This window comes from Photobacterium sp. DNB23_23_1, assembly GCF_052873815.1.
The window spans coordinates 57672-115342 of record NZ_JBNNXT010000015.1 but is presented as its reverse complement, the minus strand read 5'-3'; the positions used below and the strand labels follow the sequence as shown (position 1 = coordinate 115342).

Genomic DNA, 57671 nt, shown 5'->3' with positions numbered 1-57671 from the left:
GATTTATTGTTCATTATTATCCATATGTATATAGGAGAGTAATACTATAAAACCCTATGCATTATATCGAGATAATATCATGTTTAATAACGATAAAATGTGGCCGCTATCAATTTGCATCCGTTTTATCATTGAGCAACTCAAGCTTGACGCTTTGCTTTTTCATGTTGAACTAGCATCTTCTTCAGCTCACTAAACACCGATTCATATACCTTAACCGATCAAAACAGCAGATAGCAGATGACCAGCATGGGCGGATTCACGCCCAACTCAGTAAACAGTTTAAGCCGTTCTCCCACATAAGCCCCCTAGCCTTTTTTCCCAAAACAGGCCGATAAACATAGCGGCAGTAAACGGAACTGTACCGTCTAATTACGATCAACAATAACCATCCTTTTTACGTGGAAATTTGAGTGTGTATGCGCCGATAATCACATCTGTAACGATGACTGAGACTCATATAGTTGCTTGTTCGTAGTCATGTTTAGTAATAGATGTCTCCACATCACCTACCCTTGTTCATCAACAACATTTATCGTGCCAAGCAGAGACTCGATTAGTCGAGGGATGAGATCTCTGCTTTAATAGAGCCATAGAGTATTTTATTTAATTGTTAATAAACAAGGTATTATAAATGTTTTCAATAGACGATCGTGTTGTGGCAACGAAAGGTACTGATCTTGGTGAGATGGTTGTTGCTGGCCTAAGCAGTGGCGGCTTTTGGGTACACGTAAAAGTTGATGGTATCGCACTGACTTACCCTGCTCGTGATTTAAAGAAAGCATAATTGCTACTCGTCGGTAACTTGATAAAGGTAACCACGGTTACCTTTTTTCGTTTCAGGTTTTAAAAAACTATGTAGCTATACTCTGCGCCATCGAGAAGCACTCTATACTTATGCATTGTGCCTTTCACTTGGAGAAGCTTATGGCCATTACCTATCATCCAGACTCCGATCTGGACGACGCAAAGATCAAACAGCTGCACGGTGAACTGCTACTTAAGCAAGAGCACTTCCGAGATGAAATCACCAAGCTAAGTAATCTCATTGCAAAAAAAGAAGACTGCTCAGTCACTGATGTTGCTGAAGCGGCTAACATACGCGAAGAAGCCGACAGAGCAATGGGCCTTGTCGATCAATATACTGAAACACTGGCACAAATTGAGAAGGCCTTATCCCATATGGAACATGGTACTTATGGCGTAAGTGATAAATCCGGCAATCCTATACCTTTCGAGCGCTTGAAAATTATTCCCTGGACTTCGAGCTGCGCCGATGACTGATAAGTCACCTTTACACTTTTCCTTAGCTATACAAATTATTCGTCTTAATGCATAACTGTGACGTTGACGATTGAGTAACGAAATACTGCCATACGTGCTGGTAAAATTTTCGCTGATTAGGATGTGGAGCTAGCTGCAAAGCTTCATCTAATGAACACCAACGGTAATCAGTGTGTTCGTTGTTCAACGTCACTTTTATCTCTGGATCACAATAGACAACAAAGCCAATAGCAATGAAGATTTGATCAGTTCGTGGATAATAAAACTGTTGTAAATAATCTGCATTGTATAATCGTGTTGCACACAGTTGTGTTTCTTCCTTTAGTTCACGAAGGAAAGCTTGCCATGCGGTCTCACTTTTCTCAATTTTACCAGCGACATGACACCAGTACCCTTCATCAGCTCTTTTTAACAGTAACATTTTAAACTGATGTTCTACCTTTGTTAAAACAACACCAGATACAAAGTTGGGTTTGAGCTGCATAATACGAACCTCTGTTAACCATTGGATACACTAATATTACATCTATTTACGATATCCCTTATGAATGCAAGGGCTCTAAGGGAAGACTATATGTGCACAACATACTGATTAAATAGACATTAACGAGTACATACTCTGAGCCAAAACGCTTAATTAACACTTTCATCTACTTGTAATGCATTTTTCATTTCAAAGAACTTTATCGCAATTACTTTACAGCATATTCTTGCTTTTATTCGAAAAGTCACCATGCCTCAATAGCATATGCATAAAGTTCATGGTAATGTGGAAATGTTAAAAAATAAAACAAACATATAACATATTTATTGGGTTGTCATTGTTAGGGGTAAGATATGGATATCAAAACACAAGATTCAAATAGCTTTGATGCTGATGTTATTCATCTGTATCTGCAAGAAATCGCGCACAAACCATTGTTGTCTAAAGAGGAAGAAGTTCTCCATAGCAGAAAGTGTTTACGTGGAGACAAATTTGCCAAGGCCACAATGATTGAAAGCAACCTGCGTTTAGTCGTGAGTATTGCCAAGAAATACCGCAACAGTGGCATGTCCCTCAGTGACTTAATCGATGAAGGAAATATCGGTTTAATCACTGCTGTTGAAAAATTTGATCCTGAGCGAGGGTTTAGGTTCTCAACCTATGCGACATGGTGGATTAAACAAACCATTGAACGTTCGATCCACAATCAAGCGCGTACGATAAGATTGCCTGTTCATGTGTCAAAAGAGATCAATACTATCCTGCGAACGCATAAGCAGCTAATGAAAAGTACTAACCAAGAACCAAGCCAGGAAGACATTGCTGCTAAACTCGAGCGCTCAGTTGAAGATATCTCGAGCGTACTTGCTTACGATGCACCTGTTGTTTCCATTGATCAACAGATCACCGATGATTCAGGCTCGCAAACTATTTCAGCTTTTATTGCCGACAATGAGGGTGAAAAGCCAGAAAGCGAACTTGACCGCCAAGATATCAGTAACCTTGCTATTACCATGCTTGAGAGCTTGAATAAGCGAGACAGAGAAATCCTGTGCCGCCGCTTTGGTCTTTTAGGTTATGAAGCTCAGACTCTACAGCAAGTTGCTGATGAAGTTGGTCTAACCCGTGAGCGTATTCGTCAATTACAAGTGAGCTCATTGAAAAAGCTCAAAAATACACTGAGCCGTGAAAATTACGATCTTGAGCTACTTTTTGCTGAAACTGCATAACATGATTATAAATAAATCGCTAAGCCTTCCTTTGGGAAGGCTTTTTGTTTTATGTAACCTTTATATCCATCATTTCATTTTTCTTTGATGGGCATTCAAATAATACCAACCAGGCGTACAAACCGCATCTTATTGTAACTACAGTAACTTCTGTGTCTTATCAGGAGTTTGAACATGCAAAATCACACCATACTTATATCCTTTCTTAGTGTTCTCATGTTTTTTGGCATCGAAATGGCATATGCCTCATCCAGTAAAAAGAAAGAGAAATGTGAAAAAGTTAATGACAAGATCACTAAAGTACAAAATAAAATGCGCAATGGATATACAACAAAACAAGGTGTCAAGTATCACAAACAATTGAATAAACTATATAAACAACAATTTGAATATTGTATATGAATAAACACTTTTATAACGAGCGATCTCGTATCTGAGCCGTTAATACGCTCTAGCTCTGATAATCTTTAAAGATAATTATTATTGCCAGAGGCGCTCATTTTGAAAATTTTCTATGCCCTATGCATATCATTTATTTTATCTTCATGCGCTAGTTACAGCGTCACCGAGCAGGAGATACAAGACTACCTTGATGATAGAAGCGGCTTTGAAAGAACCGTGGGAGTCAAAGGCTTAGCACACGCAAATATAAAGTTTGAAAATGTAAAAGTAGGTATTGGAAGGGTTGCCAATGACCGAGTAAACCTTGATGCAGATTCAAAAGCCCAGATATCCATCCAAGGGAAAAGCCCACAGCAACTACAAATAAAAGTGAACTTCAGTGCCGTACCCTACTACGACAAGGATGAAGGTGCTATCTTTCTAAATGACTTAAAAGTTGAGGACATCGACATACAGCCAAATGAACTGAACCTTCCAAGCAAACAGCTGTTGTCACCTATTGTTGAAATGGTTGGACAGTATTTATTGACAAGGCCAGTGTATCGCTTAAGCGATGAAGACTTTAAACAATCGATGCTGAAAACAGCAAGACCTGAGCTTTTAATCAAAAATCATGAGCTAGTGATTCAAATCTAACAAATAATGAGAGCATCAATATAAGATGATGCTCTCATTACATATGGCTATTAGCCAACTTTCAATTGTTATTGTTTTGAGCGCTCTAGAAAGTTTGTGCCAGCCGCCTCATCAATGATGTGAATCGCCCTTTCTGTTTCAAATGCTTTTCGCATTGCTTCCGCAGCATAATTTTTAATGGTAGATTCATGTGAACTAACAAAAACAAAGATAAATAAGCCAAGTGCAAATAAAGCGGCCAACATTGCCATGATGGTTCTTTGTACTATACGCTTTTCAGCTTCTTTCAATTGCCTCTCAAGTATCTCAATAACATCATAATTAGTGAGATTTGGTCTTATTTTTCTTTGATTTTTCATATATTTATTTATGACCAATAAATGCAGATTATTTGAGGCTACTTTAGCAATTGATTCTTAACTTTACCTTAATAGGCATTAAACATTGCTATAGCACATTGTTTTTATTAAGAGTAATATTTAATTGCTAATCTAATATAAAGTTATAGTGCATTAAGAGTTACAGAAAAACAGCCCGAAGGCTGCTATCTATAAGTTTCATGAATAAATTATCAACTGGTATCCGACAAATAAAAGAATCAAAACCCAGACAGGTATATTTCTGTATTTCAGTAAGTAGAAACCAATGAGTACAGCAACAACATCGAAAACCGAACTAATCGACGTTGAAATGACAGGATTAATAAATGCGCTGCCAAGCAGACCAACCACACATGCATTGACCAGTAAAATCGACACCTGCAGACGCTGATGCTTAAACAATGCCCCCCATGCCGGCAGGAAAGCAAACAATAATAAGCTCCCAGGGAGGAAAATAGCAATCGTGGCAAGTAGACTACCCAGTACAGGACTGTCAACAATGATGAAAGCACCTAAATAACTTGCCATTGTGAACATTGGACCAGGTACTAATTGTGCAGATGCATAAGCACTCAAGAATGTATCTGGTTCTACCATCCCTTCCATCATAGGTTCAAGTAGAGGAAGAACAACATGACCACCACCGAATACAAAGCTACCGGCTTGATAGAACACATTCAAAATGTTTAACACTTCAGACTGAGTCGCAACCAAAGGTAAACCAACAAGCAAAATGGCGAAGAACAAGAGAATACCAAGGTTAGGTTTAATCACGAGTTGACTAGCAACATCTAGATTACGGTGCTTTTGCGACGAAAGAATGAAACCTAGACAAGCAGCCAGTAAGATTGGGGCAATTTGGCCCAATAGACCAGAAGTGACAAACACACTCACTGCTGTCGCAACAGCGATGAGAGCTGTCAGTTTACTGGTGATATTTTTTTTATACATTCCCCACATCGCATCAGCAACAACTACAACAGCCAGCAATTTTGCCGCCTGAATGATCGTGCCGATGAAAGGCATATCATTGTAATGCTGGTTACCGATCGCCAAAAAAGTCAGCAACAAAAAAGACGGGAAAGTAAAACCGACAAATGCCGCAACAGCCCCTAAGTACCCTGCTTTTTTAAAACCGATATACATACCAAGTTGGCTACTCGCGGGACCAGGAAGAAACTGACATAAGGCTACCGCATGAGTGAAGTCTTGAACTGTAAGCCACTTCTTGTTCTGGACGAACTCTCGCTGGAAGTAACCTATATGAGCAGCAGGACCACCGAAACTATAAAGACCTAGCAGAAAAAACTGCCACATTACTTTGAACATAAAACCTCCTAATGAGGCTCAGATAATATCGCCAGAAAAACAATTAATGAAATCGTTATACTTAATCCAAAGCATCGATTTAGTTAATTCGCCTGTTATATATGCAAATGATAGCAAGATTTAATCGCTAATGATTAAACTCAAAGAACGTTTACCCACCGCTACCATTATCCCTACATGTAAACAATAACTGTTAGCTTATGTTTTTAAAGGGTTTATTTTTTGTATCTTTTTACTGATTACAGCATATTTTTATGGGTTTATGCCTGGGATGTCGATTAACAAACATTTTCCCTCATTCTGTTCAGTGATATAATTTCTTGGTTAACATGAAGTTGGTCTTACCTATGCTAGAAAATCTGCAACAAATGGTGATCCTTGCGACTGTCGGTCATGAACAAAATTTCACAAGGGCAGCAGAGCGTCTTGGGATCTCTAAATCTCAAGTCAGTAAACAAGTTCGTTTTTTGGAAGAACGCCTTGGTTGTCAGCTCGTACAGCGAAGTACCCGTACTGTCGCTTTGACAGAGATTGGCCTTCAATATGCAGAATATGGCCAGCAACTTCTCGATACAGTAAACGAAGCCGAAGCGCTTGTTGCAGGTTACCGCAATGAAATTAAGGGGGTGTTACGCATTGGTATTGCGCAGTCTTTCGGTAACCCCCATATCACTTCTGCACTAACTGAATTTCAAAAAGAACACCCTGGATTGGAATTAGAGGTCAGTCTATTTGACCACCGCCCTAACCTGCTTGAAGAAGGATTTGATTGCTGGGTAGCAATACATGAACACCCACCGGAAGGCATGGTTGCACGTCGACTTGCAGATTGTCATTTTGCCGTTGTTGCTTCACCTGACTACATTAAAGAAAATGGAGTGCCCAAGGTTCCAGGAGATTTACGTCAACACAACTGCATTACTTACCAAAGCCGAGAAAGAAAATATACAAACTGGGAATTCACCAAAGACGGTGTAAGGCAAGCCATTCGAGCGCGTGGTAATTATCGTATAGATAATGCCCCTGCAGTTCTCGATGCTGCTCTATCCGGGTTGGGCATAGCTTACCTAGCGACATACCTTATTACCGACGAAATTGAGACAGGTAAACTGATACAGCTATTACCTGAATGGAAAGCTGACGTTGAGTTACCTATTTATGCCGTCTATCCACGTCGTAAATACCTCGCACCGAAAGTGCGTTCGTTTATAGATTTCATGGCAGAACGTATGTCTGTTCCACCATATCGAACGCCTAATCCTGCAGCGCGTTGATCTACCTAAATATCTTAATTTCGCAGTTGTGATTCATTACAGATCAGCTAAACCTAACATATATGACTTAATAATTAGGTTTAGTTGGTTTGAAAAATCTAGCCCCCATTATCGCTTCAACTCTTTCACGCATCATGCTCGTTGCGTTTGTTGTGTTGGCTTTAGGCTGTGGTAATGGAAGTGACAACGTCACGCACACAACTACTGCACCATCATCTGGTAGTAATGAAAATGTGGTCCCAGATGCGCAGATATTGTTGGCCGAACTGCCTGAACTACGTACCACTGTTTATTTCGATAGCAAGAGCTATGACTTAACATCTGACGGGCAGCTGCTTTTAGACCCTATTGCAGTCCGATTACGTCAACATCCAGATAGCTATGTCATCGTTGTTGGCCACAGCGATGACTTTTCGAATGAAGATGATAACGTTGGGCTTTCTTATGAACGCGCTTTTACCATAGCCATTTATATATCTTCGGTTTTTGGTGTCGAAGAAGAGCGTATTCAAATAGTCTCAGCAGGCAGTACAGAGCCCTTGAGTTCAGGAAGCCGAGAGGTAGATAAACAACGAAACAGACGTGTTGAGGTCGTTTCACCTAAGTCGATAGTACGCACCTTAAGTCCTGCCAACGATGCAAAATTTTAAATCGTTACATTCAACGTTTAAAAAAGCAGCCACAAGGCTGCTTCCTTATTATTGATGTTTCTTCTGTGCAGGTATCGCGTACATCTGCTTGAGAATAGTAATGACACCATCGGGTAAGCCCGCAAACTTCTCGTTGAACCGAGCGACTTCGGCGTCATTAACTGAGCTATCGGCCATATCAGCTGCGATATAGTTAGCAGGGAACAAGTGGTAGTTAGCGGTGATCTGACGATCAATCTCCTCAGCTAATTGTTCAGGCGTGTCAAAGTCAGCACCAATCGCATCGCCAAAGCTGACGTGAATACGCCGTTTTTGCCCTACGATACCTTGGATGATGCTATCTATATCTTCAAGCTCACCTTTTTCATAACTACCTTCAGTTTGCTTCTGATAAAGCTCTTTTGCCTTTGCTACATCACACGGATCGTTTTCATAAGAAATGGCAACAGGTACAATGTTTAACTGAGCCATGTAGTTAGAAAATTCGATTTTCTGCTTACGGCCATCCATGTAAAACATTTTAAGGATGGCTGGATCTGTCTTGTCATTCCCATCTTTAGCGCGCCCTTCTTTTTGAGCGATCCAGATGGAGTTGCCCGTCTCTAAAGAGTGGGAAATATAGTTAGAAAGCAAACCCAGCGTTTTCATCATTTCACGCGGGCCTTTCGCAGAGCGTTTAACAATGAAACTTTTGTTAAGGCGCATTAGCTCTGTCACACAAGGTTTCTTGAGCAAGTTGTCGCCAATGGCAATACGAACCGTATTGAAATTGTTATTAAACAGGCACCAATTCACCATCGCCGGATCCATCGCAATATCCCTGTGGTTAGACACAAAGAGGTAAGACTGCTTCGGGTCAAGCTTATCAAGCCCAGTAAATGTGACACCGTCACAAGAGTGGTCAATTGTTGCATGCATGTATTTTGCAATTTGACGCTGAACATCATCGACTGTCTTGATGTTTGACCACTTGTTAATCAGAAAGCGTTTAATCAGCGGTGTAAGCAGCCAACCAAATACACCTGATAGCTGTGGAAAACGGTAATTGAGAATGGCGTTAATAAATTCGTTATCGTTAACCAAACGCGTAATAGCCCCACTGACTTCATCGTCATTGTATGGGCGAATTTCTTTGTAGATATCGTTATTAGACTGCACTGTAATGCTTCATAAGTTGAACAAACTGCGACATTTTACGCATGTTTATTTGATTTACCCAATGACATCCTCCTAACAACGTAATGGTTGGAGGTCTTACCAGGTAAAATCGGATTAATTTCAATCACTTTACCCCCTTGATGCTGTAATGTCTGCCTAACCGCTAACATTTCTAGCCAAAAAAACACCATTTATCTGTTAAAATTCCCCGACCAGTTGACGCATGCAACAAAAGCGAACAACATGTGTCAGCGAAATTGCTAGAGATTAACTATGAAACAAGCTATTGAATATTCACTGCATCAACATACTTTTCTTGACGTCGGATCTAGAAAAAAAAGTCATACTGCCTATATGCTTATCATGACATCAGGATGTGCATTTATCCGTTTAGGCAAAGCTGAATATACAGTGACTGCCGGAAATGGCTTTTTCATCCCATTCGATTGCCTCCATGCTGTCACTATGATGCCTGGGTCAACGTGTAGTAAGGTCGAGTTTTCCCCTCGCCTAACAATGGCCATTTGTCGTGAAGCAGGGTTCGTTCGGATGACACCTCTCATCAATGCGCTTTCCAAAGAGCTAAATAAATGGCTAAACATGGGCAATGAGATCACTTTGGAAGGCGAAAGTGGTAACTTACTCAGAGTATTGGCTGATCAGGTCGCTAAGCTGAAGGTCAATAGTAAGTCAACTAGCCCGGGGTTAAGTGGTCATCAGCAACTATCCTTAACGTCGCTACTTAAAGGTGACAAGGTAACAGACAGTAAGGCGCTAAAGGAAATTTCCACCTACACAGGCTTCTCTGCGAAAGAAATTGAATCTTGTGTGCTCATGCGTGAGGTGCTGAAACTGTCTCGCTCAGGTCGCAAAATCTCGCAAATTGCCGAGGCATTGAATACCTCCCCAGAAATCATTTCTTCGTTGGCCCTTCCCGTGTTGGGCAAAGCGCTATAAAAAAAGCCACCGACTGGTGGCTTTTTTTGTTCTATAGCTTTACCTTGGAATTTCAATCATGCAGACATATCTGCCAGCTTGAGAATATTAGGTAAAAAATATTAATTCAGCCTTTGAGGTACCCCAGACTGTTTTAGCAAAGCAACGTCAAGGTTTTGATATCCTTCATCGCTTCCAGCCACCTCGGCCAATAGGCTGTCAGGTGCCTTCACCGTCTTGAATTCGCCCATTTGTTTCTCACTTCTGGACAACGGTTCGTGAACTTCTACATATACGCTACCATCAGGCTCCACGGTGTGCTTCAAAGGCTGATTGATGATCTGAACCCGAGTACCACGCGACACTTGGTGAAACAACCACTCAACGTCCCATGGATTCATTCGTATACAACCGGAGCTAACTCGCATACCGATCCCAAAATCTTTATTAGTTCCATGGATCAAATACTGCCCGCTGCCGTATGACAACCTCATTGCATATTCACCAAGTGGATTTTCAGGACCCGCAGGCACCACTCCAGGTAACTCAATGTTGTACTTTTCACGGTATTCTTTACGAATATTCGCAGTGGGGGTCCAAGTAGGACCTTCAGTCATTTGGCTTATGCTGGTCGTCATTTTAGGTGTCTCACGCCCTACACGACCTATTCCGATTGGGAATACATACATTTTTTCACTGTTTTTAGGGAAATAATACAACCGTAGCTCGGCAAGGTTGATGACTATCCCCTGTCGTTTTGCATTGGGTAAGACCAGTTGCATTGGTACGGTCAGTAACGAGCCTGGTGTAGGCAAGAAAGGATCAGCTCCGGGATTTGCTGCCATCAGCTGCAAAAGACCAATATTGTACCTGTTGGCAATATCAAGCAGACTATCTCCCTTAACGACCTGGTAGTACTCCATGACGCCTACTAATTTACTATCGGCATCAGGCTTTTGATATTCAACCGCTTGAACAGAGCACGACATTACACCAGCGAGTAGCATTATTAACAAGCGTCTCACACCAGTACCTCCATCTCTACATCCCCTAATTATGGCAAATCTCATTCAGCGCGATATTACGAATAACAGCGTTTGCAAAAATGAGACAACATTCGACGATTTTACTGGTGACCATGTCTTCTTACGTCAACAAAAAGTCAATGATTTACCAAAAGCTTAACTTGTGACCACTTATTAAGTCAAAAAAGGCGGGGAAACTCCCCGCCTTTGGTTATCAATGTATAGTATACCTAATCAAACATATTGTGCCGTAAGCTGCTGCCATGAGCGCTGCTGTTCTTCGAGTCGTCGTTTCATTTCGTTATATTGCTGCAAGAATTCAAAGCTCTCATAATGCTTGAGTAACTTCTTCTTTTTTAGTTCCAACAGCCGCTTTTTAGCATCGTAATAGTCAGCAATCTTTTGCACTAGCAGTTCGTATTCTTCATCAAGCCTTGCCAGTTTAAGTTGCGTGCTGTGGTTAGTTGCTCGATTATCCATCAACTTTTTCTGCACTCGCTTGTGCAGCATTCTGACCTTAGCCTTCTCAATACGATCTTCAGGACTGGTACGTAAATTTCTGGTTGCCCCAATCCATGACAGAGATTTGATTAACCACTTGGTAGGATCAAATTGCCACCAGCGAATGCCATTACGGTAATCATTTTCAAATATATGGTGAAAGTTATGGTAACCCTCACCGAAAGTTAGGAAGGCCAACAAACCATTGTCACGGGCGGTATTCTTTTCAGTGTAAGGTTGAGAGCCCCAGATGTGGGCCAATGAATTAATGAAAAATGTTGTATGGTGACTCAGTACAAGCCTGACAACACCGACCAACAAAAGCGCTCCCCAAACGTCACCGTGAATCAAACCGAATAAAAATGGAATGCCGAAGTTAGTCAAAACGGCTAGCAGTACATAGTATTTATGTTGCCACATGACGATCTTATCTTTTTGCAAATCACGGCAGTTCGAATAATCGTTATAACGGCTCGCTTGATACTCTCTCAGCATCCAGCCGATATGACTATAGAAGAAGCCCATCTTGGCGGAATAAGGGTCCTTGTCATTGTTGTCGACATAACGATGATGTATGCGATGGTCAGATGACCAATGCAAAATACTATTCTGTAGGGCAAATGCACCACCTATGGCAAATATACACCTAACGACAGTATTCGCTTCATACGTTTTATGCGACCAAAGCCGATGGTAACCGGCAGTTATCGACATGCCACAGAACGAAAAAGCAATAAGCAGCATTAGCCATTGTGCACCATCAAAGCCAACAAAATAGGCATATAAAGGTGTCGCAATCACAGCAACAAGAAAAGTAAGGGCAAATATCGTAACGTTTAGCCACAATACGGCAGGTTTGGTCGAGGTCATCCTTTTGATCCTATCCATTGAGCGTACAACTGTAAGCTAGAATAACGTTCATACACTTTTGCGTCAATTAATTAAATATTAGCAATAAAAAAAGCCATCATGGCTGATGGCTTGTAGAAATAAATAGAACCAGTGGTGTTTAATTGTTGAAGTTACGTGTAAAGACAGGATCGACACACGCATAGATCTTACCAATGGAAGTGTCGTCCAAAAGTAACGTTTGGATTAATCTTGCAACTTCGCTTCGTGTAATCAAACCATGCACTTCCCCTTGGCTCGATAATACCCCTTGCTCAGTAGCTTCACCGTCTTGGAGGCCCCCAGGGCGAAGAATGGTGTAATCCAACGGACTGGTTGCTAACCATGACTCCGCGAGACTTTTTTCCCTAACAGCTTGACCAAATACCGCTTTTGCTTTGTCGGATAAATACGCCCATGAATCACCACATCCAAGCGATGTTACCATGACAAAACGACGTATACTTCGCTGTTCAAGTTCATTGATTGCCATTCGATGACCGATGTAATCAACAGGGTTATCGGCTTGGAAACTACCCATGGTTGAAACAGCTACAACGTCTTTTGGTACATCCTCAAGGAATGACTTGATACTGTTCTGTTCTAGCGCATCACCAAGTGTCACTTTAACACCAAGCTCTTCCAATGCGGCTGCACTCTCAGGTTTACGGACCATCGCATAGACATCAATATCCCTTTCACGGAAATGACGAGCAACAGCAAATCCTAATCCACGACTAGCTCCAAACAAAACAACAGGTTTCATTCTTTTCTCACCTCAAAAAAATAACGATAATGATTATAACTATCATTATCGCTATTTGTGATATTCATTTCATTTAGTTGATCTACCCCAAGAAAACCTTGGTTTTCCGATCACTTTATATACGTTACGTGCGCTTCCATCTCTTCGCCAATCTCTTTACGCATATTCATTAGGCGAATAGCTGATTCCCTGAGAGCTATATCTTCTTCCGTTTCTGGTAACCACTCTGGTACCTCTGCAGACTGACCATTTTCGTCCACCGCAACCATAATCACGATACAGTGTGTGGTCAGTTGGTTTTTCAATTCCTTCGGATCACTGGCTTGCACGTCAATCGCAATATGCATTGATGAGCGACCGGTATAAATAACCTTGGCGGTTACCTCGACCAAATTGCCAACATGGATAGGTTTAACAAAGCGAATACCACCAGCATAGGCCGTTATACAATACATACCGCTCCAACCTGCCGAACATGCATACGCCGCCAAGTCGATCCACTTCATCACGGCTCCGCCGTGCACCTTACCACCAAAGTTTACGTCACCCGGCTCAGCCAAGAACCTCAGTGTTACTTCACGCTGCCTGTTACTCATATCGACTCCTGCTAAAGGCATTGGCTGTATTTCATGTAAATCATTATTAACAGAAAAACAACAACAATCCTATTGCTAGTTCACGCATTGCGTAACTCACACAACCGTAATCCATTCTAATAAAGGAATAATGAAAAAAGCGCCATCAGGCGCTTTCTAACGATATGCAAAAAAGTGGTGAATATCGCGTTACGAATCTTGCCCTACCGTGGCTAATTGAGACTGTAACTGAGCTATCTGTTGTTTAAGATCTGAATTTTGCTGAGTTAATGCCTGATTTTCCTTAGCTGTTTCAGCCTTTTCAGATTCAAGTTGAGTAACCTGCTCCTCAAGTTGTTTACTGGTTTCGCTAGCAGCCTCTAAATCTGCTTTCACTTTTCGTGCATTACGCTGCGCTGTTTGTTTTGCCCTATTCGCTTTAGTGACCTCAGCCTGATGAGCAACAACTGTTTGGTTCAATTCATTCAGCTGACTTTCTTTCTCTGCCACTATGCCAGATAGCTCGCTCTCTGTGGCTTTCGCCTCTTCTAGTGCTTGTGCAAGCTTATCTGCTGAACTTGTTGGCAAGCCAGCCAATGCACTCCATTGATCAGCCATATTTCTTGTTATTTGATCCATAAGATCAAAAGGAAAGCACAGCGACTGCTGTTGATCTTGATGGTAAACAAGCTGCTTATCCATTTCTTCGATTAATTTAAGACTCTGCTGATAGCTATGCTCTAACATCTGCTTAGTACTATCCACCGTCATAGCCTCAATGGCCTTTCCAGCCAGCATCATGCTTTGAAAATGCTTAACAAGAGATTCAGACTGAGTCGCCTCGGTGAGTTTAATCAAAGGGTGCGTATTTAAGCCATATTCCATCATGTTGTTACCTGCCATGTATCTACATTTAATAGTTAAAAAAGTATGAAAAACCAGCCATCTATTCTTATAGCAAATTGAGCGTACGTTGAACAAACATTAGGCAATACATTTCATAAAATTTGATCTACACGCAATGATTTATTCATCCTACTAGGCATGCATGACAGTTTTTATTTCACATCGTGATCATCATCAAACCGCATTTATTATTCGAAATGTCACATACTTAAGCTATACATTTTAGTTATCTAGTAGGTAAGGATCAGCATTGAATGAAACCTCTGAAGCGATACCAATACGAGCGCTACGCCATTCTTTGTAACCTTGCTTACCCCCCAACCTTCAATCACACCTTATATGGATTTGATAAAAATGGTCGCCATGAAATCACTGATCGCTGGGGCAGATCCATCATTCGTATATTATGGGGGGAGAGAAATGAAGTCGTTGTCGTGTTTAAGGGATCACAAAGTCTCTCGGATTGGCTCATTAACCTAGCCTTCTTTCCCAAGAAGATTCAGTCTGGCGATCAGTTCTGTCATGTTCACTGGGGCTATTATTCACTGCTTGAGCAAAGCAGTAAAACCAATACCATCAGACCTAACCCACACTTAAGTGAGGCGATGAATACTGAATTCATGCAGGCGAGTGAGAAGAATGTTAAACAAACAGCATTGACGCTATATCAACAGATCGAGTCAGTTCTGCTTCCTTTGATAGCACAAGGTAAACGAATAACCCTTACAGGTCACTCCTCGGGAGGTGCGATGGCCATATTGGTTGCTCATCGCCTATACCAAACCCAACCCGCCGCTGTTAAACGGATTGTCACGTTTGGTCAACCCGCGGCAGGCTTCTGGAATTTCAAGCAACAATACCCTTTGGCTAAACGGACGTACCGAATTTGCTGCGACCTGGATATTGTGACCTTTCTACCACCGATCCCTTTTATGTTCTGGCATGTCGGAAAAGTCCTCTGGTTGCATAATGGTAAGATTTACGAAGATACTCCGACGTTATCGCGATTATATCGCTCTATTATCAGTTGGGTTCTCAGGCCCATTACCTATCACTACATGAATAAATACATTAGAAACAAAGATTTCTTTGATAAACACTGAAACATTCTCTGTGGTCTATATAGGCGTTCCACTAAAACAGGTATAGTTATCCTAGGTTTTCAACTTTAATGTCTAAAGGCCACTGCCCCTAACATGTCTGAATCTACTATTGTCTTTACCGATCTTATCCATTCCCGTCGTTCAGTTCGAAAATATGACCAATCAGCCTCTTTTGAGCACCAAGCTGTTTCGCGCTCACTACAATTAGCGACACTGTCACCCAATAGCTCAAATATGCAGTTATGGGAATTCCACCGCGTTATCAGCGCAGAGAAACGAGACCAACTCGCTCAATACTGTATGGGCCAAAATGCGGCTAAAACTGCAAATGAATTGGTTGCCTTTGTCGTTACGCCACATAAATGGAAAGGCCGAGCAGAAATGAATGCTGCCACAATTCGAGGGGCTTTCGAAGGGCGCGAAGATGCGACAGCAAAACGTGCAGTAAAGTATTACGAAAAACTGATCCCGTTTGTCTATCACAATGATCGCTTTGGGATCTTTGGACTGGGCCGAAAAATCGTCAGTGCTTTGCTCGGCATGAAAAAGCCAATGGTAAGAGAAGTCAGTAAAGCTGACTTGCGCGTTTGTTTACACAAAAGCAGCTCACTGGCCGCAATGACCTTCATGACTGCAATGCGTGCAGAGGGCTATGATACCTGCCCCATGGAGGGATTCGACTCCAAGCGGGCTAAGACACTGCTCGGATTACATAAAGATGCTGAAATCACTATGATTATCAGCTGCGGCAAACGCTCGGATGATGGTATTTATAGCGAAAGACACCGCGTTGCTAATGATGAGGTTATAATCAGTCATTAATTAAGCAAATAAGTCGCAAGCCATACCCTCAAGGTTTCTTTTGCGGTATGGTGTTGGCAATCAAAGTAAAATATACGGTCAGTAGTCTAGATGAAACAGCTCATCGAACGAAAAAGCCGGTGGATGGCAAGCCATATCACCGATGCGGAGTTTCCAACCCCTCTCAGTGAAAAAGGTCTTGCCTTATATCAGGATACCCAAGCAACTGTAGAGTTTGGTCCTTACCAAGCTTGCGACTCCTCCAGCTCTGACTCGCTGTCCATCTACCCTGTGGATTGTCATCCACTCACTATCCGATACGCACTTGTCCTTGCCAATCGCTGGCAAAATAACACCGACAAAGAAGCCGTCATTGAATATCTCACTCAAATCATGTTTGAAGATAATTCACCGGCACAACTATATGTCGGGTTCTTCAAAGGCAAACCTGCGGCCTGTGGTATGGTCTTTAATGATAATGAACACGGCTCTCTGATCTGCGATATTGCCGCAATACCGCTACCGAATCAGCAGCAGTTGGTTGCTGAAATGCAACAATCACTAGCAACCAAAGCAATAAACCAGCCTCTTTATAGTGAGCAGCTTGGTTAAATGAAAACAATCCAATTAAAAAGAGCCAGTCATTCTGTGACTGGCTCTTTTGTATCTATCAAATAGGTTTATTTAGTCAAGTGTTTGGCAAGAAATGCTGACAGCCTATCGGTCACGAAGTCGGCTTGCTCAAGATTACTGATATGGCCAGCATTAGGGATCAATACAAACTCACTGCCTGTTATGCCATCATGCATTAATTGAGACTCGAGAACCGGCCTCATTTTATCTTGAGCACCAACCATAATCAGAGTTGGTAGCGCAAACATTTCAGCGTCTTCAAACATATCCCGCCGACCAAACACCATTCGACCCGCTTTAACCAACGCCAATGCTTGCTCTTTATCGGCCGACAGCAATTGCTCGCGGAAGTGGACACGAACAGGGTTGTCTTTCTCTAATACCGCAAACTGGCGTTCTTCAAAGAATTCAACGGTTTCAATTGGTAACGCCGATTGTGCTTCAACCTCTGCCAAATGCGCAAAATACTTAGTGTGGACAACCTCGGGCTCCAAACCAACAAAGGTATCCATCAGAACAAGGCACTTAACCCGGGCCGGCGCATTGATCACTAGCTCTGTTGCCCACATACCACCTGATGATAAACCGATAAGCGACACGTTATCGATCTCCAGATGGTCGAGAAGGCAAAGTACATCATTGGCATAATCTTTCAAACTACGTGTTGCTTCTGGTGCTGATGAAGAACGACCATGTCCCCAAAAGTCTGGGACAATACAACGGTATGACTGGCTTAATACTTCCACTTGTGGCGCCCACATAGTGCTGTCCCACAAATAGCTATGACCAAAAACGAGAACAGGGCCTGAGCCAATATCCTGATAATGCATCGTCTGGTCATTAAGAGTAAAAGTTTTCATGCAATCTAATCCATCTTCTTGTTTTATTAGGTTAATACGAGGCTGTGTTAGCAAATTTCGCTTCAACCGCTCGCATACCTCGCTGATAACAATTCCAAGCAGTAATGCCAGCCAACACATTGCCAATCATGGCGCCAATAAAGAGTCCTTGAATACCACCGTATTGTGCTCCAAGCCAAAGCAGCGGTAAAAAACAGACAAACAGGCGCAGAGCTGAAATAACCAGTGCTCGCATTGGCATGGTAAGCGCATTACAAATAGACACCATCAACATACAGATACCAAGCGGGCCAAGGCTTAATGGTACCCAGGTTAAATGAAGTGACAAAATATCGCCGACCGCTGATTCACTCGTCAGTAATGACGTCAAAGGCGATAAAACCATATACAAGATAACCGCGATCGCGAACTGCCACACCAATACAAACTTCACGGAAAGTGAAACCAAAGACTTAATCTTGCCGATTTCGCCCTTCCCTAGCCAACGACCGACCATCGGTGGCATCGACATGGTCAGAGCTAATATAATCACAATCGAAAAGAACTCTAGTCTAGAGCCCAGTGCCCATGCTGCAACGGTAGCAGCGCCGAAACCCGCAACCAACTTAGTTGCTAGCATCGATGACAAAGGTGGCAGCAACTGACTGAGCATAGCTGGGGCCATGATGTTTACAAGCTCATTGACTGAAGCCAGAATATCCAAGCCTTTCCAGTCGAAGCTCAACCAATGTCGCTGTATCACTTTGGGAAACACGGCAATCATTCCGACACTGAAAGCAACAACCGTTGCCCAAGCGGCCCCCACTAACCCCATATCGAAAGTGAAAATAAACAGTGGGTCTAGCACCATGTTAAGCAAACTGGTCACGACCATCATGATACCGGGTAGCATTGTATTGCCATTGGCACGACATAAGCTATAGGCAAAGTACAACATCGCCCCACACCAAGAACTTGCCAACCATGCCGGCCAGTAGCTATCTATAACGGGATAGACGTCTGCAGGAGCACTGAGTAATTGCAAAATACCATGTCGAGAAAACCAGATAAGGAGACAGATTAACAGCACACTGATCGCGCCGGTGATAACCACCAGCCCACCAAGTTGCTTGGCTCGTTGGTAATCTCCACTCCCCAAGACACGTGAAATAAGTGACGTTGTCGCAATGCCTAGCCCAACTTGAAGACCAATGATCACCATTTGCATAGGAAGCGTGAAACCTTGCGCAGCCAAGGGCAATACACCAAGTTGACCGATAAAAGCACTATCTACCAGCTGGAAACTCATCAGGGAAAGTACACCAAACAGCATCGGCCAAGTCATATCGAACAGCTGGCGGCCAAGCGATATACCAGAAGAATGCGGCTGAGGTTTGGGGGGCATAGATTTTGAGGACATGGGTTTAGAAGGCATAGGGTTGAGCGCCTTTTTCTTAATTACTGCAGGCTATATACAAAAAAACTCGGTAGAGAGAATACTTTGTTCTCATCTTACCGAGCTATAAATACAACAAACTTGAGTTACGCTGTCACCAACTTAACTAAATCAGCTGGGCGGTAGTATACCGACTTCAGAACTTTGCCTTGACGAACAAGCTTTCCACCGAGATCTACATCTTTCGCACACTTGGCAATAATAAACTCGCCCTTCTGGCTACCGGTGATCTCGACACCTTGCTCGGCGTAGAAAGCTTTTGTTTCTTCAAATTCTTTTTCGTTGCGGCAAACCTTGCTCATGTTGCTTGAATGTACTTCATCCCAGCAAGATACAAAGTCAAAGCCTAAACGCGTCGCGATCTGAAGTAGGAGGTCGATAAGGTAGCTGATACCGATATTAGACTCTACTTTCTCATCACCGAGGTGAACCAGACGCCCCATTAGGACATATACCGAATCCACAATCGCATCAGCTTGCTCAACCAGTGAATCAGCCTCCGCCAATTCTGTTAACTCTTCGACCGCCAATGATGTGTGTAATGCATCAGCCTGTTCGTTCAAACTGGAAGGCGACTCGATATCCAAGTCAAAAGTATTACGAAATTCGCGGATATCACGGTAAAGGTGATCGAACAGTGCTTGATCCAAAACAGACAGCTTCATGCAACTTTCCTTTAAGTCAAATCAACACTGAGGAATTAGTCATTCCCCAGAAAGTAACGAATCAGCCGTTGGGCACGACTGATTGTTCAAAATAAGCTTTTATTTAAAAAGCTTTTGGCGCAAAACCAGTAACAACGCTAATGCCCATTTCACGGCCAAGTGCTGTCATTGGGTGAACAACAACTAAACCCTTAACTGATTTTTTCAGTTTGCCCATATCGGCCTGCTCAGCTTTTGTTAGTGGACGATTGAAAGCCAGTGACTTCACATCCGAGCCTTTTTTGTTAAGTTCGTGCTTAGAGCGGCCCTTAACTTTATTAATCTTTTTGGTAATGGTCTCGATTTCTTGTGTAGCCTGACCTGCAATCGCCTGATCACCACGCTCTTCTGCTCCAGCCAACTTACGGCGAAGTTTATCTAAACGGTTATTTAGACTCTGAAGCTCTTGATTTAAATTCATGTAGTTACCTTATTTTACTTCACAATATCCCGTAACCTGATGCCGAGATAAATTGCTTGACCGACAATTATATAACAACCGTCACACTTTGGTCGAAGGTTCTCATAAAAAAATGTCGTTGATTTGTCGTGATTGATGAGAAGTTCGCTGCACCTGATATTGATAACTTACTCAACCTGTCACAAGTATGATACACCTTGCATTGCACCACTAGCTTGTTTTTGCTCTCATAGCGACATCAAACGACAATAAATTGAACACCGAGGCAATAAACAGTCATCAAGAGGTAAACATAAGGATATGTGTATACACTGCGGAACAAATCAACATAGCCGAAGAGTGAAGCGAAGTTTTATCGAGCGTCATATCACTCACAAAAGCAAATATAAGTTCTACTGCCCAATTTGTAAGCGGAAGGGGTTTATTACTATTGGTGAAACACCAATAAAGTTAATATAGTTGAAGAAAAACAGGCCTTTCGGCCTGCTTATATGCGTTTACTTAAGTGCCAGCAGTTGGCCAGTAAATTCTGCGAACCCAAACCCGCCAGGTTTAGACATAACGACCTGGGGTTTGAACTGTAATTGATCCCAATAATGCTTGATATTCGCGACCCCAACACTCATTGGCAATAACTCAAACATATATTGATCGTTCATTGAGTCCCCCACATAGCACGCAGTTTGTTTTATCTGCTGCTCAGTCAGGCCCTTTTCTTTAAGAAATGCTGTCGCGGTTGCTTTTTTTGAGTGCTCCCCATACCACGCATTGATATGAATCGAGCTTGCTGTTGCATTAGCGCCTAGGGCATGAATACGGCCCACAATTTCACTGACTATCTGGCTATCTGCCTTAGGGCAATTTTGGCCTATATCAATTGCTACCTCACAAACACGGTAAGCCTGATCCAAGGTCAGTTTCAAGTCAGAGTAATCAACAAGAATAGCTTCAACCTCAGCTTTAAGGCGCTGCTGAGCACTTCTGATTTCATTGATTGGCGCTTCTGAGCGTAACGTCAGGTAACCGTCTTTCTTTTCCATGATTACCGCACCGTTTTCAGCCAATACGGCATCTACCGGCCATAGTTGTGCAATATGATCGCCCCAACCCGCGCATGCCCCCGTCACAGCAACGACCTTCTTGCCGGCATCACGCAATTGCTGCAAAGCAATTAATGTCTCTGGCGGCAGTTGCCCTTGCCAGGTCAGGGTATCGTCGACATCTGTCAAAACCCACTCAATCTTGCTCCACTCTGGTGATAAGCTCATCACATCCGAATTCATATAAACCTCAAGACTTTCTTTTTACAACATATTCGGCAAGAACATCACCAAACTTTCTGAAAATGTCAGCAGCATTAACACAGTGAACAACGCCAATAGCAGTGGCAGCACTTCCCTGACAAAGTCCACCATCTTCACTTTTAAGATGGAACACACCGTAAACATCATGGAACCAAATGGCGGCGTTACCCCACCAATCATGATGTTAACGATAATTATGATACCGAAATGTACAGGGTTAACCCCCAAGTTCAACACCGCTGGAAGTAGCAAAGGCGTCAGGATGATCATTGCTGCACCACCTTCGATGAACATACCGACAACAAGTAGCAATACATTGATTAGAAGCAACAAGACATATTTATTATCCGTTAACTCAATCAGGCCTGATGCAACATTGTGTGGAATTTGCTCCAGCGTCATGTAATAGCCGAAGACCATTGCACCGATGATGATAAACATCACGCTACTGGTGCCTTGTACCGTCTCGCGCAATATCATTGGGAAGTGACGAAATTCTAGCTGACGATATACGAAGATACCGATAATAGAGCATAACAATACGGCAATGGCACCGGCCTCCGTTGGAGTAAAGAGACCAAAGCGCATACCTAGGATGATGCCAAATGGGATCAACAGCGCAGGGATCGCTTTAAAAAAGTACTGCCAACGCTCCTTGGCTGGTGCTGCCTCACTGCGTGATGGCTTATAGTTTCGCTTTCTGGCGATAAAGGCAATCGTCACCATCAAGGAGACAGCCATCAAGAACGCAGGGACATAACCCGCAATAAACATCTGGTGTACTGATACATTTGCCAACAAAGCAAAAATAATCAGGTTTATACCTGGCGGGATAACCGGACTGATACTGGAAGAAGCTGCGGTGACCGCTGCTGTAAATGGCAAATCATAACCACGCTTGGTCATCTCTGGCGCCAGAATTTTCGATTGCATCGCCGCGTCAGCATTGGCTGAGCCAGATATCCCCCCCATTAAGGTACTCAATGCGACGTTGACTTGCGCCAAACCACCGGTTTTATGCCCTATCATCGCATCTGCAAAAGATAGCAAGCTCCGGCTGATCCCGGCGTAATTCATCACCGAACCCACCATAATAAAGAAGGGGATCGCCAATAGCGGAAATGATTCAGCGGAACTGATGAAGCGCTGCATGACTAAGGTAACGGGAATAGAATTATTAAGGAATAAAAAATACACCATCGCTGATGCAATCAACGAGAAGGCAATGGGGATGTTCAATAAAAATAGAACAAAGAGAATACCGATAGGTAGATAGCTTTCCACAAAATGACCTATTACTTACCACGTTTAAGCGTGTTTATATCTGCGATAATGAATTTCACCGTGTGCAGTGCCATCAGAGCAAAGCTGATAAACAGCACACCATTAATAGTGAAATAAGACATTCCCATCACCGGAGTAACTTTATTTGACAGCATTGTGTACTGGTAGCTCAGCACTGCCATCAGAATATTAAGAGCGAGTAAAAACACATGTACCACTAGCTGAAAAGGACGTTTTGCCTGATGTGGCAACAGGGCGACAACAACATCCACCCCCATGTGGAGCTTGTGTTTATAGCAAGAGCTAATACCCAAATACACTGCCCAAATAAAGCACACTACCGATAACTCTTCGCTCCATGGCACCACAAAGCCGAAGCCATAACGCAATACCACATTCACGATAACAACAAGTACAGTGATGCTAATTGCAATTGAGGCGAGGATTTCTTCTAAGTTACGTATCAAAAACACATTTTTCTCCAAAGCAAATAAGGAATCACCGGTGCTCCCTACTTCACCGGCGATTCTTTTTAGCGCTACTACTTAGTCTTGATTTGCTCGGATAGTCGCCAGTTCGTTCATGATGGTTGCATGAACACCTTCACTCCATGTCGGGAACTGGTTGTATACATCAGCCGTTAGCTTGTTGAACTCTTCTGAATCCACTTCATTGAACGTCACACCCAACTCTTCAAGTTTTTCGGTGTACTCTTGATCCAACTTGATAAGCTCGGCAGTGTTAGATTCAGCCCCCGCCTCCAACTCTTCCATGATGATTTGCTGCTGCTCTGGTGTGAACTTGTCCCAAACTGATGGCGAGATATAAATGCCCACGGTACCCAAGAAGTGCTTAGTCAGAGACATGTTTTTAGCGACTTCATAAACCTTAGTGGAGTACATAGTTAGGATTGAGCCTTCAAGACCATCAACCACGCCCTGCTGAACACCGGCATAAGTTTCCGGGAATGGCAGCGCTGCAGGCGCAGCACCCATAGCTTGAAGCGTACTAATGAACAACTGGCTTTGCGGTACACGAATACGCATACCTTTCATATCTTCAGAGTTAACAATCTCTTTGTTACTGATCATATGACGGAAGCCGAACATGTAATCAGCATTCAGTACCTTAATACCTTTTGCTTCAGCTTGTGCTTCCAAGCCACCGACATAGTCAGTTTTCATCATCGCAAGGTATTCATCGTAAGTGTTGTACAGCATAGGGCCAGCCAGTGCTGCAAAATCAGGAACGTAATCACCTAGGTAGCTAAGATCTTCAACGGCAATCCAGTTAGCACCATTAACAACCTGCTCAAGGTTATCTTTGTAAACAGGAAGCTGACCACCAGGGAAAACTTTAATATTCACCGAACCATCGGTACGATCACGGATCACATCTGTCGCTTTGATCAACTCTTGCGTTAGCAACTCGTTCTGTGTGAACACTAAGCTCATGTTTAGATCAATCGGAGCCGCTGTATCTGCAGTTTGATTATCAGCTTCACCACAACCAACCAATAATGCCGTGGCAGTCAAAACAGTTCCTAGTAGCTTTTTCATATCCTTTAGCCTTCAATATGTATTATTCGGATGAAAAACGATTTACGGCAGGGAGTATGAAATGAAAATATTACATTCATATGAACATCAATTATCGCTATTTTGGCATTCATATGAAAAGTTTCATCATTAACTATAATCCTATAATTTAGATGTATTATTAAATTACTAGTAAAGATAACGACTCACTATCAGTGTCATAATGCGGTAACATAAGCCACATACTGTTATGTGAATTTTCAAATGAACATTCAAAGTTATCGTAGGAATATTATGATCACTGGTCACCGCGGCGCAGCCGCCCTTGCCCCAGAAAATACCCTTGTTAGTATTAAAAAAGCCGCTGAAGCCGGTGTAAGCTGGGTTGAAATCGACACCCAGTTAAGTGCTGATGGCATTCCTGTTGTGATTCATGATGAAACGGTCAACCGCTGCACCAATGGCAAGGGAAAAATTGCTGACTTGAACCTTGCTGAGCTAAAAACGCTTGATGCCGGTAGTTGGTTTAACCCAGACTTTACAGGTGAACACATCCCTACCCTTGCCGAGGCATTTGACACTTGTCTGGCACTGGATTTAACGCTCAACCTTGAACTTAAAATCCACCATGCTGAACAAATCGAGCCACTGGTTAATGCCGTCATTGATTTGGTGAAGAAAACAAAATTCCCCATTGATAAGCTGCTTTTTTCCAGCTTCCAAAAACGTGCTTTAGAACTTTGCCAGCAAAAAATGCCGGAAGTTCGTCGTGGGTTTATCTGTGAGGTATGGAATGGCTATAGCTTAACGTCTATCGCCGCTAGTCAGCCGTACAGCGTGCATATCGATCACCATATTTTGACGCCGACCATTGCTAAAGACATTAAAGATGCAGGATATGTGTTAAAAATCTGGACCCTAAACAATGAAAAGAAGGCACAATCTTTCTTTGATATGGGCGTTGATAGCATCATCACCGATGCTCCGGATAAGTTTTAAATCGCATCAGGACGTAAAGTTTAGGAAAGACAATGGAACTAAACCACCGCCAGCAACAGATCCTCGCCACCATCAGGGCTGAGAGTGAAGTACTAATTGACCACCTTGCCGACAAGTTTGCTGTCACCACGCAAACTATCCGCCGGGATGTTAATCATCTTTGCGAACAAGGATTAGCACGCCGAGTCCATGGTGGTGTTAGCTTGCCTGCGACAATGACCAATACCAGTTACCGCTACCGCTCTGAAGTAGAATCAAAAACTAAAGGCGATCTAACGGCCAATATTGCCGCTTGTATACCGGATGGGGCAACCGTGATGATAGGTATTGGAACGACACTCGCCCATCTCGCCCAACATCTACTCTCGAAGGCATCACTACGGGTTATTACCAATAATTTGCAGGTTACTCAAATTCTCGAAGCCAACGAAAGTATTGAAATCTATCTTGCTGGCGGCCAATTCCGGCGCGAGCACCAAGATATCATGGGTAGCAGTGCAGTCGATTTTTTTAATAGCTTCGAGGCTGATATCGGTATCTGTGGTTGTGCTGGTGTCACCGATAGTCACCATGTGATGGAACATGAAAATATCGAGGCTGATATCTCTAAAGCTATTATCAGGAACAGCCGCCAACAGTGGTTAGTTGCCGATGCCAGTAAATGGGGGCAATTTGCTGCCATGAAAGTTGCCCCGATGAAGCAGTTTGATAAAATATTTACCAATAATACTCAGTTACCTACTGAATTCCCGGTGTACCTAACTAACAACAACCAGTAAAAACGAGTAACAAGCCCCCGCCATCACATCGTGATCGTTTTGCTATTGGGGCTGCAAAGTTGTCCAGCAGCCCTTTATACCTTCGCGTCAAGTCAGCTTAACTGACACCAAATGCCCAATTTAGCACCATTAATTCCAAATTAGTCCCCACTTCTGACTATTATTGCTCTATAATCAGCGACCATATTTTTGTCAGGCTCAGCCGTCTGCTTTAGGAAAGAAGAATGTCATTTGCATCACAAAACTTTTCTCAGGATATTGTCCGCGCACTTACCGAGTGCGGCTATGAGAAATTAACCCCAATCCAGCAACAAGCGATCCCACACGCTCGTCGCGGATCCGATATTCTTGCCAATGCCCAAACAGGTACCGGTAAAACAGCCGCTTTTTCTCTACCAATTATTCAGCAGATCTTGGATAAACCTAAATCTCGCAGCCGCTTCAATGCGCGTGCACTGATTTTGGCACCGACTCGTGAGCTAGTTGCTCAGATCGCTAAAAACATCGAAGACTACACCAAATACACCGATATCTCGGTTGCTGCTGTATATGGCGGTACCAAGATGTCTTCTCAAGAGAAGAAGCTTGAACCCGGTGTCGATATTCTGGTTGCAACCCCAGGCCGTTTGCTAGAACACATGGAGCTTAACAATGTGACGCTAGCAAACCTTGAATTCTTAGTATTCGATGAAGCTGACCGTATGTTGGATATGGGCTTCATCACTGATATCCGCCGTATCATGGGCGATATCCGCAACCAGCCACAAACCATGCTGTTCTCTGCGACTTTCTCTGCTCAGATGAACAAACTGGCAGGCGAGATCACACGCAAACCAAAACGTATTTCTGTTAGCCCAGAAAATGCAACAGCCGATACTGTTGCTCACGTGGTATATCCAGTCGACCAAGAACGTAAGCGTGAATTGCTATCAGAACTGATTGGCAAGAAGAACTGGAAGCAAGTGCTGGTATTCGTTAACTACAAAGAAACCGCTAACGAACTCGTAAAAGAGCTTAAACTCGATGGTATCAAAGCCGTACTATGCCATGGTGACAAAGCACAAAGCGCTCGTCGTCGTGCCCTTGATGAGTTTAAAGAAGGCAAAGCGCGTGTAATGGTTGCGACCGAAGTCGCTGCACGAGGCCTGGATATCCAAGGCCTACCGCACGTCGTGAACTTCGATATGCCTTTCCTTGCTGAAGACTATGTTCACCGTATTGGCCGTACTGGCCGTGCAGGTCTTCAAGGTCATGCTGTTTCTTTCGTTAGCCGCGATGAGGAATTGACACTTCAGCAGGTAGAAAACCTGATTAAGCAACGTATTCACCGTGTCCAGCTTACAGGTTACGAGCCAAAGAGCCGTGATGCGCTATTGAACAAAATCCACAATAAAGCGGCATACCGTGACCGCCAAGGCCGTACTAATAACCCAGCGGCTGATCAGTCAGATGCAGAGCGTCGCGCTCGTTTGCGCCGTGCGGTATTGAACAAATCTAAAGTGACAAAACTGAAAAAATAATTCGGCTTTATTAGGCTCGAATAACAAAAGGGTTAGCGATCAGCTAACCCTTTTTTGTTCGGTCTTTTTTTATCGATCAAGACCATCAATTTTTATCGCTATTATACCAACCTACATAAATATTTGATCAACCACTTATCCAGATTGGTATTACTGAGCAAGGAATGCCTGAAATTCATCGCCGGGAACCGAGCTGGCCGTTGCTACAGCGATAGCTGCCCACTTTGCTCCAACAGTCATTGACTCGGAAATCGACAGCTTTGCGAGTAATCCACTGATCACACCAGCGGCAAATGCATCCCCAGCACCTGTTGTATCAACGACATCAGCAGCGACTGCCGGCACAGACTCTTGCTCTGAATCACTATAGGCTGTAGCCCCATTCTCCCCATCCGTGACGATAAAGTATTCCAAAGATACACCAGCAATAGATTTTGCATACTGGAAAGGCGGAATATCATTGATCCCTGTAGCTCTTTCTGACGATGCAATGTGTGCGTCTAAATCGGATTGAGATGTGATAAGTACTTGGCATGGCCGTTGGCTATGGCTTTTGGGTAGTTGGGCAACAACTAAAATCGCGTCATTTTGCTCAAGGGCAGCTGTCGACCATTGCTCGACCCCTTGAGCACTGGAGTTGATATAAATACCATCCCAACGAGTAAAATCAGGAGCAGACCCAAGTGAGAAAGCTGGACGCTCTGGGCGAATAATGGTGCGTTCACCGTCTGGTGTCATTAATAGCATCAACTCTGGGGTCGTAATGTCATTACGCTGTAACAACGAGCAATTCAGCCCCTTTAAACTGGCTTCGGCCAGTAGCCAGTCAGCGGTTTCATCACGACCTACTTGGCTTACCAGAGTGACTTGGTGCCCTGCGTAAACCAAGGCTAATCCGGTATTGGCTCCGCCACCACCTAAACGCCGGCCAAGATCTTGATAATGATGCCTGCCACCCGCTTGTAATGACTCTTTTAACTGTAAAACCCGATCACAGTTTAGATTTGCAACCAACATAACGTTTGCCAAGTTTCTGACTCCATACTCTTCAAAGATGTAAATACGCTATTACACAGATGCTTACGTATTGGTTGGTATAACGTTACCATAAAAAAACCGCAGTGTATTAACTGCGGTTTATATCCGTTAACTCTCCCTCGTCGAGGTGAAGTAAAGCTTAACTGTAATCGGCATAAGGATTATCGGTCGCTAAAGGTATAGACGATGTAAACTCGGACAGCTTGATCGACTCTGGCGTCATCTCAATCGAGGTTTCATCCATAACATTTTCACCAAAATGATATCGAATAATCTCCTCACCCAAGCAAGCTGCCTTGTCATTGGCAACAGCTTGCTCAGAGACAGACTGATTTTTATTCCTATAAGCCGATATCACATCCTTACTGTACTTCTTAGATAGCATTGCCATCGTCTGCTGTGGTGAAAGAACCAAACCAGATGCATTATTGCCTCCAAAGCCTTTGGCATTAAGGATCACCGCTTTATAGTCTTTACCATTATCCCCCGCGAAGTAGTGATCAGTTAAAATGTTCAAATTCGACTGATGCACATCATCAGCGATATGGTCGATCGTTTTGATCCCAGGGATCCAACCATATTGCCATACACCCAACGAGGCTATTAACTGATCAGCCGCTGCGGCGCTCATTGAATGGCCAACATATGACTTAATTGCCGTTACCGGCCAGTTATCAATACTGAAAGTTTTAGCCACTTCATTAAGAATGTGGCTCTCAGTTACTCGATTCTGCGGCGTACCGGTACCGTGTGCCTGAACATATGTTCGTTTGACACCTTCAGCCCCTAAGATAGCTTTTGCCAAAGCCGTTGCTTTGGCGACAGTCACATAGTTACCTACCCCAGGAGCAGAAATTGATTTTTTATTGGCATCTGCATTGATAAACACATCAGCAACCGAACCATACACGGTCGCGCCCAATTCTAAGGCTAATTCATCATCCATCAAGACAACAAACTGTGCCGATTCTGCCATGGTGAAACCAACGTTGGACGAAAACGGGCGACAAGCACGACGATTATCAACCGTCTCGCTGTTATCTAGTGCTTTAAGCTGAGCATCTTCAGCAAGAGCCCCCATGACACGGAAACCTTCCATGATTTCAGCAACCACAGGCGCTTCAGCATTACCGACAATCGCCACTCGAGACTTTCCCTGTTGAATATCCAACAAGCCTTGGCGCAGGTTGTACAAAAATGTGGCACAAGCCCCCATACTGGTACCGGTTGTACCGACACTATTAATGACATAGCCATTAATAAAATCCGCAGGCATTTCAGCGAATGAAAGTGCCATCATTTTCGAGCTAACACGACCTCCAGTTAAAGGTGCCGCTAACATACCCGACAACGAGTTATCATCAATTTGTGCAAGTGCACTGCCGGCATAGACTGAGACCTGATCCGGTTTGATATGCTTCAGAACTTCACCCCAATCCATGCCCAGCGAGTTAAGTGCATCAGATGCCCCATAAACAGTCAATGCCAGGCCTCGCGGGTGAAAACGAGAATTGTATAGCTTTGCCGGATCAAAACCAGTAGGGATATTACCGCCGCTAGTCACTGGGAAGGCGATTCGGTCTTCCAGCAATGCATTTAGCTCACCGCTGACCGTAATTGTCACTTTGCTGCCCTGCTCTTCCACCCGCCAGTTGTCAGGAATACGCGTTGGTAATTTTGACTTACGAAGCGTAAAGCTAATAGTTTCCTGCCCACCATTCAAAGCGGCTTTATATTGATAACGCAAGCTATCAGGATCGAAAGATTCAATGCGTCGAACTAATGTTCCCTCTTTGAGCGCTTTAATCACCTCAGGATCGGCAGCCGTGTCGCCAGAGATGCCCATACGATGTGCTAAGTCTTGCCAAGTCGATGCCATATCGCTGTCACTAAGTACATCTGCAACCATGCGCTTATAGCTATGAAAACCTGAACTACGACCTGCGGCATTAATACCACCGAAGCCTACAATTAGTGGTAACTTAGACATCCTAAACCTGCTCTCAAAATTTTAGTCAGCATAGATTACCAATTTACACTGTTCATTCACCTGGTATTTATGCCAATATATGCGACATAAAGGCCAAGTTGATTTCAAATTACTCAATACAACAGTTTTCAATTATGAACAAACACCCATAAATCATGAAAATAGGTTTCCTTCTTTACGAAAGAGCATTAATCACAGGGATATCCCTTGCCGCCGAGATGCTCAGTTCGGCAGCCAGCCTCAGGCCACGTACACAACAACGGAACGAGCCGTTTTCTATCAAACTGATCGCGCCTAAACTAGCACCGACCAAGGTAACAGCAGGGCTTAAACTTCAGCCGGATATCACTTACGATGACCCGCAAGCCTTCGATATTTTGATCCTTCCTCCCATGTGGGGGAACCCTCAACAATCGATTCACCGCTCACCTGAGATTATTCCATGGCTCAAGAGCCAGTATCAAAAAGGTGCCAAATTGGTTGCCACTGGGACTGGTGTGGCTTGGTTAGCTGAAACGGGGTTACTCAATGGTCAAGTCGCCACCACCCATTGGTATTTTTTCGATACTTTTTCTAGCCGATACCCAAACGTTATCTTAAACCGCCAAGCGTCTATCACTGCAGCAGATGGGATCTACTGTACGACCAGTATCAACTCACAATCAGAAATGATCTTGTACTTAATCACCGAGTATTTCGGACAAAAAACAGCCCAAACCATAGAAACGCATTTCGGCCACGAAATAACGAAATCGACCCAACAACCTTTTTATCAAATTGGTGGCCAACTTCAGTTTGATGAATCTATAGCACTTGCCCAAGACTGGATGAAACGGAACCTAGCGAAACCAATAACAGCGCAAAGTGTCGCGGATCATTGCGATGTACCACTGCGATCCTTTAATCGAAAGTTCAAAGATCAAGTCGGCGAAACACCCCACCAGCACCTTCAGCGCTTAAGGATGGATGCCGCTCAGCAGTTATTGCGTGATTTTGGTATGTCAGTCCAAGATGTAGCAGAACAGGTGGGATACAAAGACGCCCATCATTTCTCAACCCGGTTTCAACAGAACTTCAATATGAGCCCGAGCCAATATCGACGAATGGTGAAAACCAAGATCTATAACCCCTAGTCGTCTAAACGAGAGATTTTGATGTTTGTAGCTAATTTAAGACAGCAGGTAGACAGCATGAATCACTATGCTTTGAGAGGATGTTTTCAAGGGCCGTTGTATGAAGCACCTCACTTTTCCACTTTTGTTTGCTTTAAATCTCGCGTGTACCGATGCTAGTGCCAAACTCCAACCCACCAGCGGAACACTCAACAACGAAAATATGTGTCGACTCGACATCTATCATCTGACTAAAAGCCAGCAAAATACATTCGTGACTGATCTTCAAATCGCGATCATTACCAATAACGCCATGCGTCATCGTTATGTTGATCTGAAAACCGACATTGACCATCCAACCGGGTTTGAAAATATCCACTACTACCGCTCCGGCAGCCCTGTAGAAGTCTTTACCACCAACTGGCGAAATAATGGTAACAAGCATACCGTTGGGCGCTTTGTCATGCTGGGAGGCACCAGCGACAAACAAGCATTCGACGTGTTTGCCACGCTAGTGAAAGAAGATAAGGGCCATTTTGAGTTACGCGGTAACAAGCAGAAGTATCGATTCAACGCTAAAGAGCAGGACGTAACTGACTTCCTCACCTGTGTCAAAAATCATTACCGCCCTTAACCATTGCCGACCAAACTATTACCTACAAATAAAAAACGCCAGCTTAAAAGCTGGCGTTAAGTTATTCGTCTTTATTTCATGCTAACGACTGTTTTGAGCCGTGAGGTGCTGACTGGGTAATGTCTTCGTATTCACCATCAATCGTTGAACCATGCTGTTCTTGTTGGTGAGTTTGACTATAACCTTGCTGTTTTAGTGCCTCTTCATAGGCTGCATTGATTTTCTTTTTGATAAATGGGCGAGCAATTAGTGCGCCTAAACCAATGAATAGCCCAATGACAGCAGCGAATGTCACCGTGATAAAACCCAGTATTAGGGCAAAGATGCTGGTAAGTGTATTTTTCATCGCTAACCTTCTTATCTATCGTCTTTTCATGCTTTGCAGTTTATCGCATTAAAAATGAACCAATGATGAACAGTGTGTTTATCTTCACTTCCCCCCTTTTCTTAACGTATATAAAATAAAAAAGCCCTCACTTTTGAGGGCTTTAAGTCAGTAAATAATTTTAGTTATTTTTTAGATACTGGAATACCTTGTCCTCGAACACCCTCTTTACGAGGAATTTCAAATACAGCTGGTGTCCATGCAGGCACCGTTGCCACAACACCATTCTCAGCATCAGCAACACTTGTCTGTGATGCTAACGCCGATGTGTGGTAAGGGCTTAACGTGAGATCCGTCGTCCAATTCACCTCTTGTGATTCGTTAGTCGCGTTGATAACAATCACCATCCCATCAAGGCTGCTGTCACGATCTGTCCCAGAGGCCGTACCGTTATCAATGGACATCACAATCAAACCTGGCGTTTGGGCACTGCCGGTATTATGGAAATCAACACGCTTGTTCACTTCGGTACCAGATCCTAGTGTGATCAACGGGTAAGACTTACGCAGTAAAGCAAGCTCTTTGAAATACTCAACCATTGCGGTCATATCCGCTTGGGTTGGTTTAGCATTAGCACCCGCCGAAGAGATCACCTCTTCAATCAACGCGTAGTTGTCACCATCTTTATCCTTGCGTGGTAGACCTTTATCCCAGTTGTTGTCATTAAGGGTGAAATCTACCAAGTTATACCAGTCACCTGAGTCGTAAGAATCACGCTGCATTGATTTAGATCGAAGCAGTTCAGAGCCCATATGGGTAAATGGCATACCTTGACCTAACATCGCCGTCGCAATGGACACCGCCTGCATTCTCACTCGCTCACCAACTGTTACGTCGTAACCGACCTTATATTGGTTGTTATCCCACAGTGTCTGGTTGTCGTGCTTCGATACGTAATTTTGGATTTCCGTAGGATTGACCGCATAGCCTGCAGGCTGACCGTTGTAATCCAAGTCATCACCACGTATTGCCGTGCCCGTTGAATCAACAAACTTAAAATCCTTCAGGTTGCCGGCCATGCCTAAGCGTGTGAGATCAGCAAGATGTAAAGCCGTTTCTTTCGTTACCTCTTTATACTCGTTCGGCTGAACAAACGCACCGTTACCAAACCCTTGTGTTTTACGGATCCCCTCTTTGCTATCAAATGGGCTACCGCCACGTACGGCATCACGCAAGCGGTCAGAGAAGCTACCGATCCCTGTACCACCAAGATTTGGCTGAGTGGCCTGAACAAACAGTGCATCATTTTCTACTTCACCGAAGTTCCAGCCTTCACCATAGAAGTAGGTATTCGGATCAACTTTTTGAACGTCCAGCAACGAGCGCTGCATTTGATCCAGTGGGTGGTGACCCATCAAATCGAATCGGAATGAATCAATCTTGTAATCTCGCGACCACACCACCAGCGAATCACTGATCATTTTCTCAAACATAGCGCGCTCTGGTGCCGTGTTCGAGCAACAGGTAGAGTTTTCAACGTTACCAGTCACTGGATTCAAGCGTTGGTAGTACCATGGTACAAGCTTATCCAAAACTGAAGTACGTTGCTCTGGACCTGCTGAGTTGGTGTGGTTATACACCACATCCATCACCACATTCATACCAATATCATTTTTGATAGCCATAACCGCTTCACGCAATTCTTTGATTCGCTGCGGGCCATCAGGATTTGTTGAGTAAGAGCCTTCAGGTACCGTGTAATGGAATGGGTCATAACCCCAGTTAAAGCCATCGGCATCTGAAACAAACCGATTCAATTCCTGCACGACAGGGTTTTCTTTAGAATCGTCTTGTTTTACTTCTTCTAGTGCTTCAGCAATCGTCATACCCGATGAACAGTACTTCGAAAACTGAGAATCTTTCACCGCAGTATTCACTTCACAAAGCTTAGTGAACGGTTCTTCAATATTCGCCGCTTCATTTGGGTTTTCATTGATAGTGGCAATATCAAAGATAGGTAGCAGGTGAAGGTGCGTAACTCCACTTTCACTCAATGATTTTAAATGATTGACAGGCACAGTATCTGGCTGCGTGAATGCAATAAACTTGCCGCGAGCATCAGCCGTTGTAGATTCATCTTGGGCAGAAAAATCACGTACATGTGATTCATAAATCACAAACTGTGCCGGGTTAGATTGATCGATCGGTCTTTGAAGATCATCCCAACCTTGTGGCTTGAGGTCTGGATCATCAAGATCAATCACCTGACTGTACTCAGAATTCATCGATAAACTCAATGAGTACGGATCTGTCACCTGATAACTTTCAACGTTACCTGAAACTGGATGGAAAACATCAACCAAATAGCGGAAGTAAGTGCCATTCGGTGCTTTGTCTGTTTCCAGTGACCACACCCCAGAGGTTTCATCGTAATCCATCTGAAGGCGACCAAGCTCTTCTTTATCATCACCGAATAGGACAGTAACAACATTTTGTGCCGATGGTGCCCATACCTTGAACTGGGTCGAATTGCCCTCAATTACGGCCCCTAACTCGATGTTCGCTGCAGCACTGGCAAACAGCTGATCGAAAGCACCAGCAGGTTGCACTTTGGTACCATTAAGTACCAACCCCTTTTCATCAACAGCGATTGCAGCCAACTCTGCTTTCATCACCGGGCGCATATCAATAGCACTATCGATTGAATATGCTCGTTTATTAGCAAGGTGAGGGAATTTGGCTTTCACATCAGCGCTAAGGACTGTCGGTTCCAATACAATATATTCAGCATCATATTTATTTTCGCTGTTCGGACCAAAACCGCCCTCAAGCTGAACATATAGGCGAACTTCATCTGCCGATTCAGCCCCATTCCAAATAAGGGTGTGACCTTCAACTAAATGTGCTTCTGCGTTAGCCACACCAAAAAGTAATACGTAAGCGTCACCACGATCATCATAGGCCTGACTGCTACCCACAACATAAGACGCCGTTCTATCTTTGATTTCATTGAAATCAAGCTTTGCATCACTGCCTAATTGACTGTTTAGGTTATCGTCGCGAATAATGAAGTTGATACATTCTGTACTGCCGTCTTTAAGCGGTAGCTTCCAGTAAGGGCCCAGCTCATCTTCCCCGACAGGCTTAAGCGATTTATCATCCCAAGCAGGCGTTAGCGCTGCACGATCACAAGCATCATTGTTCCATAGATGAAGACTGTAATTACTGTAAGATGACAATGATTTCGTACTATCATTTTTCGCCACCATATAAATTACGGCTTCACCTGCTCCTGCTTTAATTGGCTCTTCAACCGATCCACTTTGTGGCAAGAAAGCTGTTGGGCCATCTGTTTCTGGTAATTCGATATCAATCGCTGGTGGATTGGTTGTATCAAACTTACCATCAGTAGACGACGAGCTATTACAGCCAGCAATAACAAATGCAGAACACAGTGGAATCACGGCTTTTGCAACCGTTGATAGTTTAAAGTTCACGAGATTTTTCCCTTTATACTCATAATTTTATGGGGGGAAGTATAAAATTTGAGTTTTAATTATGACGGGAACAATACTTAATATAGTGCTCAGCATACTGTGATCAAAAGCACTAAAATGTAGTTTATTAACAACAGTTCATAACCTTTTGAGCTAAGTGTCACTGTTTGTACAGAAGGAACAATATGCATCCGCTGACATTTTAATCACCACCTCAGCTAAATGTAACTATAATACTTACCACCAAATTCTTACACGGCACCATTTCTCACATATAGATAACAAACAAAACCCGGCATTTGCCGGGCAGGTATTATTTCTATCTACAAAAATGTGACGGCTAACGTTCAATCAAGCGCCATACTTAACCCGACAGAAATGGTATAAGCTGATAAGTCGTCATGCCAAATTAACTGGCTTGCTTCCGCATAGCCATACCAATCTTTGCCCAATGCACCTGAAATACCCAAATGTACACGCCCGTACACATCATCATCTGACTCAATCACGATAGGTAATATACTGCCAGAGTAGTTAGACTTGAGTTGCGAGATGATCCGCTCTTTACCACTGGCAATATCGTAATGAACATACCCTTTCGCATAGGGTTGAAACACGCCAAATGGTGTCCTAAAGGGATGCGATATACTCATGCCGGTGATCAGCATGGTTGACTCTAACGCATCAACATCCTCAATCTTCGAGAAAAGGTAACTCGAATTACTCAAAGACAACCTTTCTTCATAGCGATCGGAATCTGACAAGGTATATTGTAAACTGCTTTCAAACGCCATATTCAGATAGTTGTAGTTAAAAATGTACCCCGTACCCAGCGAAAAAACCCAAATATCAGAATCCGCTTCGCTGGTGTTACCCACGACAGGATCGGTATATAGAGTGACTCGACGCTCTATGTCAGTATCCATTACCGCATAGCTAGCATTGAAATCAACAAACCAAGCATCTTGAAAGTAAGTAAAGTATCCCGACGCCATCAAACCGTCGATCTCGGTATCACTGCCTTCCGACATTGGCTTGTAAAATGGCAAGCCCAAGGTAAGACCAAATAGATATTGGTTTTGGAATAAGTAATCTCCACCCAGGGTTAATGAATAGCCACTGTGTTCCTGCTCTACCGATTTATTAAGCGACGCATTATCTACTAGAGCGTTATTATCAACACGAATATACCCCGCGACTTGGGAGTGGTAACCATCACCAAACGCATTACTGTCAGATAACGCTTTTTCTGGTAGCCCCGGAGGTGAATACATTGAGAGAGGATCATTGCTATACAAAGGAACGTAACCATATGAAGAACGGCTAGCGTGCCTTACTCCTACCGACTTTGCATGACTATCTAAAGACCGGTATTTCTTATCAACTTTATCACCTCGGACATGGCTTGCCATGCCTTTGATCTCTGCCATTGCAGTATCAACTTCTGCAGATAACTTTTTGGTAAACGCCCCATCAAATAAATCAGAGCCTTTAGCTTCACTAACCGTTACAGAAAATACGATACAGATCATGGGCAGGCAGGAGTTTGCCCTTACAGCTGACGGAATCATAACGCCCCCAAACTTTCATGCCACTTAATTATCTAGTCACTACGATGTGGCTTATAGTTATGAGTGTAGATAGCTACTGAAGGCAAAAAGCACGAACTGATCAGTCGTCGCAAAAACTATACAAACCTCTTTTTTTTAATATTATAACTTTCTCATTTCGGATAATTTCACCCTCACTGGAGAGTAAAATAATGCTATCGGTATGGTTGTAATACTCAACTTATGGCAAAATTGTCAAATTATATAGATACTTATGACTAAAAGTTAAACGGTCTCTCGCCTTCACACACGATAACATATGACACTGAGCGCAATTCATGCCTAAGAAAGTTAAAGCTTCGGCTCACATAGCACAGATTTCGGATAACTTTTTCTTCGACAGCCAAAAAAAAACACTATTCACTATTTTAGGTAACGTTTCTCTCAATCGAGCTGAAAAAGAAGTCCTATCTCAGCTAATCGATCAATCACCAAATATGGTTAGCAAAGAAGAGCTTTTGTCGGTTGGCTGGGCGAGAAAAGAAGTGGCAGAAACCTCACTTTTTCAAACAATCCGCACCCTTAGGATCAAACTAAAAGAAGAAGAAGTCGGTCAGTTCATTAAGCTTGTCCCTCGCTTAGGCTATCAAATCAATATTCAGCGTCGTCTTACATCTGATGAATACCATGCCCTAACTAACACGCCCAAGCATAAAAAGCCTCACTCTAAAGTTAAAATAGGCCTAGTTCTATCCCTCATTCTGGCCGCCATTGCCGTATTGATAGGGTTTCTTACCAGTGAGGACCCCGTTGAATATAAATATAAGCTAGTCAATGATGAGAAAAACAACACCCTTGTATTTCTGTCCATGCACCAAGATGATTTCGACTACCTACTACAGGCTAGTGATATATTCATTACACCAGGTAACCTCAGCAATAAGCTGATGTTTATCCATAAATTAGATGATAATTTCTCGATTGCCATTTGCGATAAAACCCCTACCGGCTGTGATATCGACACGGCGCACGCAATTAGCTTTAAACATTCGCAATTAAGCACGGTATGGGAACTACTGGGTAATTACTTGCCAAAAGTACCCGCTTTGGCAGCGATGAATGTGCTAAAAGACAACACTTCTGTTCAGTCTGGGGTTAAATCCTACAACATTTTTCTTGAAGATGGTGATTTCACGATAAGCCTTTCTCACCATTTTGCCAATTTAGTTGACGAAGGGATGTGGCTATTCACAACTATTAACTATCAGCCAAACGCGGATCAAAGTGAGTTTATCGCCGCTTCACTTCGCGGAGTACGATCTATTATGGCCGACTCAAGCCCAATGCCATTTTTAATTACGATGAAAAACTATCCAGAATATTTCTCTTCGGTCCTAAGCCCCGATGACAAACAGCAACTTGGTATCAAGCCTCTCGGCGACCATGGAAGCCAAACGAATGATTTCAACGTCGACGTTGACGAATACACCAGTTACTTACTTTACCGACAAGATCAATTACAACTTTGGTTATCTGAAGGTTATGAGTTTCATTGGTTTATCAAAAGCAAAAGCATAAGTAAGAGCGATGACAATGTATTTAATAGGTTGATTAAAGGTAAATGTTCTATGCTGCCCATTAAGTTTGAAAACGAAACAAACTGCCTTTGAGATCAACAAAATGGTCGTGGATAACCACAATTCCCAGATAAAAGGTTGCGAGCAAACCGAAATGTAAATAACATGTTAAAGATACATCTAGGCATTCCAAGAATGAGAGGCTAACTGATGATACTAAAACAGGCTGTTTATCATTTTTTCTATAACTTGAGAGTCTTCTTCAACTTAACTTTCAAGCCATTACTCGGTCTCATTGCTGTAGGTGTGGCCATTTCGCTTCTATTACTGCTCTCAGCCCAAACTCAACTTGCTGGAGCCTTGATCTTCACCGGCTGCATCGTAACCGCTCTGTGGATCACACTTGTCCGTTACTATTATGCGGCAATTTTGAATTGGTCTGACACACGCAAAAAGGAAAATTCAGTCATTGATTTTCCGAATAAGCACATAAATTAATACTTCTTATCGAATACCACAATGCCCGCTGTGTAACGTAAATAGCCATCAGGTACGTCAGGAGAGGGAGCCTCCTGACGTGAAGTATTTTGGCTAGACCGTGTATAGCACCTTGATGATGTGCCAGCCGAACTTGGTCTTTATCGCTTCAGGGATCACACCACGCAATTCCGGATTTTTCAATTTAAGTGCTTCGCTGGTACTGATCGCTTTATCCGAAAATACCGCCTTATCAAACTGCGGTACCATCTGGCCTTTACGAAACTCACCCAGATCACCGCCCTTTTTGCCTGATGGACACGTTGAGTGTTTCTTTGCCAGCGTTTGGAATTTTGTGCCTTTTTTCAGCTGCTGAAGAATATCTTCTGCGAGTTCCTTGTGTTTCACCAGAATGTGAAGCGCATGTGCTGTGTTTGCCATGGAGTACCTCATTATTTCTACGCTGCTAAAAACAGCATCATTCAATTCAATTCGCTTTCACCAGAAAGCATTTTGACTGAACTATACACGTCAATGGCACTTCCACCAACTGCCGGCTTTTCTTGATATAAAAAAAGCCAGCATTCTGCTGGCTTTAATCACAATATGAACTGTTATTGTTCCGTTTTAAGGATGTCTGCAGTTTCTAACTGAGTCATCTGGCGGATTTGGCGCCACATATAGAAGAATATACCCATCATCATCAGCATTGATGGAATCGCGATAGCAGGATAGCTCACCAGAGTTAGACGGCCCAGCTCTTCATTAAAGGCTTGGGTGCCTGAAGGGCTAGTAACAATCATTTTAGCCAGTACGTAATTCATCGCAGATGAAAAAGCGAAGGTGCCGGCAAACAAGTAGTTTGACGTGAGCAAACGACGTTCGAAGTCACTCTTACGACCAAATTCATTAAGCTTCTCGTTGATCAGCGGAAGATTCAATACCGTTTCGTTGAAAAGCATCTTGCTCACAACCGGGTACTTCGTGAATGTAGAAGCAAAAACACCGACGCCTATGAGGCCTGGGATCAAAGCTTCTTTAACCGCTAACCATTTAGGGTCGAGTTGAAGCAACCCGATACCACCGGTAAGCAATACACTGATAAAACCCAACAGCGAGATAAAATTAAACTTTTTGTATTTAATCAGCTCATAACTACCCAGTACAACAGGAAAAGCCAAGGCGACAACAAGTGCGCCCACAGAGCCAAGGTACTCGTCACCACTTAGCTTCATCAAAACGACTGAAGGCACGATAACGTTAAAAATCAAATCATTAAAAGGACTAGCTTTCTTTTCCGTCATAATATTTTACAAAGTTATTCAAACGTAAACATCTGCATTGTTCCGTGAAATGGCCCTGCTGTAAAGTAGGCGACCGTTACAAAAGATTAAATCGCGTTTGCGAAATAGGCAAAATTCATCAACATTCTATTGAGAAATCCAAGTTTAACCTCATTCCAAATGATGCAAACCCACCTATCCTCTCCCATACTTTCCCCACAATGATTTGGCTGTAGGTAGGGGGTATGTGACATGAGTAAGCCAGTGGTCGCCGATAACAAACCGGTAAAGGTCCCGTTGGAAAAAGGACAAACTTATTACTTCTGCACTTGTGGACGGTCAGCAAAACAGCCTTTTTGTGACGGTTCACATCAAACCACCAATTTCAAACCAAAGAGCTTCAAAGCAGAAAAAGACGGCGATGCTTTTCTCTGTGCCTGTAAGCATACCGGTAATGCCCCTTTCTGTGATGGTTCCCACAAAGAGTTCAACGCGGAGGATATTGGCAAAGAAGGTCCAGGCATTACTACCCGTTCAAATGAGTTGCCCACAGCAAAAGCCACAAAAGAAGAACCCAATATCGAGTTTATTCATCAGCTAGCCCGAGAAGGCCTCAAGAACCTTGGGCATCATGGTGCAATGACGGCGATGGGTGTACCGCGCTACCAACTACCTGACTGGGATGATATCCAAATAATGGTAGCCCAAATGGCCAAAAAGCCTCTGATGGAAGATGTAAAGGTAGGCACTGAATTAGTGATTGGACCAAAGGCCAAAAAACCGCTTGTACTCAATATTCCGCTTTTTGTATCTGACATGAGTTTCGGCGCACTCTCTGAAGAAGCCAAAACTGCCCTTGCGATGGGTGCAGAGTTGGTCGGGACCGGGATTTGCTCTGGGGAAGGCGGAATGCTTGCTGAAGAGCAACAAGCTAACAGCCGCTATTTTTATGAACTAGCCAGTGCCATGTTTGGTTACCATGAAGGTTTGCTGAAAAAAATTCAGGCTTTCCACTTCAAAGGCGGCCAAGGAGCTAAAACCGGTACCGGTGGTCATTTACCCGCTATCAAAAATACAGGCAAAATTGCAAAAACCCGATGCCTTGAAGAAGGTACAGATGCTATCTCTCCTCCGACATTTAAAGATCTCAAAACACCCCGAGACTTTGCGGCATTCGCCGACAATGTAAGGGTGATCAGCGGTGGGATCCCAATCGGTTTCAAACTCAGCGCCAATCATATCGAAAGGGATATGGGGTTTGCTTTAGAAGCCGGTGCCGATTACATCATTCTCGATGGACGTGGCGGAGGAACGGGTGCCGCTCCGAAAATCTTTCGTGATCATATCAGTGTACCCACTATCCCAGCCCTTGCTCGGGCAAGGTACTTCCTCGACAAACAAGGTATGTCAGGAGAGGTTACGCTGATAATTACTGGAGGCTTACGAACTCCTACTGATTTTATCAAAGCGATGGCACTTGGCGCTGACGGTGTTGCCCTTGCCAACAGTGCAATGCAGGCCATCGGCTGTGTCGGGGCCAGAATTTGCAACACCAACAACTGTCCTGCGGGCATTGCCACTCAAAACCCTGAACTGCGTAAAAAGCTCGATCCAAGTCGTGCCGCCACCCAACTGGCTAACTTCTTCACAGCATCCACTGAATTAATGCAATTGATGGCGCGAGCATGTGGTCACCATCACCTGAACCAGTTTAACCAAGATGACTTGGCGACTTGGAATGAGCAAATGGCACATCTCGCGGGGATTGAGTACTCTGGTTTTAAGCGGCGCGAGTAGAAAAATTGCGAACACTGCATTTTCAATCAAGCGTAAATTCCTATATGGTAAACACTCAACTAATGATTGGATATTCATATGCTTACAACAAACGATACTGCACTGGTGATAGTTGATGTCCAAGGCAAACTTGCGCAAATCATGGACAGCAAGGATACGCTTTTTAAAAATTTAGAAACCGTTGTCAAAGGCGCTAAAATTCTGGATATCCCAATTATCTGGGTAGAGCAGATCCCACACAAATTAGGCCCAACCATCCCGCAAATTACTGATCACTTACATGATCATACCCCTATCGCTAAAAATAGTTTCAGTTGCTATCGCGACCCGCAGTTCATCAAGGCTTTGTCAGCATCAGGCTGCAAGAACATCGTAGTTGTCGGTATTGAGGCCCATATCTGTGTGTATCAAACAGTGCGACAACTGCTTGACGCTGATTACCATGTCGAAGTGGTCGCCGATGCTGTCTCTTCACGAAATCCAACTAACAAACAAATTGCATTGGATAAAATGCAACAATTTGGCGCTTCGTTAACAACAGCTGAGATGCTGATCTTCGAGCTGCAAGAAGTTGCCGAAGGTGAGCGATTTAGAGACATTCTTAGCGTCGTTAAGTAATTATGATAATAAAAAACGCGGTGCTTAGACACCGCGTTTACATTCTAGCTGTATGGTTTCACGCTATGCTGATAGCTCAATAACCCACGCCAGCAAAATATGAGGAAACCATACTCAGCGACAACGCAAACGTCAAAACGCCCAATATCGGCTTACTTTTTGTCACCAGTGGCATTAACCAAACACCGACAGCCGCCAACAGTAACCCCAAGCTGATCGCCTGTGAGATAAACGGCATCATCACTCCCGTCGTATCGATCTGACGAGATAATTCCCCGAGCTGTGGAAAGCCTGTAAGCAGGCAGATAACCGCTATAATCGCACCTAGACGAGGCAATAGCGTATTTAACTCTTCGACTTTATGCTGTGCTCTCACTAAACAAGCATGGGCAAGTAAGGTGCCACCACAAAGTGCCGTCGCAAAAAAGTGCAAAGTTACCAGCCATTGATCACTTCTCATCACTAAGCCATGAATGAAGTAGCTACCTCCAATGAAAATAGCTAAAACCAAACAGCACTTTCGGAAAAGATCCGAACCTATCAGCGCTTTTTCAACGAACCAATAAAATAGCGCAATGGCAAAAAACATGATCGCGAGAAGTACTTCAACACCAATACGGTATCCCTCATCGACGTGAGTCAACATCAAGTTCAACTCTCTCAGCAAGAGTGCACTGAATAACATTAACCATAAAACCAGCATCGCCTTGTGCAAGCGATCTGCTTGACCGAAACACAGCTTTCCACTCAATAACACCATGCCAAGAACAATAAATGCGCCAATCGACATCTGGGTCAACACACTTGAAATAATAAATGGCCACTCAAACCAAGCCATAACTCACCTCGTCGTCATACTCTCTGACGAATTAAAAAACGTAAGGCGGCGTATTTTGCCTGACAGCAACAATTTGTCCACAAAAAAGCCCAGCAAACACGTTAACTGGGCTGACTTTCCAATCACACGATTTTAAACCGCTATTCAGCTTGTTCTGATTTATATGCGCGTTTCGGCTTGGCCACATCCGACGACAATGGTTGCGCTTTCAAACAGGTAATCGTCACCAACAAAGACACGATAGCGACCACCACCAACCCTCCATAGGTCATAGTGAAGCCCTCAGCTAATACAATAGAGTCAAACTGCGACAACCCATCAGCACTTCCCTCACCAACAAGTACCGGCACTTTAAGATGAAACAAGGCCGCACAGAAAGCAACACCTAGAGCGCCGCCAAATTCGCGGCCATAGCCAAACATCGACAGGCCAATCCCTCGATCTTGAGGAGGCAATACATTTTGCACCACCACATTCAAACTAGGTAACGTCAATCCTAGTCCAGCGCCCGCAAAAGCCAATGCAACTGTCATCATTACGCCTTGGTACAGCATATAAACGGCAATAACGGACATAACAAAACCAAACACAACTAAAGACTTATAGAATCCCGTTTTAGCAATTCGCTTACCGCCAAGGTATGCCCCACTGGTGATACTCATCATAAAGACCATCATGATCAAGCCACTGGAAGATGCTGTCATTCCATGTTGCCATTGCATTTGAAGCGGTAAGTACACCAGGACTGCAAACATCAATAACTGGGAACACATGATTAACAACACGCTGATCAAATAACCCGGAAGACGAAATATTCGCATCGGCAAAATAGGGTCTACAACACGTTTTTCCACAATGGCAAACAACACTATGGATATAGCAAGTGCTGCGATTAAAGTAATTTGGCTAATCATGATATCGGGTGACATCAACAACAGCAGCAAGGTTGTAATCGTCATTAACAACCCCGCCCCCGCCCAGTCGAAGCGACTGTCACGCCCTTTACTCAGGTGTTTGAGGTTGGTATTAATCATCCAAATCGCCAAGGCGCCTAAAGGAAGGTTGATCCAAAATACCCATCGCCAGCTTAAATGTTCGGCGAAGAAGCCCCCCAGTAAGGGCCCTGCGATACTGGACGCCGCATACACTGCAGAGATATAACCTTGGTATTTACCCACCTCTCTGGCCGGAATGCAGTCGGCAATGACAGTAAAGGCAAGTGCAATAAGGCCACCACCACCGATTCCCTGAAGTACTCTTGCCGAAACAAGCGTTGGCAAATCTTGGGCAATGGCACACGCAACCGATCCGAGTAAAAACAAAACAACACTGATATTCAGCATTTTTACCCGACCAAAAATATCACTGAGTTTGCCATATACCGGTAACACAGCGGTGGCTGCTAACAAATATGCAGTAACAACCCAGGTTAATGCCTGCCCGGCACCAAGTTCTTCACCGATAATCGGCAAAGGCGTTGTGACAATACTTTTTTCTAGTGATCCCAGCGCAATAACCAATGCTACGCTGGAAAAAATCGTTTTTGGCGACATAAAATCTCCTATGAATGCGCAACAAGGATAATCCAAACAGTTGACTTCGAAAACAGAAGATTATTTAGCACACCTCATATTAATGTTCCCCAATAACTCAAACAGCATTGACAAGCGGCAACTATTGCTCTAACTTATTTTTTATGCCGAATTAAGTAACCTTATTTCACTTCTATTTGCATATTTACAAGGTTGCGCTTTCACTTATTTTATACAGGTTCAATAGCTGGGGTGCCTATGTACGCTATCACAAATATCAATGTTTTTAACGGTCAAGAAATCCTTGAAAACCAAGCTATTATTGTTAATGGCGATACAATTGAAACGGTCATTCCAATGAAAGGAGCCTGCCTGCCTACAACGGTATACGATGGCCAAGGAGCTACTGCTACTGCGGGGTTTATTGACCTTCAGCTCAATGGCTGTGGTGGTGTCATGCTAAATGTCGACATTGCTAAGCATACACTCGACACCATGAATCTCACTAACATCCAAAATGGCACCACCCAGTATCTACCGACACTGATCACAAGCCAACATGAGACAATGTGTCAAGCGGTTGAACTTGCTGCTGAAATTGAAGCACCACAATATGAAGGCATTATCGGACTACACCTTGAGGGCCCATTTATTAGCAAAGAAAAAAAAGGGGCTCACAATGAGAGTCATATCCGTACTCTGGATGAGCAGACCGCCCATTACCTAGCTGATAATGCCAAACACATCTCTGTCATTACACTTGCGCCAGAAAACACATCACAAGCTGTTATCGACACGCTTAACGACGCTGGTATCACTGTTTCACTCGGCCATACCAACGCCAACTACCAACAGCTGACAAGTAAAAGTCATTTGAAGATGGCAACCCACTTATACAATGCGATGACGCCACTTGGCTCACGTGAGCCGGGGGCGGTTGGTTATATTTTTGATAAAAAACCGCATGCGGGCATTATCGTCGATGGCATCCACTCATCATATGCATCGGTACGGATCGCCCACCAGCAACTTGGTGAAAAGCTCTTTATGGTAACCGACGCAGTCGCACCTGCCGGGACAGATATGACCGAATATGACATGGCAGGTACAACAGCCTATGTCACCGACGGCAAATGCCATTACGCAGATGGCACGATTGCTGGTGCAGCGATCACGATGATTGAAGGTGTGAAAAACCTTATCCAACATGTTGGCCTTAGCAGAGAAGAAGCGCTACGAATGGCTAGCCTTTACCCAGCAAAAGCCATCGGTATTGATAACCAGTACGGGCGTCTATTACCCGGTTACAAAGCCAATATTACATTACTAAATGACCACAATGAGGTGTGCTCAGTGTATCAAATGGGGATTAAGCGCCTTTAATTTCATCATGTTAATATAATGCCTCTCGCATCAAGTGGATACTATATTCCTCGGTATCCGCTTGACGCGATTCCCCCCCAGATGGTACTTATCACTTATGCATATCTAAAACAGTACCTTATGCCATGTTAAACACCCAGTGGCTCCACACCTTTATTACCTTGGTTGAAGTTGGCCATTTCACGCAAACAGCCGAAAAGCTCTTTATGACTCAACCAGGGGTCAGTCAACATATTAAAAAACTAGAAGAACAAACAGGCACATCGTTAATCAAACGTATCGGCAAGCGATTTGAGCTAACACCAGCAGGTCAACAGCTATACCATTACGGCCTGAGACGACAAGAAGAAGAAAAACAGTTATTAGGTCAATTGTTGGCTGATGACCCATTCAGTGGAGAGTGCCATTTGGCTTGCTCAGGTTCGCTCGCAATGTTTCTCTACCCTCACTTCCTTGATCACCAGCAAAATCATCAAGCTATCAGCATTCATTTGGAGTCAGCACCCAACCATCGAATTCTAGAAGGGATCAAAAACAGGCAGTTTGATATTGGTATCATTACCCATGCCGTCACAGATCAATACTTCGACCAACAGAAAATTGGTGAAGAAGCCTTATGCGTTGTCGTGCCAGCTAACTATCCGGATGAGAAATTAGATAAAGAGTCATTGTACTCACTGGGTTTTATCAACCACCCAGACGGTAAGCATTACTTACAGCAGGTACACCTAGCCAATTACAGTGACAGCCATTTCGATTTCAACAAAGTTAAAATAACGGGCTATATAAACCAGCTCAATCAAATTTTGCTTCCCGTCTCTAAAGGCCTTGGCTTTACCGTACTACCAGAAAAGGCCGTTGACCATTTTAGCTTCCAGGACAAAATTAAAACATTTTCAGTGCCGAATACTGTTAGTCAAGAGCTCTACTTGATATGGAAGCAGCACAGGCCTTTACCCAAACGCTATCTTCAAATCATGAATATGATAACGCAGCTGCTAGAGTGATATTGAACAAAAAAATCCTGCTGAATAAGCAGGATAAATAGGTCAATGTTTCGCCCAATGCCAAAGCCCCATTAAGGGCTAAGTATTATAGATCTCGCATCAGAATTTCATATTCTTCTTCAGCAAGCTCTATCAATTTGGCGAGCTCTCTAGCATCATCACTCGACAGAGATAGATGCCATTGCACATCATCTCTTTCAAGCTGATTTTTGCAAATGAGTTCCGTTTCTTTACCTTCAGAATAGAAATACAGTTGGTCAAATTCACCACTCAAACGATTATTCTGCTCCAAAATATTAACTTCAAGCTCTCCGACAGGACTTATTGTCACATCAGCATGAAGTTTTGATTCTCCAGGTAAAATGAAATGCCTATGCTCAGCCAACATACGGCAACCTCCTATCTGACTTACGCCATGATTCTCCCGCGACAGCGAACTCACAAATGCCAGTCGCTGTCCAACGCTGCATGCAGCGCCCCCAGTCTTTTCATTAGTAAGTCTAGTTAAACCAAGAACAACCAAATGAAAATTCACAAAAGGATAACAATTATTCATTCATTTTTTTTGCTCGATATCAAATTTTCGAGATTTGAGAAAAATCATGGCACGGTTTTCTATGCTCCCAGCCCAGTTTCTGGCAAAGTCATATGCCCCGCGAAAAAGTGCTGGACTAAACCGTAAATACCAAGGAAGTACCCATGATAGATTTTCGTTCTGATACAGTAACCCGCCCTACTCAGGCCATGCGCGAAGCAATGGCTAATGCCCCTGTCGGCGATGATGTTTACGGTGATGACCCAACCGTCAACGATCTAGAACAATGGGCTGCAGAGCGACATGGGTTTGAGAGTGCACTATTTTGCAGCTCAGGCACCCAAGCCAATCTACTCTCACTGATGGCGCACTGCGAACGTGGTGATGAGTACCTATGCGGACAACAAGCGCATAATTACATGTTCGAAGGTGGCGGTGCTGCAGTCCTAGGTTCGATACAACCTCAACCGATTGAAAATGAAAAAGATGGCACAATTCCTTTTACTAAGTTGGCTGCCGCTATCAAACCTGACGATGCCCATTTTGCGCGTACTCGTCTGTTAAGCATTGAAAACACCATCAATGGCAAGGTACTTCCTCTTTCCTATATGGCTGAAGCGCGTGAATTCGTTAACCAACACAACCTAAAACTACATTTAGACGGAGCCCGGGTTTACAATGCGGCTATCGCTTTAGATGTCGATATCAAAACGATCAGCCAGTACTTTGATTCAATGACAGTTTGCCTATCAAAAGGGTTAGGAGCCCCGATTGGATCACTGGTGCTTGGTGACAAAGCCTTCATTGCAAAAGTACGCCGTTGGCGTAAAGTGCTCGGAGGGGGGATGCGTCAGGCTGGTATTCTTGCTGCGGCGGCAAAGATTGCCTTGACCGATCACGTAGCACGATTAGCCGATGATCATGCGAATGCCAAAAAGCTGGCTGAAGGATTAAACCGCTTACCTGGCTTTACGGTTAATACCGGTATCGTCCAAACCAATATTGTCTTTACTAAAGTCGATCCAAGTATTGACCAACAGCGGCTTGCCACAAGACTAAAAGGGAAAAATATCATTGTCACGCCGGGTAATCCGATGCGACTAGTGACCCATATCGATATTAGCAGTGCCGATATCGATACCTTCCTATATGAGCTTGAAGCCGCATTGTAGAAACTAAAATAGCAGGCTTGCATAGGCTTAATAAGCGCGTATTTATCACTTCAAATAGGCGCTTAACTATACACTTGAATTAGAAGCGGTAACCGAAGCTCACCGATGATAGCCCGTGTTCAACCTTAATATCACCATCATCCAACCTTGTTGGCACCACCAGCCTTAGGCCCACCTCCCAGTTTTTATAATTAACAACAGTACCTAAATGGGAATGAAAACCGAAACCAGATGATTTGAACGTCTCTTGGCTATTATCTGCATTCTTCAATTTACCGTCGGCATTCAGATATTGCACCCCCGCCCCTAACTCTACACGCCAGCTTTTACACGACGAGCACAGTTTGCGATCTCCCCACTGGTAAAACAGTACTGGCGTAAAGCCAACAGAATAGCCCTTATAATTCCCCCCAACAAATTGATCATCATCGTCATCATCGTAGTCTAAATCATAATAACTGGCTGAGAGTTCAGTATGATAACCCCAACGGGCCGAATCTGAAAAAAAGTAAGGAGACTGAAAAAGAGAGACAACCGGTGTAACAGAATGTGAAGAGTTAAAGGGAATATCGCTAAATTGCCCCTTTTTTGTTATGTCTACATTTCCGGCCGACTTAGCAATACCCAATTTAACACTAGGAACCCTAAACAGAGTCTCTAAATCCATTGCATGGGCTAAAGAGCCCGAAGAAAGCACAATCGTGCCCACAATTAAACATCCGTATTTTTTCATGCGCCATTCCTATGACAACGACCACTTATACATCACTATCATCTAGTTAAGCACGACAATTGCCCAAAAAAAAGCCCAGCATTTGCTGGGCTGGCATTTCATTATTCTTTAGTGATGTTCTACACACTTTCTATTTCTTAGCACTGAGGCAATCGAGTGTTTTTTAATCACATCTAGAACAAATGGTTATTCATTAATAAATGGCAAACAATACTCGCGACATACCCCAAGGCAATGACTGGCATCCACTTCAAGTGCCCGAAGAAGGTGTATTTACCATGAGCCGCCCCCATCAAAGCAACACCAGCGGCAGAACCAATAGATAACAAGCTACCGCCAACACCAGCTGTCAATGTGACTAACAGCCAGTTACCCAATGAGAGTTCGGGCTGCATCGTCAATACAGCGAACATCACAGGTATATTATCCACTATCGCAGACAGTATACCGACCATAACGTTTGCCCATACAGGATTCCACTGGGAGTACATCACCTCGGAGACCATGCCGAGATAACCCAACAGGCTTAACCCGCCAACACACATAACGACACCGTAGAAGAACAGCAGCGTATCCCACTCGGCATGAGAAACACGTTTGAACACATCAAAGGGAACAACAGAGCCTATCCGCTTTAATGCTTCATCGTCTTTATTGGCAATGGCAAGCGCTTTTTTCTTCTCCAGTGAACGTGGCAATGTCTTACGGAGGTAGAAGCCGAAGAACTGCAGATACGCCAAGCCCATCATCATGCCCATAACTGGAGGGAAATGAACTAACGCATGGAAACCCACTGCAGTGGCAATCGTTAAAATAAACAAACAGACGATGCGCCTCGCCCCTCGTTTTAATTCAACGTACTCAGTTGTGGTATTTGGCCTTGTTTTGGGAACGAAGAATGACATGATAGCCGCAGGAATAACGTAGTTAACCAAGGACGGAATGAAAAGATCGAGGAACTGAGTAAAACTAACCAACCCAGTTTGCCAAACCATTAATGTTGTAATATCCCCAAATGGACTAAAGGCCCCGCCAGCATTTGCTGCCACGACGATATTGATACAGGCGAGATTGATAAAACGTATGTTGCTACCGCCAACCTTCATAACAACGGCACACATCAACAACGCGGTAGTCAAGTTATCAGCGATAGGTGAAATGACAAAGGATAAACAGCCCGTAAGCCAAAACAAGCTCCTGAAATTAAACCCTTTGCCTACCATCCAAGACTGCAGTGAATCAAACAAACGCCGCTCTTCCATTGCACTGATATATGTCATTGCAACTAACAAGAACAACAATAACTCTGCGTACTCAAGTAAGTTATGCTCTAAAGCCGCTTTTGCTAACTCAATCTGACCCTGTTGCTGATAGACAAAACCAATCATTAACCAGATCAAGCCCGCGGCTAATAAAACGGGCTTTGACTTCCTCAGCTGCAGGTACTCCTCCCCCATAACCAAACAATAAGCTAATCCAAAAATAATGAGTGATGCATAACCTACTGTTGACTGGGTTAAATCGACACCTGGCGCAGCGGCAAAAGCACTGCCTCCCGCCATTAGGGCTACTGCGATCCCCCCGAATAGCATACTTCCTCGTAACAGTTTCATTCGAGACTCAACTCCCTGAGTGATTAAACTAACGCTAGTGGACACAATCCTTTTGGATATTTACGTAAAGCAATCCAACATGTTAACGTTAATTACAACACACAATTAACACTATGTGAACATGCGAATAAGGAATCCATCTTGCTGCACCGCCCTGTAACATGCCGGATTCATTTACTTTCACAATGGGTTTTGCAAACCTCATATGTAGTAAGCCAAACTTCTATATGGCTGCAGATACAGCCCGATCTATAAGCATTAGCCCAGCGACCATACATGCTTAAGTTCGCTGAAAAGCATTTTGCTCAGCACTGAAATAAGGACGCAATAGCATGAAAACAATCGAGTCCTGGTTGAAAGAAGTCAAGAGTTTAACCCTTAGCACTCGCTGGCACGCAGCCAACAATACTAACTGGGATGAAGCCTCCACTGCTCGGTTGCTCAATGAGGCACCAGCATCGTTGTTTGGGTCGATTGTTAGCCTAAACCAGATTGAAGCTATTGCTTACTGGTTAGATGTTTGCTGCCAATTAAGTGCCTTTCATCAACGCTCTGGCAATGTGGACCTCGCGTTCCAATACCAACAATTTAGTTACAGCAAAATTCAGGTGTTAGCGACAGTGCCCAATCAAGATCCCGCTATGCGGCGTTGGTGCATCAAAAAACTCGAGTGTATGGTGGTTGATATGCTCGAGTTCTGCCAACATCAACCCCACCACCCTGACTGGCAGAAGATAAGAAAACACCTTATCGATACGCATGTTCATTTTATGCAGCAGCTATCGCACCAAAATTTATCCTTTGGACCTGTTATCAAAATTCCTCATTAACCTAGACTTCTGAATTTATTAGAAATATTCAATACCACCTAAGCCATCTCAAAAATAACTATCGTCTCAATGGTGAGAACACAATAAAAAACTCTACAAGGCTCATATCAAATTAATCCTGCATGGTGATTATTTACTATGCTGAAAAGTGCAACGGTGCTGTAGACACGGGGTTTATTCCGATGACACTTCCTTTATTTAGTAAATATTGTCGACAATTGTTTATTTTCTTAATTTCCCTTGCTGTAGTTTCGCCTGGGTATGCCGAAATCCATCCAACACCTCCCGAGGTGGCGGCTCAATCATGGGTTTTAATGAGTTACGATACCGGTCAGGTCATTGCGGGGGAAAACATTCATGCTCCACACGCACCCGCCAGCCTCGTTAAAATTATGACCAGCTATGTCGTTGGCCAAGAAATTAAGTCGGGCCATATTGCCTCAAACGACATGGTCGTGATCAGTGAAAACGCCTGGGGGAAAAAATTTCCTGGCTCATCAAAAATGTTCCTTAATGTTGGCGACCAAGTCTCGGTCGAAGATCTTAACCGAGGTGTCATTATCTCATCAGGGAATGATGCGACTGTAGCCCTTGCTGAGCATGTTGCAGGCCATCAATCTGCTTTTATCGAGATGATGAACCGTTATGCTGAAAAAGTCGCGATGAAAGATACCTTCTTCACCAACCCACATGGGCTAGACTCTTCAGAACAACAAACAACAGCCTATGATATGGCATTACTAACAAAAGCGCTGATTACTGATTTACCCAACATGTACTCGTTGTTTAAAGAGAAATCATTCACATTTGGAAAAATTAAACAAGGCAACCGTAACGCATTGCTATGGGATACGACTATCAATGTGGATGGAGTGAAGACAGGCTACACCAAAAATGCAGGATACAGCCTTGTATCTTCCGCCGAATTGAATGGGCAGCGACTGATTGCAGTAGTGCTGGGGACAAAAAGTGCGACTGTCCGTCGTAATGAAAGTAAAAAGCTCTTAACTTGGGGGTTTCGATTTTACCAAGATATAGAGCCTAATTTCAGTAAAGACGAATTGCTCCCTCTACGTGTTTGGTATGGTAGCCCATCAAGCGTCGAAGTCGTTGTCGGCTCTGGAGGAAAAGTCACGATCCCTCGCCGACAAAGAAAGAATGTTGAATACTCTATCCTCTATGACAACTTAGAAGCACCAGTCGCAAAAGATCAGGAAGTGGGCAAAGTCGTTTGGTACATCAATGATGAAGTTATTGCAGAGCAACCTCTTTTAGCCACGCAACCTGTTGAAGAAGCACCCTGGTATAAATCTATGGTCGATGTTGTATGGCGGCCAATAAACCGATGGTTCAGCGATCAAAATGAAGCACTAAAAGCCTCAGCCAATCAAACTTAACCCCAAGCAAGTGCTTATATCTACAAACAAAGAACAGGCAATCTTGCCTGTTCTTTGTTATTAAATGAACTTACTGATAATCGTATTCGTAGTCATCTTCAGATTCAAACCAGTCATCAAACTCAATCTCATCCTGGTTATCGTCCCATAACGTGTCTTCGATTAGCTCGATATCATTATGATCATACTCAAACATTGCGGCTCTCCATGCTAGTACACATCGTGCCCTATCAATAGACAATAATTAGATAAGGCAGAACATAATTCTGTTTTACTCAACGCGGATGTCAGAACGATGAATGAAAAGTGTTAGAAATATGAACGTCCATTAGAGACTTAAAATGAGCGACTTAAAGCGCCTTGCCGTCCAATTCTGGCTTCATCCATACTGACTTGAAGTCGAACCAGCCCATAGAGTTGGATTGCATACCTTGTACCGCTCCAGAGTCATCGACACCTAGCCAATTGTGGAACAACGGCATAATTTGGCCAAATTCAACAAGCTTGGCACCAATATGCTGGCAAGGCGAAGCTTGATCGATATTTGCCCGCCACCGTAATACCTCTAGCTCAAGTTGCTTAAACTCCTCTTCAGGCATGGCTCGTGCGATATGGTCAAAATTGAAGAACCATGACAATAACGCATCATCACGGTAGTTCATCAAACTCATCCCCCCCAACCACAGGTCAATCTTCGAACTATGCTTACCAAGCGCAATCTCAGTTGTCGTTAATTCGAGCATTTTCAGCTTAATACCATCTTCAGCTAATATTTCCTTAATTGCATTGGCAACATGTGGGTAAACAGGATGTTGGCAGGCAAAAGCTATGGTAACGATGCGTTTCGATGGTGGCTCTTGGACTGGGGCAGAATACAAGGGTACATGGGTCCAGCCTGGCAAAATGCCATAAGCGTTGGTTAAACGGAAATCCCCAATCTGATCTTTATTCAACCGCTGCAACAGATGTAAAGCGGTCAAGCGACCTTGCAAATATTGTAACCATTGAGGGTCTGCAGGCAATCCACCAACCCGGTTAAACAAAAGGAAGTTACATCCTTCATCCAGTTTGAGCCGGGTAGACACGCTTACACCACCCAGTTGACTAGCATCCGCTGCCGGCTGCAAGTAACACGATGCAACTTCAGACAGCATCCAAATATCCACAATATCAATCAACGCCCTGAAGCCGAAGTACTGATCAGAAGCTTCAAGCTTAAAGCGCTTACTGTCATTCTGAATAACTTTATAAGGGCCCGTGCCTATCGGAAATAAAACGTTGGGGTTGCCCATGTCTGCATCAGCCGGCTGGATCATAGCAATTAGGTTAGTGAGTAAATCAGGGAAACGCTGGTCATCGCTGGTTAAATAAAAATCGACAGTATTGGTAAATGGTGCATTTATTTCAAGGATATGGTTGAACAGCCGATGCTGCTTAACCTGGTCGAACGTGGCTATAATATCGTCAGTGCTGAGCAAGCGACCATCATGAAATCGAACTGACGGCCTGATATAAAAACGCCAGTGACGTGGATTTAACGCTTCCCAATGGTGGGCTAAATCACCTTCTACTTCCTCTTTTTCCTCATTTATTCGAGTTAACCCATTGAATACTTGTCTGACCAAATGCTGCTCAGAGCGGCGCAAAGGTTGAAGTGGATTAAGGTTACTGAACGCGCGATAATAAGGTAGACGAACAATTTGTTTGCCGTGTGCCGTTGTGTGGCCAAGCTGCTCTTGGATGATCTGAGCAAGCTTATCAGCATTATGTTCAAGCGCTTCAAGCGCTGGTTCTAGTTTCCCTTCTGCCACCAGCTTCCTGGCATGCAATAGCTGCAATTCATTGTCTGTACTACAAAAAGTCAGCCTAGATTGCTTTCCCCTTCCAACGGCTGGCTCCCAAGCGATCCAGCCTTTATCTACCATTTTATTGATCACCATTCGCACATTTCGTCGGGTACAAAATAGTACTTCAGCAATATCTTGGAGGTTTGTATCAGCATCTTGACCAGAGAAGTGATTATACAGTCGCTGGAATTGGACTTTGAGGCGTTGACCGCTCATAAAGGAGGAACCTATTTTTATTGTTTCTTCTGTTTTAGGTTTCCTATTTTAGCGTAAAAATAGCGATGTACCCAAGCGGTACTTGGCGGCATAGAACAAGTTATTTTTCTACTAAGTAGACCCCCAAAGAATAGCGCCTGAGTGAGTCTGTGCCGCCTCCCCCCCTCTTGAAGGTAACCCGCTTTAATACCAATCTGGATAAGTAGTTAATCAAGTATTTATGTAGGTTGGTATAAGCACAACCGACAAACTCCAGGCACAAAAAACGGGCCAGTAGCCCGTTTTCAGTTTTAAGCATAAGACTTAAGCAGTTTTAGTCGTTAGTGCGTCAGTCGTACGAGACATTTGGAATTCGCGCCACTTGGAATACATGTAAGTCACAACAATAGAGAAGAATAAATATGACAGCGAGAACACGAATGGCGAGTTAATAAGATTCAACTCTAGACCCCACATAACACCAGCAATTGTAACACCAATTTTAGCGATCAGACCCATCATCAACATTAACAATGCCAGTTGTGGGTAACGGGTAGAACAACGAAATGCTAGCCAATAGCCAGCGCCTACTGCAACTGAAGCAACCCCAAAGCCTGCAAGAAACGAGTGGAAATGCTCACCAGAAAGTATACCAGCAGCGGCAGACAACAAAAAAATCAGACCGAATTTCATAAACACCTCTTTGTAAGAAGTTAAAGATGCGTCCTTTCGATGTGCTTTAAGCTAATAGGGATATTTTCCCACTTTCCGAGCAAATTGCATACACCTCGGCGCTTCCAGGCACTTTAATGCCCACTTCAACTTTCGGCATTTTACATTTTGTAACAAACCAAACTACTCATACCATTGATGATAACACACCTTCG

The 57671-nt window shown here is 43.6% G+C and carries 56 protein-coding genes (1 of these 56 only partly in view); 23 read left to right on the top strand and 33 right to left on the bottom strand.

Translation table 11 applies throughout. From position 1 onward, the window contains the following. Positions 1-14, bottom strand: the 5' portion of a protein-coding gene (locus tag ACVA53_RS11925; RefSeq protein ID WP_446505215.1) for a trypsin-like peptidase domain-containing protein. Its footprint begins 928 nt before the window's first position; only the first 14 of its 942 coding nucleotides appear in the window; it begins with the start codon at positions 12-14; its stop codon lies beyond the left edge, outside the window. Between the two features lie 620 nt (positions 15-634). On the opposite strand from ACVA53_RS11925, the gene ACVA53_RS11920 reads away from it, so the two are divergent. Beyond that, entirely contained in the window at positions 635-787 is a 153-nt protein-coding gene (locus tag ACVA53_RS11920) for a hypothetical protein (RefSeq protein WP_446505214.1), read from the top strand. A gap of 140 nt (positions 788-927) precedes the next feature. Continuing rightward, complete coding sequence (locus ACVA53_RS11915; RefSeq protein ID WP_255040516.1) at positions 928-1284, top strand: TraR/DksA family transcriptional regulator; 357 nt, start codon at positions 928-930, stop codon at positions 1282-1284. A gap of 22 nt (positions 1285-1306) precedes the next feature. On the opposite strand, the gene ACVA53_RS11910 is transcribed toward ACVA53_RS11915, so the two are convergent. Beyond that, positions 1307-1768 carry an NUDIX hydrolase gene (locus ACVA53_RS11910; protein ID WP_446505213.1) on the bottom strand — a complete coding sequence of 154 codons (462 nt, stop codon included), beginning with the start codon at positions 1766-1768 and terminating at the stop codon, positions 1307-1309. 353 nt (positions 1769-2121) lie between these two features. On the opposite strand from ACVA53_RS11910, the gene rpoS reads away from it, so the two are divergent. Beyond that, positions 2122-2997 (top strand): RNA polymerase sigma factor RpoS, encoded by an 876-nt coding sequence (gene rpoS / locus ACVA53_RS11905; protein WP_255040515.1) that lies wholly within the window; start codon positions 2122-2124, stop codon positions 2995-2997. Positions 2998-3498: 501 nt separating this feature from the next. Beyond that, positions 3499-4035, top strand: coding sequence for a DUF1439 domain-containing protein (locus tag ACVA53_RS11900; RefSeq protein WP_255040514.1), 537 nt, complete (start codon positions 3499-3501; stop codon positions 4033-4035). 68 nt (positions 4036-4103) lie between these two features. Here ACVA53_RS11900 and ACVA53_RS11895 read toward each other — a convergent pair whose 3' ends face one another. Beyond that, positions 4104-4394 carry a hypothetical protein gene (locus ACVA53_RS11895; protein ID WP_446505212.1) on the bottom strand — a complete coding sequence of 97 codons (291 nt, stop codon included), beginning with the start codon at positions 4392-4394 and terminating at the stop codon, positions 4104-4106. A gap of 198 nt (positions 4395-4592) precedes the next feature. Further along, positions 4593-5744, bottom strand: coding sequence for a chromate efflux transporter (chrA, locus tag ACVA53_RS11890; RefSeq protein ID WP_255040512.1), 1152 nt, complete (start codon positions 5742-5744; stop codon positions 4593-4595). Between the two features lie 347 nt (positions 5745-6091). On the opposite strand from chrA, the gene ACVA53_RS11885 reads away from it, so the two are divergent. Together ACVA53_RS11885 and ACVA53_RS11880 are read left to right on the top strand one after the other, a co-directional pair. Then, positions 6092-7018, top strand: coding sequence for a LysR family transcriptional regulator (locus ACVA53_RS11885; RefSeq protein WP_255040511.1), 927 nt, complete (start codon positions 6092-6094; stop codon positions 7016-7018). Positions 7019-7107: 89 nt separating this feature from the next. Then, positions 7108-7668, top strand: a complete 561-nt coding sequence (locus ACVA53_RS11880) for an OmpA family protein (RefSeq protein ID WP_255040510.1) — start codon at positions 7108-7110, stop codon at positions 7666-7668. Between the two features lie 48 nt (positions 7669-7716). Here ACVA53_RS11880 and ACVA53_RS11875 read toward each other — a convergent pair whose 3' ends face one another. Then, positions 7717-8826, bottom strand: coding sequence for a 1-acyl-sn-glycerol-3-phosphate acyltransferase (locus ACVA53_RS11875; RefSeq protein ID WP_255040508.1), 1110 nt, complete (start codon positions 8824-8826; stop codon positions 7717-7719). Positions 8827-9099: 273 nt separating this feature from the next. Between ACVA53_RS11875 and ACVA53_RS11870 the strand changes: the two genes are divergently transcribed. Then, positions 9100-9783 (top strand): hypothetical protein, encoded by a 684-nt coding sequence (locus ACVA53_RS11870; RefSeq protein ID WP_446505211.1) that lies wholly within the window; start codon positions 9100-9102, stop codon positions 9781-9783. Between the two features lie 101 nt (positions 9784-9884). Here ACVA53_RS11870 and ACVA53_RS11865 read toward each other — a convergent pair whose 3' ends face one another. The 5 genes from ACVA53_RS11865 to ACVA53_RS11845 form a co-directional block, all read right to left on the bottom strand. Beyond that, a complete protein-coding gene (locus ACVA53_RS11865) occupies positions 9885-10787 on the bottom strand; it encodes a L,D-transpeptidase family protein (protein ID WP_255040506.1) in 903 nt (300 codons plus the stop codon). 234 nt (positions 10788-11021) lie between these two features. After that, positions 11022-12158: an acyl-CoA desaturase gene (locus tag ACVA53_RS11860; protein ID WP_255040505.1), complete on the bottom strand. Its 1137-nt coding sequence runs from the start codon at positions 12156-12158 to the stop codon at positions 11022-11024. Between the two features lie 139 nt (positions 12159-12297). After that, entirely contained in the window at positions 12298-12942 is a 645-nt protein-coding gene (locus tag ACVA53_RS11855) for an SDR family oxidoreductase (RefSeq protein WP_446505210.1), read from the bottom strand. Between the two features lie 110 nt (positions 12943-13052). Continuing rightward, complete coding sequence (locus tag ACVA53_RS11850; RefSeq protein WP_255040502.1) at positions 13053-13538, bottom strand: acyl-CoA thioesterase; 486 nt, start codon at positions 13536-13538, stop codon at positions 13053-13055. Between the two features lie 189 nt (positions 13539-13727). Further along, complete coding sequence (locus ACVA53_RS11845) at positions 13728-14498, bottom strand: hypothetical protein (protein ID WP_446505209.1); 771 nt, start codon at positions 14496-14498, stop codon at positions 13728-13730. A gap of 179 nt (positions 14499-14677) precedes the next feature. Here ACVA53_RS11845 and ACVA53_RS11840 point away from each other — a divergent pair, with 179 nt between their 5' ends. From ACVA53_RS11840 to ACVA53_RS11830, 3 genes are all read left to right on the top strand, one after another. Beyond that, positions 14678-15526 (top strand): lipase family protein, encoded by an 849-nt coding sequence (locus ACVA53_RS11840; RefSeq protein WP_255040500.1) that lies wholly within the window; start codon positions 14678-14680, stop codon positions 15524-15526. A 93-nt stretch (positions 15527-15619) separates the two neighbouring features. Next, positions 15620-16348 carry a nitroreductase family protein gene (locus ACVA53_RS11835; protein WP_255040499.1) on the top strand — a complete coding sequence of 243 codons (729 nt, stop codon included), beginning with the start codon at positions 15620-15622 and terminating at the stop codon, positions 16346-16348. 90 nt (positions 16349-16438) lie between these two features. After that, positions 16439-16939: a hypothetical protein gene (locus ACVA53_RS11830; RefSeq protein ID WP_255040498.1), complete on the top strand. Its 501-nt coding sequence runs from the start codon at positions 16439-16441 to the stop codon at positions 16937-16939. Between the two features lie 68 nt (positions 16940-17007). On the opposite strand, the gene ACVA53_RS11825 is transcribed toward ACVA53_RS11830, so the two are convergent. From ACVA53_RS11825 to ACVA53_RS11790, 8 genes are all read right to left on the bottom strand, one after another. Continuing rightward, positions 17008-17820: an alpha/beta fold hydrolase gene (locus ACVA53_RS11825; RefSeq protein WP_446505208.1), complete on the bottom strand. Its 813-nt coding sequence runs from the start codon at positions 17818-17820 to the stop codon at positions 17008-17010. Between the two features lie 31 nt (positions 17821-17851). Further along, positions 17852-19219 (bottom strand): MATE family efflux transporter, encoded by a 1368-nt coding sequence (locus tag ACVA53_RS11820; protein WP_446505219.1) that lies wholly within the window; start codon positions 19217-19219, stop codon positions 17852-17854. 122 nt (positions 19220-19341) lie between these two features. Beyond that, entirely contained in the window at positions 19342-19920 is a 579-nt protein-coding gene (locus ACVA53_RS11815; protein WP_255040494.1) for a nucleoside triphosphate pyrophosphohydrolase family protein, read from the bottom strand. Between the two features lie 103 nt (positions 19921-20023). Beyond that, positions 20024-20380: a YibL family ribosome-associated protein gene (locus ACVA53_RS11810; protein ID WP_255040493.1), complete on the bottom strand. Its 357-nt coding sequence runs from the start codon at positions 20378-20380 to the stop codon at positions 20024-20026. A gap of 497 nt (positions 20381-20877) precedes the next feature. After that, complete coding sequence (locus ACVA53_RS11805; protein ID WP_255040491.1) at positions 20878-21663, bottom strand: HAD-IIB family hydrolase; 786 nt, start codon at positions 21661-21663, stop codon at positions 20878-20880. Positions 21664-21684: 21 nt separating this feature from the next. Further along, positions 21685-22968, bottom strand: a complete 1284-nt coding sequence (locus tag ACVA53_RS11800; protein WP_446505207.1) for a TRAP transporter large permease — start codon at positions 22966-22968, stop codon at positions 21685-21687. Between the two features lie 11 nt (positions 22969-22979). Beyond that, complete coding sequence (locus ACVA53_RS11795; RefSeq protein ID WP_446505206.1) at positions 22980-23441, bottom strand: TRAP transporter small permease; 462 nt, start codon at positions 23439-23441, stop codon at positions 22980-22982. 72 nt (positions 23442-23513) lie between these two features. Then, on the bottom strand, positions 23514-24527 hold the full coding sequence (locus ACVA53_RS11790) for a C4-dicarboxylate TRAP transporter substrate-binding protein (RefSeq protein ID WP_255040488.1): 1014 nt from the start codon (positions 24525-24527) through the stop codon (positions 23514-23516). A gap of 273 nt (positions 24528-24800) precedes the next feature. Here ACVA53_RS11790 and ACVA53_RS11785 point away from each other — a divergent pair, with 273 nt between their 5' ends. The 3 genes from ACVA53_RS11785 (at position 24801) to ACVA53_RS11775 (ending at position 27804) form a co-directional block, all read left to right on the top strand. After that, complete coding sequence (locus ACVA53_RS11785; protein WP_446505205.1) at positions 24801-25505, top strand: glycerophosphodiester phosphodiesterase family protein; 705 nt, start codon at positions 24801-24803, stop codon at positions 25503-25505. A gap of 32 nt (positions 25506-25537) precedes the next feature. Then, a complete protein-coding gene (locus ACVA53_RS11780; RefSeq protein WP_446505204.1) occupies positions 25538-26284 on the top strand; it encodes a DeoR/GlpR family DNA-binding transcription regulator in 747 nt (248 codons plus the stop codon). A gap of 224 nt (positions 26285-26508) precedes the next feature. Further along, positions 26509-27804, top strand: coding sequence for a DEAD/DEAH box helicase (locus ACVA53_RS11775; RefSeq protein WP_255040485.1), 1296 nt, complete (start codon positions 26509-26511; stop codon positions 27802-27804). 150 nt (positions 27805-27954) lie between these two features. Here ACVA53_RS11775 and ACVA53_RS11770 read toward each other — a convergent pair whose 3' ends face one another. Both ACVA53_RS11770 and ACVA53_RS11765 read right to left on the bottom strand, forming a co-directional pair. After that, positions 27955-28833: a PfkB family carbohydrate kinase gene (locus ACVA53_RS11770; RefSeq protein WP_446505203.1), complete on the bottom strand. Its 879-nt coding sequence runs from the start codon at positions 28831-28833 to the stop codon at positions 27955-27957. A 148-nt stretch (positions 28834-28981) separates the two neighbouring features. Beyond that, the gene (locus ACVA53_RS11765) at positions 28982-30832 is read right to left on the bottom strand and encodes a beta-ketoacyl synthase (RefSeq protein ID WP_255040483.1); all 1851 of its coding nucleotides are present in this window, start codon (positions 30830-30832) and stop codon (positions 28982-28984) included. A gap of 155 nt (positions 30833-30987) precedes the next feature. Between ACVA53_RS11765 and ACVA53_RS11760 the strand changes: the two genes are divergently transcribed. Continuing rightward, positions 30988-31965 (top strand): GlxA family transcriptional regulator, encoded by a 978-nt coding sequence (locus tag ACVA53_RS11760; protein ID WP_255040482.1) that lies wholly within the window; start codon positions 30988-30990, stop codon positions 31963-31965. 100 nt (positions 31966-32065) lie between these two features. After that, the gene (locus ACVA53_RS11755; RefSeq protein ID WP_255040481.1) at positions 32066-32578 is read left to right on the top strand and encodes a hypothetical protein; all 513 of its coding nucleotides are present in this window, start codon (positions 32066-32068) and stop codon (positions 32576-32578) included. Between the two features lie 76 nt (positions 32579-32654). On the opposite strand, the gene ACVA53_RS11750 is transcribed toward ACVA53_RS11755, so the two are convergent. From ACVA53_RS11750 to ACVA53_RS11740, 3 genes are all read right to left on the bottom strand, one after another. After that, positions 32655-32924, bottom strand: a complete 270-nt coding sequence (locus ACVA53_RS11750; RefSeq protein ID WP_255040480.1) for a hypothetical protein — start codon at positions 32922-32924, stop codon at positions 32655-32657. Positions 32925-33088: 164 nt separating this feature from the next. Then, on the bottom strand, positions 33089-36400 hold the full coding sequence (gene pulA, locus ACVA53_RS11745) for a pullulanase-type alpha-1,6-glucosidase (protein WP_446505202.1): 3312 nt from the start codon (positions 36398-36400) through the stop codon (positions 33089-33091). A 347-nt stretch (positions 36401-36747) separates the two neighbouring features. After that, the gene (locus ACVA53_RS11740) at positions 36748-37971 is read right to left on the bottom strand and encodes an autotransporter outer membrane beta-barrel domain-containing protein (protein WP_255040477.1); all 1224 of its coding nucleotides are present in this window, start codon (positions 37969-37971) and stop codon (positions 36748-36750) included. A gap of 317 nt (positions 37972-38288) precedes the next feature. Between ACVA53_RS11740 and ACVA53_RS11735 the strand changes: the two genes are divergently transcribed. Continuing rightward, entirely contained in the window at positions 38289-39620 is a 1332-nt protein-coding gene (locus ACVA53_RS11735) for a winged helix-turn-helix domain-containing protein (protein WP_446505201.1), read from the top strand. A gap of 498 nt (positions 39621-40118) precedes the next feature. On the opposite strand, the gene ACVA53_RS11730 is transcribed toward ACVA53_RS11735, so the two are convergent. Further along, a complete protein-coding gene (locus ACVA53_RS11730; RefSeq protein ID WP_446505200.1) occupies positions 40119-40445 on the bottom strand; it encodes a peptidylprolyl isomerase in 327 nt (108 codons plus the stop codon). A 173-nt stretch (positions 40446-40618) separates the two neighbouring features. Beyond that, a complete protein-coding gene (locus tag ACVA53_RS11725; RefSeq protein WP_255040474.1) occupies positions 40619-41308 on the bottom strand; it encodes a VC0807 family protein in 690 nt (229 codons plus the stop codon). A gap of 231 nt (positions 41309-41539) precedes the next feature. On the opposite strand from ACVA53_RS11725, the gene ACVA53_RS11720 reads away from it, so the two are divergent. Further along, on the top strand, positions 41540-43084 hold the full coding sequence (locus ACVA53_RS11720) for a glutamate synthase-related protein (RefSeq protein ID WP_446505199.1): 1545 nt from the start codon (positions 41540-41542) through the stop codon (positions 43082-43084). Positions 43085-43162: 78 nt separating this feature from the next. Continuing rightward, positions 43163-43702 (top strand): hydrolase, encoded by a 540-nt coding sequence (locus tag ACVA53_RS11715; RefSeq protein WP_255040472.1) that lies wholly within the window; start codon positions 43163-43165, stop codon positions 43700-43702. Between the two features lie 76 nt (positions 43703-43778). Here ACVA53_RS11715 and ACVA53_RS11710 read toward each other — a convergent pair whose 3' ends face one another. Continuing rightward, positions 43779-44540, bottom strand: a complete 762-nt coding sequence (locus ACVA53_RS11710) for a DmsC/YnfH family molybdoenzyme membrane anchor subunit (RefSeq protein WP_446505198.1) — start codon at positions 44538-44540, stop codon at positions 43779-43781. Positions 44541-44680: 140 nt separating this feature from the next. Then, positions 44681-46093: an MDR family MFS transporter gene (locus ACVA53_RS11705; RefSeq protein ID WP_446505197.1), complete on the bottom strand. Its 1413-nt coding sequence runs from the start codon at positions 46091-46093 to the stop codon at positions 44681-44683. Between the two features lie 237 nt (positions 46094-46330). Between ACVA53_RS11705 and nagA the strand changes: the two genes are divergently transcribed. Beyond that, the gene (gene nagA / locus ACVA53_RS11700; protein ID WP_446505196.1) at positions 46331-47455 is read left to right on the top strand and encodes an N-acetylglucosamine-6-phosphate deacetylase; all 1125 of its coding nucleotides are present in this window, start codon (positions 46331-46333) and stop codon (positions 47453-47455) included. A 125-nt stretch (positions 47456-47580) separates the two neighbouring features. Then, the gene (locus tag ACVA53_RS11695) at positions 47581-48462 is read left to right on the top strand and encodes a LysR family transcriptional regulator (RefSeq protein WP_255040467.1); all 882 of its coding nucleotides are present in this window, start codon (positions 47581-47583) and stop codon (positions 48460-48462) included. Between the two features lie 85 nt (positions 48463-48547). Here the strand turns inward: ACVA53_RS11695 and ACVA53_RS11690 are convergent, their stop codons facing one another. Beyond that, positions 48548-48850 carry a hypothetical protein gene (locus ACVA53_RS11690; RefSeq protein WP_255040466.1) on the bottom strand — a complete coding sequence of 101 codons (303 nt, stop codon included), beginning with the start codon at positions 48848-48850 and terminating at the stop codon, positions 48548-48550. A gap of 311 nt (positions 48851-49161) precedes the next feature. On the opposite strand from ACVA53_RS11690, the gene ltaE reads away from it, so the two are divergent. Further along, the gene (ltaE, locus tag ACVA53_RS11685; protein WP_446505195.1) at positions 49162-50169 is read left to right on the top strand and encodes a low-specificity L-threonine aldolase; all 1008 of its coding nucleotides are present in this window, start codon (positions 49162-49164) and stop codon (positions 50167-50169) included. Positions 50170-50248: 79 nt separating this feature from the next. On the opposite strand, the gene ACVA53_RS11680 is transcribed toward ltaE, so the two are convergent. Then, positions 50249-50902 carry a hypothetical protein gene (locus ACVA53_RS11680; RefSeq protein ID WP_446505194.1) on the bottom strand — a complete coding sequence of 218 codons (654 nt, stop codon included), beginning with the start codon at positions 50900-50902 and terminating at the stop codon, positions 50249-50251. Positions 50903-51075: 173 nt separating this feature from the next. Next, positions 51076-52464 (bottom strand): sodium:proton antiporter NhaD, encoded by a 1389-nt coding sequence (nhaD, locus tag ACVA53_RS11675; protein ID WP_446505218.1) that lies wholly within the window; start codon positions 52462-52464, stop codon positions 51076-51078. A 383-nt stretch (positions 52465-52847) separates the two neighbouring features. Between nhaD and ACVA53_RS11670 the strand changes: the two genes are divergently transcribed. Together ACVA53_RS11670 and ACVA53_RS11665 are read left to right on the top strand one after the other, a co-directional pair. After that, positions 52848-53345, top strand: a complete 498-nt coding sequence (locus ACVA53_RS11670; protein ID WP_446505193.1) for a hypothetical protein — start codon at positions 52848-52850, stop codon at positions 53343-53345. A gap of 122 nt (positions 53346-53467) precedes the next feature. Continuing rightward, a complete protein-coding gene (locus ACVA53_RS11665) occupies positions 53468-54742 on the top strand; it encodes a D-alanyl-D-alanine carboxypeptidase family protein (protein ID WP_274125047.1) in 1275 nt (424 codons plus the stop codon). Positions 54743-54812: 70 nt separating this feature from the next. Here ACVA53_RS11665 and ACVA53_RS11660 read toward each other — a convergent pair whose 3' ends face one another. The 3 genes from ACVA53_RS11660 to ACVA53_RS11650 all read right to left on the bottom strand — a co-directional run bounded on the left by ACVA53_RS11660 (position 54813) and on the right by ACVA53_RS11650 (position 57477). Next, positions 54813-54938 (bottom strand): hypothetical protein, encoded by a 126-nt coding sequence (locus tag ACVA53_RS11660; RefSeq protein WP_255040461.1) that lies wholly within the window; start codon positions 54936-54938, stop codon positions 54813-54815. A gap of 154 nt (positions 54939-55092) precedes the next feature. Beyond that, positions 55093-56805: an SgrR family transcriptional regulator gene (locus tag ACVA53_RS11655; RefSeq protein ID WP_446505192.1), complete on the bottom strand. Its 1713-nt coding sequence runs from the start codon at positions 56803-56805 to the stop codon at positions 55093-55095. Between the two features lie 303 nt (positions 56806-57108). Continuing rightward, positions 57109-57477 (bottom strand): NADH:ubiquinone oxidoreductase, encoded by a 369-nt coding sequence (locus ACVA53_RS11650; protein WP_255040459.1) that lies wholly within the window; start codon positions 57475-57477, stop codon positions 57109-57111. Positions 57478-57671: the final 194 nt, after the last annotated feature.

Bases quoted from the DNA above. Each gene is read 5' to 3' on its own strand.
- ACVA53_RS11835 (WP_255040499.1), top strand. From the start codon at position 15,620: ATGTCTGAATCTACTATTGTCTTTACCGATCTTATCCATTCCCGTCGT.
- ACVA53_RS11920 (WP_446505214.1), top strand. From the start codon at position 635: ATGTTTTCAATAGACGATCGTGTTGTGGCAACGAAAGGTACTGATCTT.
- ACVA53_RS11670 (WP_446505193.1), top strand. From the start codon at position 52,848: ATGAAAACAATCGAGTCCTGGTTGAAAGAAGTCAAGAGTTTAACCCTT.
- ACVA53_RS11820 (WP_446505219.1), bottom strand. From the start codon at position 19,219: ATGTCCTCAAAATCTATGCCCCCCAAACCTCAGCCGCATTCTTCTGGT.
- ACVA53_RS11705 (WP_446505197.1), bottom strand. From the start codon at position 46,093: ATGTCGCCAAAAACGATTTTTTCCAGCGTAGCATTGGTTATTGCGCTG.
- chrA (WP_255040512.1), bottom strand. From the start codon at position 5,744: ATGTTCAAAGTAATGTGGCAGTTTTTTCTGCTAGGTCTTTATAGTTTC.
- ACVA53_RS11725 (WP_255040474.1), bottom strand. From the start codon at position 41,308: ATGACGGAAAAGAAAGCTAGTCCTTTTAATGATTTGATTTTTAACGTT.
- nagA (WP_446505196.1), top strand. From the start codon at position 46,331: ATGTACGCTATCACAAATATCAATGTTTTTAACGGTCAAGAAATCCTT.
- rpoS (WP_255040515.1), top strand. From the start codon at position 2,122: ATGGATATCAAAACACAAGATTCAAATAGCTTTGATGCTGATGTTATT.
- ACVA53_RS11695 (WP_255040467.1), top strand. From the start codon at position 47,581: ATGTTAAACACCCAGTGGCTCCACACCTTTATTACCTTGGTTGAAGTT.
- ACVA53_RS11830 (WP_255040498.1), top strand. From the start codon at position 16,439: ATGAAACAGCTCATCGAACGAAAAAGCCGGTGGATGGCAAGCCATATC.
- ACVA53_RS11915 (WP_255040516.1), top strand. From the start codon at position 928: ATGGCCATTACCTATCATCCAGACTCCGATCTGGACGACGCAAAGATC.
- ACVA53_RS11825 (WP_446505208.1), bottom strand. From the start codon at position 17,820: ATGAAAACTTTTACTCTTAATGACCAGACGATGCATTATCAGGATATT.
- ACVA53_RS11680 (WP_446505194.1), bottom strand. From the start codon at position 50,902: ATGAAAAAATACGGATGTTTAATTGTGGGCACGATTGTGCTTTCTTCG.
- ltaE (WP_446505195.1), top strand. From the start codon at position 49,162: ATGATAGATTTTCGTTCTGATACAGTAACCCGCCCTACTCAGGCCATG.
- ACVA53_RS11755 (WP_255040481.1), top strand. From the start codon at position 32,066: ATGAAGCACCTCACTTTTCCACTTTTGTTTGCTTTAAATCTCGCGTGT.
- ACVA53_RS11885 (WP_255040511.1), top strand. From the start codon at position 6,092: ATGCTAGAAAATCTGCAACAAATGGTGATCCTTGCGACTGTCGGTCAT.
- ACVA53_RS11710 (WP_446505198.1), bottom strand. From the start codon at position 44,540: ATGGCTTGGTTTGAGTGGCCATTTATTATTTCAAGTGTGTTGACCCAG.
- ACVA53_RS11850 (WP_255040502.1), bottom strand. From the start codon at position 13,538: ATGAGTAACAGGCAGCGTGAAGTAACACTGAGGTTCTTGGCTGAGCCG.
- ACVA53_RS11780 (WP_446505204.1), top strand. From the start codon at position 25,538: ATGGAACTAAACCACCGCCAGCAACAGATCCTCGCCACCATCAGGGCT.
- ACVA53_RS11815 (WP_255040494.1), bottom strand. From the start codon at position 19,920: ATGAAGCTGTCTGTTTTGGATCAAGCACTGTTCGATCACCTTTACCGT.
- ACVA53_RS11870 (WP_446505211.1), top strand. From the start codon at position 9,100: ATGAAACAAGCTATTGAATATTCACTGCATCAACATACTTTTCTTGAC.
- ACVA53_RS11735 (WP_446505201.1), top strand. From the start codon at position 38,289: ATGCCTAAGAAAGTTAAAGCTTCGGCTCACATAGCACAGATTTCGGAT.
- ACVA53_RS11895 (WP_446505212.1), bottom strand. From the start codon at position 4,394: ATGAAAAATCAAAGAAAAATAAGACCAAATCTCACTAATTATGATGTT.
- ACVA53_RS11785 (WP_446505205.1), top strand. From the start codon at position 24,801: ATGATCACTGGTCACCGCGGCGCAGCCGCCCTTGCCCCAGAAAATACC.
- ACVA53_RS11765 (WP_255040483.1), bottom strand. From the start codon at position 30,832: ATGTCTAAGTTACCACTAATTGTAGGCTTCGGTGGTATTAATGCCGCA.
- ACVA53_RS11740 (WP_255040477.1), bottom strand. From the start codon at position 37,971: ATGATTCCGTCAGCTGTAAGGGCAAACTCCTGCCTGCCCATGATCTGT.
- ACVA53_RS11840 (WP_255040500.1), top strand. From the start codon at position 14,678: ATGAAACCTCTGAAGCGATACCAATACGAGCGCTACGCCATTCTTTGT.
- ACVA53_RS11660 (WP_255040461.1), bottom strand. From the start codon at position 54,938: ATGTTTGAGTATGATCATAATGATATCGAGCTAATCGAAGACACGTTA.
- nhaD (WP_446505218.1), bottom strand. From the start codon at position 52,464: ATGGCGGGAGGCAGTGCTTTTGCCGCTGCGCCAGGTGTCGATTTAACC.
- ACVA53_RS11805 (WP_255040491.1), bottom strand. From the start codon at position 21,663: ATGAATTCGGATGTGATGAGCTTATCACCAGAGTGGAGCAAGATTGAG.
- ACVA53_RS11810 (WP_255040493.1), bottom strand. From the start codon at position 20,380: ATGAATTTAAATCAAGAGCTTCAGAGTCTAAATAACCGTTTAGATAAA.
- ACVA53_RS11715 (WP_255040472.1), top strand. From the start codon at position 43,163: ATGCTTACAACAAACGATACTGCACTGGTGATAGTTGATGTCCAAGGC.
- ACVA53_RS11650 (WP_255040459.1), bottom strand. From the start codon at position 57,477: ATGAAATTCGGTCTGATTTTTTTGTTGTCTGCCGCTGCTGGTATACTT.
- ACVA53_RS11665 (WP_274125047.1), top strand. From the start codon at position 53,468: ATGGTGATTATTTACTATGCTGAAAAGTGCAACGGTGCTGTAGACACG.
- ACVA53_RS11655 (WP_446505192.1), bottom strand. From the start codon at position 56,805: ATGAGCGGTCAACGCCTCAAAGTCCAATTCCAGCGACTGTATAATCAC.
- ACVA53_RS11720 (WP_446505199.1), top strand. From the start codon at position 41,540: ATGAGTAAGCCAGTGGTCGCCGATAACAAACCGGTAAAGGTCCCGTTG.
- ACVA53_RS11860 (WP_255040505.1), bottom strand. From the start codon at position 12,158: ATGACCTCGACCAAACCTGCCGTATTGTGGCTAAACGTTACGATATTT.
- ACVA53_RS11855 (WP_446505210.1), bottom strand. From the start codon at position 12,942: ATGAAACCTGTTGTTTTGTTTGGAGCTAGTCGTGGATTAGGATTTGCT.
- ACVA53_RS11690 (WP_255040466.1), bottom strand. From the start codon at position 48,850: ATGTTGGCTGAGCATAGGCATTTCATTTTACCTGGAGAATCAAAACTT.
- ACVA53_RS11760 (WP_255040482.1), top strand. From the start codon at position 30,988: ATGAAAATAGGTTTCCTTCTTTACGAAAGAGCATTAATCACAGGGATA.
- ACVA53_RS11730 (WP_446505200.1), bottom strand. From the start codon at position 40,445: ATGGCAAACACAGCACATGCGCTTCACATTCTGGTGAAACACAAGGAA.
- ACVA53_RS11750 (WP_255040480.1), bottom strand. From the start codon at position 32,924: ATGAAAAATACACTTACCAGCATCTTTGCCCTAATACTGGGTTTTATC.
- ACVA53_RS11775 (WP_255040485.1), top strand. From the start codon at position 26,509: ATGTCATTTGCATCACAAAACTTTTCTCAGGATATTGTCCGCGCACTT.
- ACVA53_RS11790 (WP_255040488.1), bottom strand. From the start codon at position 24,527: ATGAAAAAGCTACTAGGAACTGTTTTGACTGCCACGGCATTATTGGTT.
- ACVA53_RS11910 (WP_446505213.1), bottom strand. From the start codon at position 1,768: ATGCAGCTCAAACCCAACTTTGTATCTGGTGTTGTTTTAACAAAGGTA.